The 55,612-nt window shown below is 71.4% G+C and carries 59 protein-coding genes and 1 tRNA gene (1 of these 60 cut by a window edge); 22 read left to right on the forward strand and 38 right to left on the reverse strand.

Features of this window, described 5'->3' with window-relative positions:
- Positions 1-130 precede the first annotated feature (130 nt).
- Genes Dac01nite_RS09040 through Dac01nite_RS09065 form a run of 6 tightly spaced genes read left to right on the forward strand, consistent with a single transcriptional unit; the run spans position 131 to position 4,542 of the window.
- The gene (locus Dac01nite_RS09040; protein WP_203656167.1) at positions 131-550 is read left to right on the forward strand and encodes a molybdenum cofactor biosynthesis protein MoaE; all 420 of its coding nucleotides are present in this window, start codon (positions 131-133) and stop codon (positions 548-550) included.
- The gene (gene moaA, locus Dac01nite_RS09045; protein ID WP_203656168.1) at positions 547-1,557 is read left to right on the forward strand and encodes a GTP 3',8-cyclase MoaA; all 1,011 of its coding nucleotides are present in this window, start codon (positions 547-549) and stop codon (positions 1,555-1,557) included. Before Dac01nite_RS09040 ends, moaA begins: the two co-directional genes overlap by 4 nt.
- A 39-nt stretch (positions 1,558-1,596) precedes the next feature.
- Positions 1,597-2,001, forward strand: a complete 405-nt coding sequence (locus Dac01nite_RS09050) for a TOBE domain-containing protein (RefSeq protein WP_239066598.1) — start codon at positions 1,597-1,599, stop codon at positions 1,999-2,001.
- The gene (gene modA / locus Dac01nite_RS09055) at positions 1,998-2,738 is read left to right on the forward strand and encodes a molybdate ABC transporter substrate-binding protein (protein WP_239066599.1); all 741 of its coding nucleotides are present in this window, start codon (positions 1,998-2,000) and stop codon (positions 2,736-2,738) included. Before Dac01nite_RS09050 ends, modA begins: the two co-directional genes overlap by 4 nt.
- Before the next feature lie 8 nt (positions 2,739-2,746).
- Positions 2,747-3,517, forward strand: coding sequence for an ABC transporter permease (locus Dac01nite_RS09060; RefSeq protein ID WP_203656171.1), 771 nt, complete (start codon positions 2,747-2,749; stop codon positions 3,515-3,517).
- Positions 3,514-4,542 (forward strand): sulfate/molybdate ABC transporter ATP-binding protein, encoded by a 1,029-nt coding sequence (locus Dac01nite_RS09065; RefSeq protein ID WP_203656174.1) that lies wholly within the window; start codon positions 3,514-3,516, stop codon positions 4,540-4,542. The genes Dac01nite_RS09060 and Dac01nite_RS09065 overlap by 4 nt, the downstream gene beginning before the upstream one ends.
- 27 nt (positions 4,543-4,569) lie before the next feature.
- Here the strand turns inward: Dac01nite_RS09065 and Dac01nite_RS09070 are convergent, their stop codons facing one another.
- The 21 genes from Dac01nite_RS09070 to Dac01nite_RS09170 form a co-directional block, all read right to left on the reverse strand.
- Entirely contained in the window at positions 4,570-4,803 is a 234-nt protein-coding gene (locus Dac01nite_RS09070) for a hypothetical protein (protein ID WP_203656175.1), read from the reverse strand.
- Between the two features lie 5 nt (positions 4,804-4,808).
- On the reverse strand, positions 4,809-5,045 hold the full coding sequence (locus tag Dac01nite_RS09075; protein WP_203656180.1) for a MoaD/ThiS family protein: 237 nt from the start codon (positions 5,043-5,045) through the stop codon (positions 4,809-4,811).
- Entirely contained in the window at positions 5,042-5,296 is a 255-nt protein-coding gene (locus tag Dac01nite_RS09080; RefSeq protein ID WP_203656181.1) for a DUF6457 domain-containing protein, read from the reverse strand. Before Dac01nite_RS09080 ends, Dac01nite_RS09075 begins: the two co-directional genes overlap by 4 nt.
- On the reverse strand, positions 5,293-5,865 hold the full coding sequence (gene mobA, locus Dac01nite_RS09085) for a molybdenum cofactor guanylyltransferase (RefSeq protein ID WP_203656182.1): 573 nt from the start codon (positions 5,863-5,865) through the stop codon (positions 5,293-5,295). The genes Dac01nite_RS09080 and mobA overlap by 4 nt, the downstream gene beginning before the upstream one ends.
- Positions 5,862-6,332: a cyclic pyranopterin monophosphate synthase MoaC gene (moaC, locus tag Dac01nite_RS09090; protein WP_203656184.1), complete on the reverse strand. Its 471-nt coding sequence runs from the start codon at positions 6,330-6,332 to the stop codon at positions 5,862-5,864. Before moaC ends, mobA begins: the two co-directional genes overlap by 4 nt.
- Positions 6,329-7,519 (reverse strand): molybdopterin molybdotransferase MoeA, encoded by a 1,191-nt coding sequence (locus Dac01nite_RS09095; protein WP_203656186.1) that lies wholly within the window; start codon positions 7,517-7,519, stop codon positions 6,329-6,331. The genes moaC and Dac01nite_RS09095 overlap by 4 nt, the downstream gene beginning before the upstream one ends.
- Positions 7,512-8,267, reverse strand: a complete 756-nt coding sequence (locus Dac01nite_RS09100) for a HesA/MoeB/ThiF family protein (protein WP_203656188.1) — start codon at positions 8,265-8,267, stop codon at positions 7,512-7,514. Before Dac01nite_RS09100 ends, Dac01nite_RS09095 begins: the two co-directional genes overlap by 8 nt.
- The gene (locus tag Dac01nite_RS09105; RefSeq protein WP_203656190.1) at positions 8,248-8,937 is read right to left on the reverse strand and encodes a sirohydrochlorin chelatase; all 690 of its coding nucleotides are present in this window, start codon (positions 8,935-8,937) and stop codon (positions 8,248-8,250) included. Before Dac01nite_RS09105 ends, Dac01nite_RS09100 begins: the two co-directional genes overlap by 20 nt.
- The gene (locus Dac01nite_RS09110) at positions 8,934-10,049 is read right to left on the reverse strand and encodes a uroporphyrinogen-III synthase (protein ID WP_275404543.1); all 1,116 of its coding nucleotides are present in this window, start codon (positions 10,047-10,049) and stop codon (positions 8,934-8,936) included. The genes Dac01nite_RS09105 and Dac01nite_RS09110 overlap by 4 nt, the downstream gene beginning before the upstream one ends.
- Positions 10,046-11,284, reverse strand: a complete 1,239-nt coding sequence (gene cobA / locus Dac01nite_RS09115) for a uroporphyrinogen-III C-methyltransferase (protein ID WP_203656192.1) — start codon at positions 11,282-11,284, stop codon at positions 10,046-10,048. The genes Dac01nite_RS09110 and cobA overlap by 4 nt, the downstream gene beginning before the upstream one ends.
- Entirely contained in the window at positions 11,281-11,658 is a 378-nt protein-coding gene (gene nirD / locus Dac01nite_RS09120) for a nitrite reductase small subunit NirD (protein ID WP_203656194.1), read from the reverse strand. Before nirD ends, cobA begins: the two co-directional genes overlap by 4 nt.
- Positions 11,655-14,228 carry a nitrite reductase large subunit NirB gene (gene nirB / locus Dac01nite_RS09125; protein WP_203656196.1) on the reverse strand — a complete coding sequence of 858 codons (2,574 nt, stop codon included), beginning with the start codon at positions 14,226-14,228 and terminating at the stop codon, positions 11,655-11,657. Before nirB ends, nirD begins: the two co-directional genes overlap by 4 nt.
- 3 nt (positions 14,229-14,231) lie before the next feature.
- On the reverse strand, positions 14,232-15,737 hold the full coding sequence (locus Dac01nite_RS09130; RefSeq protein WP_203656197.1) for an FAD-dependent oxidoreductase: 1,506 nt from the start codon (positions 15,735-15,737) through the stop codon (positions 14,232-14,234).
- Positions 15,734-17,923 carry a molybdopterin oxidoreductase family protein gene (locus Dac01nite_RS09135; protein ID WP_203656200.1) on the reverse strand — a complete coding sequence of 730 codons (2,190 nt, stop codon included), beginning with the start codon at positions 17,921-17,923 and terminating at the stop codon, positions 15,734-15,736. Before Dac01nite_RS09135 ends, Dac01nite_RS09130 begins: the two co-directional genes overlap by 4 nt.
- A 2-nt stretch (positions 17,924-17,925) precedes the next feature.
- Positions 17,926-19,326: an MFS transporter gene (locus Dac01nite_RS09140; RefSeq protein ID WP_203656202.1), complete on the reverse strand. Its 1,401-nt coding sequence runs from the start codon at positions 19,324-19,326 to the stop codon at positions 17,926-17,928.
- Between the two features lie 348 nt (positions 19,327-19,674).
- Positions 19,675-20,976 carry a glutamate-1-semialdehyde 2,1-aminomutase gene (gene hemL, locus Dac01nite_RS09145; RefSeq protein WP_239066600.1) on the reverse strand — a complete coding sequence of 434 codons (1,302 nt, stop codon included), beginning with the start codon at positions 20,974-20,976 and terminating at the stop codon, positions 19,675-19,677.
- A 32-nt stretch (positions 20,977-21,008) separates the two neighbouring features.
- Positions 21,009-21,941 carry a porphobilinogen synthase gene (gene hemB, locus Dac01nite_RS09150; RefSeq protein WP_239066617.1) on the reverse strand — a complete coding sequence of 311 codons (933 nt, stop codon included), beginning with the start codon at positions 21,939-21,941 and terminating at the stop codon, positions 21,009-21,011.
- 50 nt (positions 21,942-21,991) lie between these two features.
- On the reverse strand, positions 21,992-22,972 hold the full coding sequence (locus Dac01nite_RS09155) for a uroporphyrinogen-III synthase (RefSeq protein ID WP_203656204.1): 981 nt from the start codon (positions 22,970-22,972) through the stop codon (positions 21,992-21,994).
- Position 22,973: 1 nt separating this feature from the next.
- Positions 22,974-23,891 (reverse strand): hydroxymethylbilane synthase, encoded by a 918-nt coding sequence (hemC, locus tag Dac01nite_RS09160; RefSeq protein ID WP_203656212.1) that lies wholly within the window; start codon positions 23,889-23,891, stop codon positions 22,974-22,976.
- 19 nt (positions 23,892-23,910) lie between these two features.
- Positions 23,911-25,152 carry an MFS transporter gene (locus Dac01nite_RS09165; RefSeq protein ID WP_203656213.1) on the reverse strand — a complete coding sequence of 414 codons (1,242 nt, stop codon included), beginning with the start codon at positions 25,150-25,152 and terminating at the stop codon, positions 23,911-23,913.
- Positions 25,153-25,177: 25 nt separating this feature from the next.
- On the reverse strand, positions 25,178-25,789 hold the full coding sequence (locus Dac01nite_RS09170) for a copper resistance CopC family protein (protein ID WP_203656214.1): 612 nt from the start codon (positions 25,787-25,789) through the stop codon (positions 25,178-25,180).
- Positions 25,790-25,928: 139 nt separating this feature from the next.
- On the opposite strand from Dac01nite_RS09170, the gene Dac01nite_RS09175 reads away from it, so the two are divergent.
- The 3 genes from Dac01nite_RS09175 to Dac01nite_RS09185 are packed head-to-tail and all read left to right on the forward strand — an operon-like array spanning position 25,929 to position 29,042.
- Complete coding sequence (locus Dac01nite_RS09175) at positions 25,929-27,098, forward strand: glycosyltransferase family 4 protein (RefSeq protein ID WP_203656215.1); 1,170 nt, start codon at positions 25,929-25,931, stop codon at positions 27,096-27,098.
- Entirely contained in the window at positions 27,095-28,252 is a 1,158-nt protein-coding gene (locus Dac01nite_RS09180; RefSeq protein WP_203656216.1) for a glycosyltransferase, read from the forward strand. Before Dac01nite_RS09175 ends, Dac01nite_RS09180 begins: the two co-directional genes overlap by 4 nt.
- Positions 28,253-28,268: 16 nt before the next feature.
- Positions 28,269-29,042 carry an SGNH/GDSL hydrolase family protein gene (locus Dac01nite_RS09185; protein WP_203656217.1) on the forward strand — a complete coding sequence of 258 codons (774 nt, stop codon included), beginning with the start codon at positions 28,269-28,271 and terminating at the stop codon, positions 29,040-29,042.
- A gap of 69 nt (positions 29,043-29,111) precedes the next feature.
- Here Dac01nite_RS09185 and Dac01nite_RS09190 read toward each other — a convergent pair whose 3' ends face one another.
- Both Dac01nite_RS09190 and Dac01nite_RS09195 read right to left on the reverse strand, forming a co-directional pair.
- The gene (locus Dac01nite_RS09190) at positions 29,112-29,666 is read right to left on the reverse strand and encodes a hypothetical protein (protein WP_203656218.1); all 555 of its coding nucleotides are present in this window, start codon (positions 29,664-29,666) and stop codon (positions 29,112-29,114) included.
- Between the two features lie 174 nt (positions 29,667-29,840).
- Positions 29,841-30,449: a TetR family transcriptional regulator gene (locus tag Dac01nite_RS09195; RefSeq protein ID WP_203656220.1), complete on the reverse strand. Its 609-nt coding sequence runs from the start codon at positions 30,447-30,449 to the stop codon at positions 29,841-29,843.
- Positions 30,450-30,531: 82 nt separating this feature from the next.
- On the opposite strand from Dac01nite_RS09195, the gene Dac01nite_RS09200 reads away from it, so the two are divergent.
- The 8 genes from Dac01nite_RS09200 to Dac01nite_RS09235 all read left to right on the forward strand — a co-directional run bounded on the left by Dac01nite_RS09200 (position 30,532) and on the right by Dac01nite_RS09235 (position 38,817).
- Positions 30,532-32,769, forward strand: coding sequence for an exo-beta-d-1,3/1,6-glucosidase (locus Dac01nite_RS09200; RefSeq protein ID WP_203656222.1), 2,238 nt, complete (start codon positions 30,532-30,534; stop codon positions 32,767-32,769).
- Between the two features lie 16 nt (positions 32,770-32,785).
- The gene (locus Dac01nite_RS09205) at positions 32,786-34,057 is read left to right on the forward strand and encodes an MFS transporter (RefSeq protein ID WP_203656224.1); all 1,272 of its coding nucleotides are present in this window, start codon (positions 32,786-32,788) and stop codon (positions 34,055-34,057) included.
- A gap of 76 nt (positions 34,058-34,133) precedes the next feature.
- Positions 34,134-34,901 (forward strand): fructosamine kinase family protein, encoded by a 768-nt coding sequence (locus Dac01nite_RS09210; RefSeq protein WP_203656226.1) that lies wholly within the window; start codon positions 34,134-34,136, stop codon positions 34,899-34,901.
- 207 nt (positions 34,902-35,108) lie between these two features.
- On the forward strand, positions 35,109-36,293 hold the full coding sequence (locus tag Dac01nite_RS09215) for an LLM class flavin-dependent oxidoreductase (protein WP_203656228.1): 1,185 nt from the start codon (positions 35,109-35,111) through the stop codon (positions 36,291-36,293).
- 8 nt (positions 36,294-36,301) lie between these two features.
- A complete protein-coding gene (locus tag Dac01nite_RS09220) occupies positions 36,302-36,784 on the forward strand; it encodes a MarR family winged helix-turn-helix transcriptional regulator (RefSeq protein WP_203656230.1) in 483 nt (160 codons plus the stop codon).
- A gap of 2 nt (positions 36,785-36,786) precedes the next feature.
- On the forward strand, positions 36,787-37,491 hold the full coding sequence (locus Dac01nite_RS09225; protein WP_203656231.1) for a CE1759 family FMN reductase: 705 nt from the start codon (positions 36,787-36,789) through the stop codon (positions 37,489-37,491).
- A gap of 7 nt (positions 37,492-37,498) precedes the next feature.
- Entirely contained in the window at positions 37,499-37,786 is a 288-nt protein-coding gene (locus Dac01nite_RS09230; protein WP_203656232.1) for a GNAT family N-acetyltransferase, read from the forward strand.
- A 2-nt stretch (positions 37,787-37,788) separates the two neighbouring features.
- Positions 37,789-38,817 carry a pirin family protein gene (locus Dac01nite_RS09235; RefSeq protein ID WP_203656233.1) on the forward strand — a complete coding sequence of 343 codons (1,029 nt, stop codon included), beginning with the start codon at positions 37,789-37,791 and terminating at the stop codon, positions 38,815-38,817.
- A 9-nt stretch (positions 38,818-38,826) separates the two neighbouring features.
- Here Dac01nite_RS09235 and Dac01nite_RS09240 read toward each other — a convergent pair whose 3' ends face one another.
- Positions 38,827-39,531: an NADPH-dependent F420 reductase gene (locus tag Dac01nite_RS09240; RefSeq protein ID WP_239066601.1), complete on the reverse strand. Its 705-nt coding sequence runs from the start codon at positions 39,529-39,531 to the stop codon at positions 38,827-38,829.
- 54 nt (positions 39,532-39,585) lie between these two features.
- On the opposite strand from Dac01nite_RS09240, the gene Dac01nite_RS09245 reads away from it, so the two are divergent.
- Together Dac01nite_RS09245 and Dac01nite_RS09250 are read left to right on the forward strand one after the other, a co-directional pair.
- Positions 39,586-40,419 carry an HAD hydrolase family protein gene (locus Dac01nite_RS09245; RefSeq protein ID WP_203656234.1) on the forward strand — a complete coding sequence of 278 codons (834 nt, stop codon included), beginning with the start codon at positions 39,586-39,588 and terminating at the stop codon, positions 40,417-40,419.
- Positions 40,420-40,513: 94 nt separating this feature from the next.
- Positions 40,514-41,986, forward strand: a complete 1,473-nt coding sequence (locus Dac01nite_RS09250; RefSeq protein ID WP_203656239.1) for a DHA2 family efflux MFS transporter permease subunit — start codon at positions 40,514-40,516, stop codon at positions 41,984-41,986.
- A gap of 36 nt (positions 41,987-42,022) precedes the next feature.
- On the opposite strand, the gene Dac01nite_RS09255 is transcribed toward Dac01nite_RS09250, so the two are convergent.
- Both Dac01nite_RS09255 and Dac01nite_RS09260 read right to left on the reverse strand, forming a co-directional pair.
- Entirely contained in the window at positions 42,023-42,793 is a 771-nt protein-coding gene (locus Dac01nite_RS09255; protein WP_203656240.1) for an SGNH/GDSL hydrolase family protein, read from the reverse strand.
- A 9-nt stretch (positions 42,794-42,802) separates the two neighbouring features.
- Complete coding sequence (locus tag Dac01nite_RS09260; RefSeq protein ID WP_203656241.1) at positions 42,803-43,585, reverse strand: SDR family oxidoreductase; 783 nt, start codon at positions 43,583-43,585, stop codon at positions 42,803-42,805.
- Between the two features lie 43 nt (positions 43,586-43,628).
- Here Dac01nite_RS09260 and Dac01nite_RS09265 point away from each other — a divergent pair, with 43 nt between their 5' ends.
- From Dac01nite_RS09265 to Dac01nite_RS09275, 3 genes are all read left to right on the forward strand, one after another.
- Entirely contained in the window at positions 43,629-44,111 is a 483-nt protein-coding gene (locus tag Dac01nite_RS09265) for a glutathione peroxidase (protein WP_203656242.1), read from the forward strand.
- Positions 44,112-44,207: 96 nt separating this feature from the next.
- Complete coding sequence (locus Dac01nite_RS09270) at positions 44,208-45,254, forward strand: LLM class flavin-dependent oxidoreductase (protein ID WP_203656246.1); 1,047 nt, start codon at positions 44,208-44,210, stop codon at positions 45,252-45,254.
- A complete protein-coding gene (locus Dac01nite_RS09275) occupies positions 45,251-45,916 on the forward strand; it encodes an NADPH-dependent F420 reductase (RefSeq protein WP_203656248.1) in 666 nt (221 codons plus the stop codon). The genes Dac01nite_RS09270 and Dac01nite_RS09275 overlap by 4 nt, the downstream gene beginning before the upstream one ends.
- A gap of 76 nt (positions 45,917-45,992) precedes the next feature.
- Here the strand turns inward: Dac01nite_RS09275 and Dac01nite_RS09280 are convergent.
- From Dac01nite_RS09280 to proB, 12 genes are all read right to left on the reverse strand, one after another.
- Positions 45,993-46,065 (reverse strand) — tRNA-Ala (locus tag Dac01nite_RS09280).
- Positions 46,066-46,113: 48 nt separating this feature from the next.
- Positions 46,114-46,704 carry a histidine phosphatase family protein gene (locus Dac01nite_RS09285; RefSeq protein ID WP_239066619.1) on the reverse strand — a complete coding sequence of 197 codons (591 nt, stop codon included), beginning with the start codon at positions 46,702-46,704 and terminating at the stop codon, positions 46,114-46,116.
- Between the two features lie 5 nt (positions 46,705-46,709).
- Positions 46,710-47,327 carry a histidine phosphatase family protein gene (locus tag Dac01nite_RS09290; RefSeq protein ID WP_203656252.1) on the reverse strand — a complete coding sequence of 206 codons (618 nt, stop codon included), beginning with the start codon at positions 47,325-47,327 and terminating at the stop codon, positions 46,710-46,712.
- An 8-nt stretch (positions 47,328-47,335) separates the two neighbouring features.
- Positions 47,336-47,689, reverse strand: a complete 354-nt coding sequence (gene rsfS / locus Dac01nite_RS09295; protein WP_203656261.1) for a ribosome silencing factor — start codon at positions 47,687-47,689, stop codon at positions 47,336-47,338.
- Entirely contained in the window at positions 47,686-49,584 is a 1,899-nt protein-coding gene (locus Dac01nite_RS09300; protein ID WP_203656263.1) for a hypothetical protein, read from the reverse strand. Before Dac01nite_RS09300 ends, rsfS begins: the two co-directional genes overlap by 4 nt.
- On the reverse strand, positions 49,577-50,173 hold the full coding sequence (nadD, locus tag Dac01nite_RS09305) for a nicotinate-nucleotide adenylyltransferase (protein ID WP_203656265.1): 597 nt from the start codon (positions 50,171-50,173) through the stop codon (positions 49,577-49,579). Before nadD ends, Dac01nite_RS09300 begins: the two co-directional genes overlap by 8 nt.
- A gap of 1 nt (position 50,174) precedes the next feature.
- The gene (locus Dac01nite_RS09310) at positions 50,175-50,321 is read right to left on the reverse strand and encodes a hypothetical protein (RefSeq protein WP_203656267.1); all 147 of its coding nucleotides are present in this window, start codon (positions 50,319-50,321) and stop codon (positions 50,175-50,177) included.
- Between the two features lie 69 nt (positions 50,322-50,390).
- Positions 50,391-51,671: a glutamate-5-semialdehyde dehydrogenase gene (locus Dac01nite_RS09315; RefSeq protein ID WP_203656269.1), complete on the reverse strand. Its 1,281-nt coding sequence runs from the start codon at positions 51,669-51,671 to the stop codon at positions 50,391-50,393.
- Positions 51,672-51,736: 65 nt separating this feature from the next.
- Positions 51,737-53,020, reverse strand: a complete 1,284-nt coding sequence (locus tag Dac01nite_RS09320; RefSeq protein ID WP_203656270.1) for a sugar ABC transporter permease — start codon at positions 53,018-53,020, stop codon at positions 51,737-51,739.
- Positions 53,017-53,766: an ATP-binding cassette domain-containing protein gene (locus tag Dac01nite_RS09325; protein WP_203656272.1), complete on the reverse strand. Its 750-nt coding sequence runs from the start codon at positions 53,764-53,766 to the stop codon at positions 53,017-53,019. The genes Dac01nite_RS09320 and Dac01nite_RS09325 overlap by 4 nt, the downstream gene beginning before the upstream one ends.
- Before the next feature lie 100 nt (positions 53,767-53,866).
- Positions 53,867-54,922 carry a sugar ABC transporter substrate-binding protein gene (locus Dac01nite_RS09330; RefSeq protein WP_203656274.1) on the reverse strand — a complete coding sequence of 352 codons (1,056 nt, stop codon included), beginning with the start codon at positions 54,920-54,922 and terminating at the stop codon, positions 53,867-53,869.
- 234 nt (positions 54,923-55,156) lie between these two features.
- Positions 55,157-55,612, reverse strand: the final stretch of a protein-coding gene (gene proB, locus Dac01nite_RS09335) for a glutamate 5-kinase (protein ID WP_239066602.1). 660 nt of this gene lie beyond the right edge of the window; only the last 456 of its 1,116 coding nucleotides appear in the window; its start codon lies beyond the right edge, outside the window; the stop codon is at positions 55,157-55,159.

Raw genomic sequence — 55,612 nt, forward strand, 5'->3', positions numbered from 1 at the left:
TCACGGCGGGCGCTGCGCCCGCCGTGATCATCAACCTGCCGGGATCGGAGTCCGGTGCGCGCGATGCGATGGACGTGCTGCTGCCGCTGCTGCCTCACCTGGTCGCCCAGGTCGATGGAGCGGACCACTGATGGCGGTCGCCATCGCGCGCATCGACGCGCAGCCCTTGAGCGCGGACGCGCACATCGACGCCGTGACCAGCGCACGCGACGGCGCGGTCGCGACGTTCATCGGTCAGGTGCGCGACCACGATCCCTCGGTGGAGGGCGCGGTCACGCACCTCGAGTACTCGGCGCACCCGGATGCCGAGGCGACTCTCGCGCGGATCGCGGCCGAGGTCGCCGAGGGAGACGTGACGGTCGCGGTGACGCACAGGATCGGCCTGCTCTCCGTGGGCGACGCCGCGATCATCGCCGCCGCCGCGGCGCCGCATCGAGCCGAGGCCTTCGAGGCGTGCCGCGCCGTGGTGGAGCGGGTCAAGGCGGAGGTGCCCATCTGGAAGCGCGAGGTGCTCGCCGACGGTTCGCACACCTGGGTGGGAGTGTCATGAGCGCGACCCGCCACCCGGGGCTGACGGACAGGTTCGGACGCGAGCATCGCGACCTGCGCATCTCGCTCACGGACCGCTGCTCGTTGCGCTGCACGTACTGCATGCCGGCGGAGGGCGTGCCGTGGCTGCAGCGCGAGACCATGCTCTCGACGGACGAGATGGTGCGCATCGCCCGCGTCGCGGTCGAGATGGGCGTCGACGAGATCCGGCTGACGGGTGGCGAGCCGCTGCTGCGCGCGGACGTGGTCGACGTGGTCGCCCGCCTCGCGAGTCTCGAGGGGCCGGGAGGACGACCTGAGCTGTCGCTGACCACGAACGCGCTGCGGCTGCCGGCACTCGCCTCGCAGTTGCGCGACGCGGGGCTCGAGCGCGTCAACATCTCGCTCGACACCCTGGATCGCGCGCGCTTCCACGAGCTGACGCGTCGCGACAAGCTGGTCGAGACGCTCGCAGGCATCGCCGCCGCCGACGCCGCGGGACTGTCCCCCATCAAGATCAACGCCGTCGCGATGCGCGGGGTCAACGACGACGAGATCGTCGACCTCACGCAGTTCTGCGTGGACCACGGCTACCAGATGCGCTTCATCGAGCAGATGCCTCTGGACGCGGGCCACACGTGGGATCGACAGGAGATGGTGACAGGCGAGGAGATCCTCGCGCAGCTGACCGAGCACTGGACCCTCACCGAACGAGGCGACCGCGGCGCCGCCCCTGCGCAGGTGTGGGACATCGAGGGCACGGATGCGTCGGTGGGCGTGATCGCGTCCGTCACCCGGCCGTTCTGCGGGACGTGCGACCGTGTGCGCCTGACGGCCGACGGCCAGCTGCGAGCGTGCCTGTTCGCGCGTCAGGAGTCCGACCTGCGCGCCCTGATGCGCGGGGGCGCCGATGACGCCGCGCTCGCCGACGCGGTCGCCGCGTGTCTCCAGCTCAAGCAGCCGGGCCATGACATCGACGATCCGAGCTTCCTGCAGCCGGACAGGCCGATGAGCGCCATCGGAGGTTGACAGCGACGACTCCGCAGATGCGGCGCTAAAATGACTTCTATGCCGCATCTGCGAATCTCCGAGGCTGCGAGTCTGGTGGGGGTGTCAGACGACACCGTCCGCCGCTGGATCGATGCCGAGTCCATCGCCACCGTCCCCGACGCGGCGGGTCGCGCGCTCGTGAGCGGCGAGGACGTCGCGCGCTTCGCGCAGCAGCGCTCTCACGCCGCCACGGATGGCTCCGGCGTCGCACGCTCGGCGCGCAATCAGTTCGTGGGCCTCGTCACGACCGTGACGTCAGACGCCGTGATGAGCCAGGTCGAGCTGCAATGCGGACCGCACCGGGTGGTGTCGCTCATGAGCACCGAGGCGGTGCGCGACCTGCGCCTCGAGCCCGGCACGGTCGCCACCGCCGTGGTCAAGGCGACCACGGTGATCGTGGAGCGTGCGCGGGAGACCACGTGAGCCGTGCGGCAGCCGCCGTCGCGGCGGCGGCCGTGGCCGTGGGGCTCACCGGATGCGCGAGCGCCGATGCGCGCCACGAGCTCACGGTCTACGCGGCGGCATCGCTCACGGAGCCGTTCGGGGAGCTCGAGGCCGGCTTCGAGGCCGCACACCCGGACGTCGAGGTGACAGTCGTGCACGGCGGCTCGTCGAGCCTTGCAGCGCAGATCCTCGAGGGCGCCCCGGCGGACGTCTTCGCGTCCGCGGACGAGGCTCAGATGCGCGTCGCCGCACCCGAGATCTCAGGCGAGCCTGTCGTGTTCGCGACCAACACGCTCACGATCGCGGTGCCTCGTGGCAACCCCGCCGGCATCGCGGGCCTCGACGACCTCGCCGACGGGAGCGTGGTGAGCGTGATCTGCGCCCCGCAGGTGCCCTGCGGGGCGGCGACGCTCACTCTCGCGCAGTCCGCAGGCCTCACGCTGCGTCCCGCGTCACAGGAGGGCTCCGTGACGGATGTGCTGGGCAAGGTCGCGACGGGCCAGGCCGATGCCGGGGTCGTGTACGCGACGGATGTCCTGCGTGAGCCAGCGGTCGCGGCCGTCGACATCGACGGCGCGCACGCCGTGATCAGCCGCTACCCCATCGCCACGACGGCGCGCGCGGAGGACAGCGCGCTCGCTGGGGCGTTCGTCGACTACGTCACCGGGCCGCACGGGCGGGCACTGCTCGCGGACGCAGGGTTCGGTGCTCCGTGACGGGCGCGATGCCACGCTGGATGCTCCCGCTCGCGCTCGTGGGGGCCGCGCTCATCGCTGTTCCGCTGCTCGCGACGCTGCTGCGCCTGGACTGGTCGCGCGCCCCCCAGCTGCTGAGCTCCCCTGCTGCGCTGGACGCGCTTTCGCTCAGCCTGCGAACCGCCGCCGCCGCCACCATCCTGTGCGTGCTGCTCGGGGTGCCGCTGGGCTACGCGCTGGCGCAGTGGCGCTCACGCCTGCAGCCCACCGTGCGAGCGCTGATCCTGGCTCCGCTCGTGCTCCCGCCCGTCGTGGGGGGCCTCGCGCTCCTGTACGCCTTCGGGCGCCGCGGGCTCCTGGGCGAGAGCCTGCACGCGCTCGGCATCGAGATCGCCTTCTCGACCGCCGCAGTGGTGGTCGCTCAGACCTTCGTCGCGCTGCCCTTCATGGTGCTGGCGGTCGAGTCGTCGGTAGGCGCCCTCACCGGTCATCACGAGTCGCTGTCCGCGACGCTGGGCGCGAGCCGCACCACCACGCTGCGGCACGTGACCCTGCCCGCGCTGCGCCCAGCCCTCATCACCGGCACCGTCCTGGTGTTCGCGCGGGCGCTCGGCGAGTTCGGCGCCACGCTCACGTTCGCGGGCTCGCTGCCCGGCGTGACGCGCACGCTGCCTCTCGAGATCTACCTCCAGCGCGAGAGCGACGCGGACGCCGCCGTCGCGCTCGCCGTGATGCTGGTGGCCCTCGCGGTCACCGTGGTGGCGCTCGCCTACCGTCCGCTGGCCAGGAGGGCGCCGTGAGCCTCGACGCCCGCATCAGCGTTGACGAGCGCGGCGTCGACGCGGCGCTGACCGTCCCGCACGGCGAGACGCTCGCGCTGCTCGGACCCAATGGCTCCGGGAAGTCAACGGTGCTGGCCGCCATCGCCGGGACCCTGCGACCGCAGCGGGGACATGCGCGGCTGGACGAGCGCACTCTGCACGCGCTCGACCGAGACATGCCAGCGCAGTGGCGGCATCCGCGCGAACGACGCATCGGCCTGGTGACGCAGCGCGCGGACCTGTTCCCCGCGCTGCCCGTGATCGACAACATCGCCTACGGACTGCGGGCGCGGGGGCTGTCGCGCGGTCACGCACGCGAGGAGGCACGGTCGTGGCTCGCGCGCGCGGACCTGCTGGGGCTGGCGGACCGCCGCCCGACCACACTGTCCGCGGGGCAGGCCCGCCGCGTGGCGATCGTGCGGGCGCTCGCGGCGCAACCCGACGCCCTCATGCTCGACGAGCCGTTCGCCGGCGTCGACGTCGAGGCGGCGCAGCAGTTGCGCGCGCTGGTGGCGGAGCAGACCCGGTCGATCACCACCGTGATCGCCACCCACGAGGTGCTCGACGCTCATCTGCTGGCGTCGCAGGTGGCGGTGCTGGCCGGCGGCGCCGTGGTGGAGGCGGGCTCCACCGCAACCGTGCTGACACGGCCGCGCACGGAGTTCGCCGCCGCGATGGCAGGACGGATCCTGCTGCGCGGCGAGGCGCAGGACGGCGCGCTCGTCACGCCCGACGGCGCGCGCCTGCCGGCGAATACCAGCGAGGTGGCTCGGGGCGCGAGCGCGCTCGTCGCCATCAGTCCTCTCGAGGTGCGCATCGCCACCGCGGGCCAGCGGGCAGACCTCACCGACACGGTGCGGCTGCTCGAGCCGCGCGGGGACCTGGTGCGCGTGACCGGCGCCACGCTCGCGGCGGACGTGGCGCCGCATCAGGCGGCAGGGCTGGCTGTGGGCGCAGACGTGGGCTGGCGCGTCACCGCTCCGCCGGTCGCCTACGCCGCATGAGCGCCCGGCATCACCGACCGCCACCACTCACGGGTCGATGCCGATCGCGAGACGTGCCTCGTCGCCATCACGAGACACGGTCGCCTTGTGCGCGTCCTTGCGCACGAGCGTCCAGCCCTCCTCCTCGAGTCGCCGCACGGCATCCCGAAGCTCAAGGGCGGGGAAGGACGTCGAGGCCACGCTGATCGCGTCAGCGCTGCCCCCGCACGCTCCAGAGACGGAGCCCGAGAGCTCGAGGCGCTGCGGCCGGGCGGCACGCACGCACGTCATCCGCCCGCGAAGGGAGGCAGCACGTCCACCAGCTGGCCGTCGAGCACATGATCATCGTCCACCCGGCGGCCACCCACGACGACTGCGCACTGACGCAGCACGCGCTCCAGGCCCTCGCCGTGGCGATCCGCCAGCAGCGCACGCAGGTCGCCGACGGTGGCGGCGTCCACCTCGGTGGACTCGGTTCCAGCGGCCTCCGCGGCGGCGGCGAACAGCCGCACGGTCGCCGTCATCCAGGCATCTCCTCGACCCAGGTGCGGGCGAGCTCGCTCGCCGTGGCCGAAGCCTCCTCCGCGCTCACGTCCCCTACGGCCACCGCGTAGCCGATGAGGAAGGTGGTCAGGGGCGCCGCCGGGCGTGCCACAGCGTGGGCGGCGTCGCGTGCGACGTCGAGCAGCGCCTCCACGTCCACGGTCGCCGTGTCGATGCCGAGCTCGCCGGCGAGGGCCTCGACCCACGCCTCGAGCTGAGTGGTGGTGCTCATGTCGACTCCTCTCGCAGCACCCTCACATCGTCCCAGGTGTCCGCGTCTCGCGCGGCCTCACCCACGGGAACCTCTGTCATCCGCAGTGCGGACGTGAGGACGCGCATCGATGCGCCATGAGGATCGCCGACGCACCCGAGGGCACGCTGGAGGGCGACGCGCCCGTACACGGCCAGCAGGGGTTGGAACCGGCCGGAGGAGTCGACGCCCCACGCGCCGTCAGCCACCGTCAGGCCGTTCACCGCCTTCGCCATCAGCGCGGGCGCCACGGACGCGGCCCGCGGCATGTCGCACGCGAGCACGAGCACCAGGTCCGCGTCATCGGGCAGGGCCGCGACGCCGGCTGCCAAGCCGGCCACCGGTCCCCCGCCGGGCGGATCCTCGCGAGTCCACAGCACCTCTTGCCGCCGTTCGTCTCGCGGCCCCACGACCACCACGTCGCGGCATCCGGCCGTCGCCTCCAGGGCACGGTCCAGCAAGGTCGAGTCGCCGATGGTCAGCGCCGCCTTGTCGACCCCGCCCAGCCTCGACCCCTCGCCGCCCGTGAGGATGATCGCATCGACGATCATGGGCGCGTCCAGGTGCCGGACTTTCCACCCTCTTTCGACAGCAGCCGCACCTCGCGAATCGACGTGGCCTTGTCGATGCCCTTGACCATGTCGACGACGTTGAGCGCCGCGACGGATGCCGCCGTGAGCGCCTCCATCTCGACTCCGGTCCGGTCCGCGGTCGACGCGCGGGCAACGATGCGCACGCCCTCGTCCTCGACGCTCGCGTCGACGCTCACGCCGTGGACCCCGATCACGTGCGCGAGCGGCAGCAGCTCGGGCGTGCGCTTGGCGGCGGCGATGCCCGCGATACGGGCCACGGCCAGCACGTCGCCCTTGGGCACCGACCCGTCGCGCAGCGCCGCGATCACCTCCGGGGCACACGCCACGAACGCCTCGGCCGTCGCCGTACGCACCGTGGGCTGCTTGTGCGTCACATCGACCATGCGCGCGTGGCCCGCGCCATCCAGGTGCGTGAACTCGCTCATCCGTCCCACCTCACGATCCTCACCGTAGCGCCCGGCTCCACCTGGTCGACGCCAGCGGCCACGTCCGCGAGCGCCTGGGCGCGGGCGAGGCTTGCGATCAGGTGCGAGCCCGAGCCGCCCGCGGTGGCAGGCGCCACGGTGCCACGCGACACGAACCGCACGGGCATGAACTGGCGGCGGCCCTGGGGCGTGCGCCAGCCTGACGCGGCGACGGCCGTCTCCCCTGCATCGGCCGTATCGAGGCCGCGCAGGCGGCGGATCATGGGCGCCACGATCACCGCGAAGCTCACGAGCACGCTGACAGGATTGCCGGGCAGGCACGCGATGGGCGTGCCCTCGAAGCGGCCTAGGCCCTGCGGCTTGCCCGGCTGCATCGCGACTGCCGAGAACTCGACGCCGCGATCCGCCAGCGCCGCCTTCACCACGTCATACGCGCCCACCGAGACTCCGCCGGTGGTGACGATCAGGTCCGCGTCCACGCCGCTCAGGCGCTCGAGCAGCTGCTCAGGCCGGTCGCCCACGCGCTCGAGGAGCACGGGCACCGCACCGGCCTCGCGCACCAGCCCCTCAAGCAGCACGGCGTTCGAGTCATGAATCTGTCCCGGACCCAACCGCGCGCCGGCATCCACGAGCTCGTCGCCGGTCGCGAGCACGGCGACGCGCGGCGCGCTCACCGTGGGGACCTGCGCCACTCCCACGGCCGCGAGCGCGGCGATCCTGGTCGCGGTGAGGACCTCACCGCGCGACAGGACCACGTCGCCCGGCAACGCATCCTCGCCTGCACGACGCACGTGGCGCCCGGACTCGCTCGCCGCGAGCACGCTCACCGTGTCGAGGGCGCCGTCCGTGTGCTCGACGGGCACGATCGCGTCCGCGCCCACCGGCACAGGTGCCCCGGTCATGATCCGCCAGGCCGATGCGGGCGGCAAGGTCGCCGGCGCGGCGCCCGCCGCGCTCTCTCCGGCCACTGGCAGGCGCACCGGGTGAGCCGCGGTGGCGCCGACCACCTCGGCAGCGCGCACGGCGTAGCCGTCCATCGCAGAGTTGTCGAAGGGCGGGCTGGGCACCTGTGCTTCCTGGTCGCTCGCCGCGACCGTGCCGAACGCCTCCCGCAGCGGCAGCGTCACGGGCGCAAGAGTCGAGACCAGCGCCGTCGCCTCAGCGACGTGCGCGTCGACCTCACGCACGTGCGCGGCCGTCCTCCCGCTCGCGGACGGGGGCGAGAGCGATCTCACGCCACCTCCCGGTGCGCGCGTCGACGACGGCGAGCGTCCCGGCGAGCGTGCTGCCCGTGCCCGAGACGATCTTGAGCGCCTCGGTGGCGAGCGCGGCGCCCACCTGGCCGCACAGCGTGCCCAGCACGGCGCCCCCCTCGCAGGAGTCAAGGTCCTCGCCGGGCTGCTCCGGGAACAGCGCGCGCATGCGAGACTCGCGGGTGAAGACGGTGACCTGCCCGTGCCAGCCGCTCACCGCGCCCCAGGCGACGGGGATGTCCAGCTCCGCCGCGGCATCGGCGATCACGTGGCGAGCGGCGAAGGTGTCCGTGCCGTCCACGATCACGTCGTGGCCCGCCAGCAGCTCGCGAGCGTTGTGCTCGTCCACGCGGCGCAGCATCGGCCGCACGTCGACGCCGGGCGCGATCAGCCGGAGCGCGCCCACGGCGGCGTGCACCTTGGGCCTGCCCACCGCGTCCGGCCCGAAGAGGATCTGCCGATGCAGGTTGGTCACGGACACGTGATCGGAGTCGATCAGAGTCAGCCTGCCCACGCCCGCCGCAGCGAGGTACTGGGCCGCCGGGCAGCCCAGTCCGCCCACCCCCACGAGCACCACCGAGGCGCCGGAGAGCGCGCGTTGACCAGCCGCTCCGAATCCCGTGAGGGCGCGCTGGCGCACGAACGGGTCAGGTGCGCGCGACTCAGGGCTCGAGGGCGTCATGGAAGCGATCCGAGATGATCTCCAGCAGCGTGGGATGCGGCGCCAACGGGCCCGTCACGTAGTCAGCGCCGGCCTCGTGCAGGCGCTGCTGGAACAGTCCGGGGGCGAGGAGGTAGGACGCGACGGCCACCACGCCATCCTCGCCGAACTCGCGGGCGGATGCCACCGCGTCCGCGACCGAGGGTGAGGGGCCGGCGGCGAAGCCGATGCGCACCGGACCGTTCCAGTGCTCGCGCAGCATGTCCGCTGCCAGCTCCGTGTCCGCCTGCGACCGAGGATCGGAGGAGCCCGCAGCGGCGAGCACCACCGTCGCATCGTGCGGCACACCCTCGCGGTCGAGGCGTTCGAGCACGATCTGCAGCAGACGAGGATCCGGGCCCAGCGCCGGCGCAGACCGCACGTCCGTGCGCCCCTCCACCGCCTCCGCGATGTCCACGTACACGTGGTACCCGCCCGCCAGGAGGATGGGCACCACCACCGCCGCCACACCCTCGGGCCGCGTCGCGATGTCGCCGATCACCGCATCGATCTTGGGCTCCTGCACGTCGACGTAGGCCTCGCGGACCTCGATGTCCATCGCGGTGCGCAGCTCGTCAAGGAGGTCGCGGATGGTCTGCTGGCCCGCATCGGCGCGGGTGCCGTGGGCGCACCCGATGAGGATCGCGCTCATGACGCGGTCACCGCGAGCGCATAGCCGCGCTTGACGACGGTCCTGACCAACGAACGGGACCCTGAGTTCTCGCGCAGACGATTGATGGCGGCCTCCACGGCGTGAGGCCCGGTCTGCGCACCGGGCAGGATCTCCCCCAGCTGCTCACGCGTGAGCACGTTGCCGCCGGCCTTCGCGAGCGCGCGCAGCAGCTCGAGACCGGTGGGGGTCAGTGGCAGCACCCGGCCGTCCAGCACCGCCGCTCCGGCCCGCATCACGAGCTGGCCGTCCGGGGTGCAGATCGACGCGGAGTTCTCGCTGTAGTGCTTCACCAGCTCGCGCACGAGCGCCCCGAGCCTCCAGCGGTCGGGATACGACGTGACCAGCCCCGCATCCTCGAGCGGGGATGCGGTGATCGGACCCACGGACGCGAGGACCAGGTCGCCCGCGGCGGCCCGTGCGCGGACCGCGTCGAAGACGCCGGCCTCACGCACTCCCGAGATCCAGGCCTCCGCACCGGGAGCAGACGTGAACAGCACGGCGTCGACCGCGCCCGACGCGGCGAGGTCGATCCATTCGCGGTGCGGCTCGGGGTCCAGCGGCGGCCCCCAGCCATAGATCACGAGCGACTGCACCGTCGCGCCTGCGGCAACGAACGCCTCGTCCAGGCCGTCGGAGCCGTTGCCGTGATGCTGCACCGCGATGCGCAGCCCCTCCACGCCCTCCGCCAGCAGGAAGTCGCGCAGCTCCGCGGCGGTCTCGGTCTCCGCGACCCAGTCCGCCTCGAGGCCGTTCTGCTGGATAGCGCCGCGGGCCTTGGGTCCACGGGCGATCAGCCGCGCGCGGGACATCACCGCGAGCAGCTCCTCGGCAAGGCCGGCGGCGTCCGCGGCCTCGACCCAGCCGCGAAACCCGATTCCCGTGGTGGCGACCACGATGTCCGGCGGCTGCTCGATGAGAGCACGGGTGTCCGCGATCAGCTGCGCGTCGTCCAGGTGCGAGACGGTCGACAGCGCGGGAGCGAACCTCACCTCAGCGCCACGGCGCTCGAGGGCGGCTGCGAGCTCGCGCTTGCGGCGGTCTGCCGTGATCACCATGACGCATCCGGCGAGCGGCTCCCCCACATGGCTCACGTCCTGGCCTCCCCTGCCGGATCCGGCGTCGCGGCCAGCGCTCCGGCGAGCAGTCCTGGCCTGGCGACCTCACCGACGACGATAATGGCAGGAGGTTTCACCCCTGTTTCGCTGCAGATACGAACAATGTCCTCGAACGTCCCCCGCGTGACGCGCTCGCGCGCCGTGGTCCCGTTCTCGACGATCGCGATGGGCGTGTCGACGGCGCAGCCCGCGTCGAGAGCAGCGTCGACGATGTCCGGCAGAGCGCTCACACCCATGAGGATCACCACGGTCGCGCCGGCGGCCATCGCGGCGATCGTCGCCTGATCGGCACCCGCGTGACCCGTCGTCACCAGCAGCGACGTGGACACGCCGCGCTGCGTCACCGGGATGCCTGCGCGCGCGGGCACCGCGAGCGCGGAGGTGATGCCCGGCACCACCTCGACGTCGATCCCCGCCTCGATGCAGGCGTGCACCTCCTCGCCGCCACGCCCGAACACGTAGGGATCGCCGCCCTTGAGCCGCACCACCGTCTTGCCTGCCCGCGCGCGGTCCACCAGGATCGCGTTGATCTCGTGCTGCGGCACCGGGTGATTGTCGGGGCTCTTGCCCACGTTCACCACCTCGACGTCGTAGGGCACCGTGACGAGCAGCTCGGTGGCGCCCAGCCGGTCGGTGACCACCACGTCGGCCTCCGCCAGCGCCTGGCGACCGCGGACGGTGATGAGGCCGGGATCGCCAGGGCCGGATCCGACGAGGATGACGCGGCCGGCACCAGGGCGGCGCCGCCGCAGATCCACCTCGCCGGCGTCCAGGTGCGCCGCCACGGCGTCCCGCACGGCCCTGATGCGGCCGGGATCAGGGGTGTCGAGCGAGATGACGCCCACCGCCAGGTCGCCGTGCTTGGAGGTAGCGGCCTGGCGCGCCGACCCCTTGGACGCATCCGAGGCGTCGATGCACCACACGCGGCGCTCGTGAGCCCACTGCGCGATGGCGTCGTTCAGGGTGGCGTCGTCGGTCGCCGCGAGCACGAACCATGCGTCGTCGAGGTCCGCGGCGACGATCCCGCGTCTCTCGACGGCGATGTCGCCGTGCGCGGCATGCCGCTCGAGGTCCGCCGAGAGCTCGGGCGCGACCACCGTCACCTGCGCACCCTCGGACACGAACCGGCGTACGCGGCGCGACGCGACCGCACCGCCCCCCGCGACCACGACGGCGCGCCCGTGAAGCTCCAGCCCGAAGAGTGCCGTCATTCAGTACCTGCCAGGTCGATGAACACCTGGCCATTGTCGAGGGTGAGGGGGTACACGGCCAAGTCGGGCGACATCCCGGGCCTCGGCGCCTTGTCCATGGTCGCCAGGCACTCGCCGGTGAGAAGCGAGAAGACCTGCTTGTACAGGGGCGAGGCGATGGTGGGCACGTCGCCACGCGAGCCGGTGATCCCGCGCGACAGCACGTACGCACCGGAGAACGGGCACAGGTTCTGCACGGCGTGGATGGAGCCGTCCGCGAGACGGAAGATCGCGACCTGGACATCGCCCACCAGTGCCGCCACGCCCAGCTCCGGGGTGAGGCGGTCGTAGTCGCACAGGTACTGGGTGGTGACGGCCGATGCGGCGGTGGTCATGAGCGGACCTCCAGGGTGGACGGGGCGATCAGCACGGCGCCGGAGGCGCGTTCGGCAGGCGTGGCCGGGCGGCGCTGGCCGCGCTGCTCCACGTACGCGAGCGACGGATCCGGCTGGTCGGGGGCGTTGACGAAGCTGGTGAACTGCTTGAGACGCTCCGGGTCGTTCAGCACCGCGGCCCATTCGTCCTCGTAGGTGTCGATGTGGCGCGCCATGTGCTCGTCGAGGTCCGCGCAGATGCCCAGCGAGTCCTCCATAATGACCTGCCGGATGGCCTCGAGGCCGCCCTCGTGCTCCTCCTGCCACGGGGCGGTGCGCTGCAACCGGTCCGCGGTGCGGATGTAGTACATGAGGTAGCGGTCGATCACCTGGAACACCGTGGCATCGTCCACGTCCTCGACCAGCAGCTGAGCGTGCCTGGGCGTGAAGCCGCCGTTGCCGCCCACGTACACGTTCCAGCCGTTGTCGGTGGCGATCACTCCCACGTCCTTGCCGCGCGCCTCCGCGCACTCGCGGGCGCAGCCGGACACTCCGAGCTTGATCTTGTGAGGGCTGCGCAGGCCTCGGTACCGCAGCTCGAGCGCGATGGCCATGCCTACCGAGTCCTGCACGCCGTAGCGGCACCAGTCGGATCCCACGCAGCTCTTCACCGTGCGCAGCGACTTGCCGTACGCATGGCCCGATTCCATGCCCGCGTCCACCAGCCGCTTCCAGATGCCGGGCAGCTGGTCCAGGCGCGCGCCGAACATGTCGATGCGCTGGCCGCCCGTGATCTTGGTGTAGAGCCCGTAGTCCTGCGCGATCTGGCCGATGAGGATGAGGTGCTCCGGCAGGATCTCGCCGCCCGGCACGCGCGGCACCACCGAGTAGGTGCCGTCCTTCTGCATGTTGGCCATCACTCGGTCGTTCGTGTCCTGCAGCGCGGCGCGGTCCTGCGCCAGCACGTGCTCGTTGTACAGGCTCGCGAGGATGGACCCGATGGCGGGCTTGCACAGGTCGCAGCCGCGGCCGGTGCCGAACCGCTCGATGATCTCGGAGAAGGTGCGCAGCGCGGAGACCTGGATCGCGCTGAACAGCTGGGCGCGCGACATGCCGAAGTGCTCGCACAGCGCGTTCGAGATCTCGATGCCGGACTTCTCGAGCTCGTCCCCCACGATCTTCTTGACCAGCGGCAGGCAGGAGCCGCAGGAGGTGCCGGCCTTGGTGCACGCCTTCACGCCCGCCAGATCGGTGCAGCCGTGCTCGGTGACGGCTCCGCGGATCGCGCCCGCGCTGACGTTGTTGCACGAGCACACGCCGGCGGCATCCGGCAGCTCGATGTTGGGTCCTTCGACGGAGCCCTCGGGCAGCAGCCAGCCCGCAGGGTCGCCGCCGAGCTCGGACCCCACGAGCGGTCGCAGCGACGCGTACGCGCTGGCGTCCCCCACGAGGATGCCGCCCAGCAGCGTGCGGGCGTCGTCCGTGACCACCAGCTTCTTGTAGACGCCCGCGACCGGGTCCGCATAGGTGAGCTCCAGCGCACCGGGAGTGGTCGCGAAGGCGTCGCCGAAGGACGCGACGTCCACGCCCAGCAGCTTGAGCTTGGCGGAGGTGTCCGCACCCGGGAACGTCGACTGCCCGCCCAGCAGCCGGTCCACGGCGATCTCGGCCATGGTGTTGCCCGGCGCGATGAGGCCGATGCACGCGCCCTGGATGCAGGCGACCTCGCCGATCGCGCTGATGGCGGGGTCCTCCGTCAGGCAGGTGTCGTCGACCACGACGCCGCCGCGCTCGCCGATGCCCAGCCCTGCGGAGCGGCCCAGCTCGTCACGCGGGCGCACGCCGGTCGCGAACACCACCACGTCCACCAGCTGCTCGCCGCCGTCCGCGAACGTCAGACGGCCCGCGCGGCCGGCCTTGTCCGGCTTGATGGCCTTGGTGGCGGTGCTGCAGCGCACCGTAACGCCCAGGTTCTCGATGAGCCGGCTGAGCGCCTGCCCGCCACCCTCGTCGACCTGGAGGTTCATCAGCCGGTCGGCGAACTGGATCACGGTGCTGGTGGCACCGAGCTCCTGCAGCGCCCCGGCGGCCTCGAGGCCCAGCAGGCCGCCGCCGATCACGGCGCCGCGCACGGGCCTGCGCAGCTCCTTGGCTCGCTGCTCCACGTAGATGCGCAGCGCCGCCACGTCGTCGATGGTGCGATACACGAACACCCCGGGCAGCTCCGCGCCCTCCATGGGCGGACTCCAGGCGTAGGAGCCGGTCGCGAGCACCAGGTGGTCGTACGGGTAGGTGCGACCGTGCTTGTCCGTCACCGTGCGAGCCTCGCGGTCGATGCCCTCCACTCGGGCGTCTCGCTCGAGCCGCACGCGCGGGTCCTCCCACAGCGCGGGGTCACCGAGCGCGAGGTCCTCCGGATCGCGGCCGGTGAAGTAGCTGGTGAGCGCCACGCGATCGTACGGAGCGCGCGGCTCCTCCGCGAGCACCGTGACCGCGTAGCGGCCCTCGGCGTCACGATCGCGCATGGCCTCGGCGAAGCGGTGTGCGACCATGCCGCCGCCCACGACGACGATCTGCTGGATGTCCGTCATGATCTATCCCTCCATCGACCCCGCGAGCGCGGGGACCTTCGCGTCATTTGCCTCCTGCGCCGCGGCGCACGAGCGGATGATGTCGCCCACGAGGGAGCGACAGTCGCCGCACCCCGTGCCCGCCCGGGTGGCGCGGGAGACGTCCTCGACGCTCCCGCAGCCGCCCTCGACAGCGGCCACGATGCGCCCCTTGGGCACCGAGTTGCACTGGCAGACCGTGTGGTCGTCCCCCATGTCCGCCACCGAGGTGGCGGCAGGCCGAGCGGCCGATGCGAGGGGCCTGATGATCAGGTGTGCGGGGTCCGACGGCACCGGCAGCATGCGCGTGTACATCGCGGACAGCTCGCTGGCGCACTGCTTGTCCCCCACCACCGTGGCGCCCACGAGCAGTCCGTGCGAGACCACGACCTCGACGAACCGCCCGATCGCCGGGTCGCTCATGCGCACGGCGCGCAGGTCGCGCTCGCCATGATCGAACTTGCCTGACAGCCCCATGGTCACGACGTCCAGGCCCATCGCCTTGACGCGCACCACGTTGGTCAGGTCAGCACCGACCTGCTCGGACGGCTGCGCCGCCCGGTCCGCCACAGCATCGGCCGTCCACTGATCGACCAGCCGTGAGGCCTGGTCCCACCCCTGGGCGACCAGCCCCGTGCCACCCTCGGGCGGCTGCGCGCAGTCGCCGATCGCGAACACCGAGGAGTCCGCCGGCGAGGCGAGATCCGCACCCACGAGGATGCCGCGCTCGCACGGCAGTCCGGCGCCGCGTGCCAGCGCCGCCTCCGGAATGGTGCCCGCGCACATCACGAGCATGTCCGTCAGCAGCTCGGTGCCATCGGTGAGCGTGACCGCGCTGAGCACGCCCCGACGATCGCGGGCGTGAGCGACCGAGGTCTGGGTGATCACCGTGACGCCCAAGCGGGTGAGCGAGCCGGTCGCGATGCGCGACGCCGCGTCACCCAGCTGGCGCTCCATCAGGCGGTCCGAGTGGTGCACCAGCGTGACGGCGAGGCCGCGCGAGGCCAGCCCGGTCGCGACCTCGAGTCCCAGCACGCCGGCGCCCAGCACCACCGCACGGCGAGCCTTGGGAATCGCGGCGACGATGCCCTCCGCGTCGTCCAGGTCCTTCAGCACGCTCACGCCGGGGATCAGGCCGCGATCCGTCGCGATGCCCTGGATGCTCGGGATGCGGGCCTGCGAGCCGGTGGCGAACACCAGCCGGTCATACGAGTGACGCTGACCACGAGAGTCGGTGACCGTCCGCGCCGCACGGTCGATGTGCGTCGCGGCGACCCCGGCGAGCACGTCCACGCGGTCGCTGTCCGCGGTCGCCATCGCGAGTGAGTCAGGGGCCGTCTTGCCTGCGACCACGCTCGACAGCAGCACACGGTTGTACGGCTCGTGCGTCTCCTTGCCCAGCACCGTCACGCGGACGTCTGGGTCGCGGCGGACCAGCTCGTCGACGAATCGCGAGCCGACCATGCCGTTGCCGATCACGAGAACCTTCACGGTGCGCTCACCTCCTCGGGGATCGTGGGGTCGAGCGACAGCGCAGGCGCGATGGCGACTGCCGTGACCTTGAACTCGGGCATGCCGCTGATGGGATCCGTGACGTCGTTGGTGAGGCGGTTGGCACTGCCGGCACCCGCCCAGTGGAAGGGCATGAACACCGTGTCCGGGCGGATCGACTCGGTGACGCGCACCGCGGCGACGGCCACGCCACGGGCGGTGGTGAGGATCGCGTCCTGGCCCTCGCTCAGGCCCAGGCGGTCCGCGAGCAGCGGGTGCATCTCGACGAACGGCGCGGGCTGAGCGTCGTTGAGCTCATCCACGCGGCGCGTCTGGGCGCCCGACTGGTAGTGCTGGAGCACGCGGCCCGTGACCAGGTGGATCGGCGCGTCCGCGCGCACGTCGTCGGCTGGCGCGTGGTGATCGACCGCGACCATCCGCGCGCGCCCGTCCGGAGTCGCGAAGGAGTCGAGGAACACCCGCGGCGTCCCGGGGTGGCGAGCGTCCGGGCACGGCCAGTGGATCTGCTCGCCCGCGTCCAGCCGGTCGTAGTCGATGCCGGCATAGTCCGCGACTCCGCCGGCCGAGGCGCGTGCCATCTCGTCGAACACGGCGCGGGGATCGTCGGGGAAGCCTCCGAGGACGCCCAGCCGGCGCGCGAGCTCACCCAGGATCCATAGCTCGGAGCGCGCCTGGCCCGGCGCATCGACGGCCTTGCGGCGGCGGATGATGCGCCCTTCGAGGTTGGTCATGGTGCCCTCCTCCTCCGCCCACTGCGTGACGGGGAGGATGACGTCCGCGAGCATCGCCGTCTCGGACGGCACCAGGTCGCTCACCACGAGCAGGTCGAGCCTCTTCAGAGACTCGACCACCGCATCGGCATTCGGAGCACTGACCACCACGTTGCTGCCGTGCACGAACAGCGCACGCGGACCGCCCTCCCTGCCCAGCGAGTCCAACAGCTTCACCGCGGGCACGCCGGGCCCGGGAATGACGTCAGGGTTGACGCCCCACACCTGGGCGACATGCTCACGCGCCGCGGGATCCGTGATCATCCGGTACCCGGGCAGCTGGTCCGACTTCTGTCCGTGCTCGCGCCCGCCCTGGCCGTTGCCCTGACCCGTGACAGGGCCGAAGCCGGAGCCGTGGCGGCCCACGAGGCCCAGGGTGAGAGCGAGGTTGATCGCCGCGCTCACGCAGGCCGTGCCCTGGCTCATCTGCTCCATGCCGCGACCCGTGAGCACGTAGGCGCCCCGCCCCCCGCGCGACGGCGAGGCGGCGGCCAGCAGGCGCGCGGTGCGTCGAAGCTCGTCTGCAGGGATGCCGCAGACCGCCTCCGCACGCTCGGGCCACCACTGCGCGACGGAGCGGCGCACGGCATCGAGCCCGGTGGTGCGCTCCCGCAGATACGCCTGGTCCGCCAGGCCCTCGGCGAGCACGACGTGCGTGAGAGCCAGCAGCACCACCATGTCCGTGCCCGGCACGGGCGCGAGGTGGATGCCCCTGTCGCCGTGCGTGAGCCGCGCCGTGACCGTCTCGCGCGGGTCCACGACCACCAGGCCGCCTCGCTCGCGCGCGCCCGCAAGATGCTGCACGAAAGGTGGCATCGTGACGCCCATGTTCGAGCCGAGGATCAGGACCGCATCGGCCCCGCCCAGGTCCTCGAGCGGGAAGCCCAAGCCGCGGTCCATGCCGAATGCGCGGTTGGAGGCCGCGGCCGCCGAGGACATGCAGAAGCGGCCGTTGTAGTCGATGAACGGCGTGCGCAGCACGATGCGAGCGAACTTGCCCAGCGCATACGCCTTCTCGTTGGTGAGGCCGCCTCCCCCGAACACGGCGACGGTGTCGCGACCGTTCTCCGCCTGGAGGCTCTCGACACGGCTCGAGACGAGCGTGAGCGCCTCGTCCCACTGAGCCTCCCTGAAGCCGCCGTCCGCCGTGCGGATCAGGGGCGTCGTGAGGCGATCGGAGGCGCGCAGCACCTCCGCGGACGTCCAGCCCTTCTGGCACAGCCCTCCCCTGTTCGTAGGGAAGTCACGACCGGCCACCTCGAGCGGCAGACGCGCCCCCGGAGTGCGCGTCAGCGTCTGTGCGCACTGGAGCGCGCAGTAGGGGCAATGGGTCGCGACCGCGTCGCCCGAGAGCTCAGGAGCCTCGGGCGACGCGGTGCCGTGTGTGGCGGACACGATCAGACGTTCGCCATCCGGGCGCCCTTGCGCAGGTAGAACACCCACGTCAGCGCTGCCATGAACAGGAACACGCCGCAGTAGATCTGGAGCGCCGGGACGATCGACCCGTCGAAGGTCTCACGCGACCACAGGTACACGAACGGGATCGCGAAGCCGCCGAACGCTCCGATCGAGGAGATGATGCCGACAGCGCCGGCGCTCTGCCGCTTGAAGTCCAGGTACGACTCGTCCGATCCGTCTCCGTGCTGGTCGCGCAGCCGGTTGAAGATCGAGGGGATCATCCGGTAGGTCGACCCGTTGGCGACGCCGGTGAGGGCGAACAGCGCGATGAAGCTCGCGAAGAACAGCGCGAGGTTCTCGCCGCGCACCCCCTCGACCGCCGCGAAGCCCATGGCGGCCATGAGCACGAAGCACACGAGGGTGATCTTGGAGCCGCCGAACCGGTCCGCGAGCTTGCCTCCGTACGGTCGGGACAGCGATCCCACGAGCGCGCCCAGGAAGCCCCACGTCAGGGCGATGTCGGGGCGCTCGAAGACCACGGTGAGCAGCGTCGGGAACGCCGCCGAGTAGCCGATGAAGGATCCGAACGTCCCCACGTACAGGAACGCCATGAGCCAGGTGTGGCCATGCTTGAGCGACCTCGCCGTGGGCTTGGGATCCGCCTTGGCCTCACGAAGGTTGTCCATGAACAGGAACGCGAGGATCGCCGATGCGAGAGCGAGCGGCACGTAGACCAGTCCGGCGGCGGACAGCCCCAGCGCGCCGATGCCGATCACGAACGGCACCAGCTTCTGCGCGACCGCGACGCCGATGTTGCCGCCAGCCGCGTTGAGCCCGAGCGCCCACCCCTTGGCCTTGTCCGGGTAGAAGAACGAGATGTTGGACATCGAGGAGGCAAAGTTTCCGCCTCCGAACCCTGCCGTGGCCGCGATTGCGACCAGCACCGGGAAAGGCGTCTCCGGGCGTCCCACGACCCACGCCAGTCCCAGCGTGGGGATCAGCAGCAGGAGCGCGGAGATGACGGTCCAGTTGCGACCGCCGAAGATGGGCACCGCGAAGGTGTACGGGATGCGCAGGAACGCCCCCACGCCGGAGGCGACGGCCAGCAGGGTCAGTCCCTGGCTCGCCGTGAGCGCCCAGCCGTTGGCACCGGCGGCGACCAGCGCGCCGGACTCGTCGAAGGTGCCGTACATCTTGACGACGACGATCGACCACAGCAGCCAGACCGAGAAGCCGATGTGCTCGGCGACGATCGAGAAGACGAGGTTGCGGAAGGCGATCGACTTGCCCTTGGCCTCCCAGAACAGGTCGTTCTCCGGGGTCCAGCGCTCGATCCATCGGCCCTTGCCGATTGCGCCTGGCTCGACGTCGGTGACGCCTGCCTTGTCCTGAACGGTCATGAGACCCCTCCCCAGGGTTCATTGGATGAATGAAGTCCGGGCCGCCATCGGCCGGGGCACTCCGCACAGTGCTCCATCGGACAGTCATCAACCTAGGGAGGGGATGTTTCGCCTGACTCGTCGCCATGTGAAGCGTGCGCGAACTCTTCCTCACCCCGCGCCCGGGTGGGCTGTGAGGGCTCCGACAGCGCGCATCGGCGCTCTGTGAGAAGAGCGTCGGGCCGTTCGTGGCGCCCGCCCGCGCGCGCGGCCCCAGCGTCTCGACGCCAGCGATCGCGATGTGTCGCCGTGCTCACCGCATCCGCTGTCGCGCCGTGAGGTGCGCGGTCGCGCGAGCCGCGGTGGGGCTCAGGCCTCGGTGGCGGCCCAGGCGCGCACGGCGTCGAGCACGCGCTCGATCTCGGCCTGGCCATGCGACTGCGACACGAACCATGCCTCGTACGCGCTGGGCGGCAGGTACACGCCCGCATCGTGCAGCGCGTGGAAGAACCGCGCGAACTGGGCGGTGTCCTGGCGCGCCACGTCCTCGAACGCGATGGGGGCGACGCCCAGGCCCCAGAAGAGGCTGAACAGCGTGCCCGCGCGGCCCACGGCGTGGGTGATGCCCGCGTCCGTCAGGATCTCGCTCACTCCCCCGGACAGGGCCTCGGAGGCTGCCGCCACGCGCTGGTAGACGTCGTCCGTCAGAAGCCGCATGGTCGCCAGGCCGGCCGCCACCGCGACGGGGTTCCCGGACAAGGTGCCCGCCTGATAGACGGGGCCCAGCGGTGCGAGCTGCTCCATGAGGTCGGCGCGCCCGGCCACGGCCGCGACGGGCATGCCGCCGCCGATGACCTTGCCGAACGTCACCAGGTCCGGCTGCCAGGGCTCGACGCCCGCGGCGAGATCCTCGTCGCGCTCGACGCCCCAGTACCCCGCGGGGCCGGCCCGGAATCCTGTCAGGACCTCGTCGACGATCATGACCGCACCCTCGTTGCGGCACAGCGTCGAGATGAGCCGGTTGAAGCCCAGCGGAGGGCGCACCACGCCCATGTTCGCGGGTGCCGCCTCCGTGATGACCGCCGCGATCTGCTGCCCGTGCTCCGCGAACGCGTCCGTCAGGGCGTCCTCGTCTCCGAACGCCAGGACGATGGTGTCCGCCGCGGTGCCGGGGGTGACGCCGGCGCTGTCGGGCACACCCGACGTCGCCAGGCCGGAGCCGGCCGCGACCAGCAGCGAGTCCGAGTGCCCGTGGTAGAGGCCCGCGAACTTGATGATCTTGGCGCGCCCCGTCGCACCCCGCGCGAGCCGGATCGCGGTCATGGTCGCCTCGGTGCCGGTCGAGACCAGCCGCACCCGCTCGGCAGGTGCGTAGCGACCACGGATCTCCTCCGCCAGCTCGACCTCGCGCGCCGAGGTGGCACCGAAGGACAGTCCGCTCGCGGCGGCCTGCTGAACCGCCTGCACCACCGTGGGATGGGCGTGGCCAAGGATCGCCGGGCCCCAGGAGCCGATCAGGTCGACGTACTCGCGGCCGTCCCCATCGGTCACGTACGCGCCACGCGCGGACGCGATCGGGACCGGCTCACCCCCCACGCCGTTCCAGGCGCGCACGGGAGAGTTCACGCCGCCGGGCAGGATGGCCGCGGCGCGGTCGGTGAAGGTGGTCACGAGAGTCCTCCTCGGGGCCAGGGGCGGCCCGGTCAGTCGGCGCGGATCCACTCCGCGAGGTCGAGCGCTGCGTAGGTGAGCACGATGTCGCCGCCGGCGCGGACGATCGAGGTGACGGCCTCCACATGCGCCGCGCGGCGGTCGATCCAGCCGCGCTGCGCGGCCGCCTCGATCTGGCTGTACTCGCCCGAGACGTGGTACGCCGCCACGGGCACGGCCGATGCGCTGGCCACGTCCGCGAGCACATCCAGATACGGGAGGGCCGGCTTGACCATCAGCATGTCCGCGCCCTCGGCCTCGTCGAGTGCCGCCTCGAACGCACCCTCGCGTCCGTTGGCCGGGTCCAGCTGATAGGTGCGGCGGTCGCCCTGCAGCCCGGACTCCACGGCGTCGCGAAAGGGACCGTACGCGGCCGAGGCGTACTTGGCGGCATACGCCAGGACGCTCGTGCGCTGGAAGCCGGCGCCGTCGAGCGCCGCGCGCACCGCCGCGACCTGGCCATCCATCATTCCGCTGAGCCCGAGGACATCCGCCCCAGCCTCGGCCTGCGCGACCGCCATGCGGCCGTAGACCTCGAGGGTCGCGTCGTTGTCCACCTCGCCGTGAGGGTCGAGGATGCCGCAGTGGCCATGATCGGTGAACTCGTCCAGGCACAGATCGGCCATGACCACGAGCCTCTGCACTGCGGCGTTGCGGGCCGTGTCGATGGCGCGGTTGAGGATGCCGTTCGGTTCGCAGGCCTCGGATCCCACCGCGTCGCGTGACGCCGGGATCGCGAACAGCATGACGCCGCCGATACCCGCTTGGACCGCATCCTCGATGACGCCGCGCAGGGACTCGAGCGTGTGCTGCTGGACGCCCGGCATCGACGGGATCTCACGCGGCGCGTCGATCTCCTCGTGGACGAACACGGGGAGCACCAGCTGCGCCGGATGCACGCGGGTCTCGCTGACCAGGCGTCGCATCGCTGGCGTGGTGCGCAGCCGGCGGGGGCGGCGCGACGGGACGGGCAGGCTCACGACCGCTCATCCTCCGGAGCAGGCTCGGCGACGGGCTCGGGCGCGTCATCGGCGGCCTCGGACTCGGCCGGCTCGGCCGAGTCCGCGTTCGGCGCTGACGTCTCATCGGACGACTCGACGGACGGCTCGCCGAACTCCTCGGCCGGCGCATCGGCCGTGTCCTCGTCGTCGGCTGCGTCCTCGTCGAGCGCGTCGAACTCCTCCACCACATCGGGGTCGAGCGCGGCGAGCAGACCGGCGACGATGCCGTCGTAGGACGGAGCCGTCGCCACCGACGTGACGGGCACGGCCGCGGCCCGCGCGGCGGCCGCAGTCATGTCACCGATGGCCACGACGGCAGTCTCCTCGGGAACGAGGGCGCCCGAGGCAGCGAGGCGTTCCGCGACCGAGCCCGAGGTGAGCAGGATCGCGTCGAAGCGTCCGTCCTCGATCTCCTCGCGCAGCTGGCGGCCCACTCCGGAGCCGTCGACGGTGCGATAGGCCTCGACGGTCGTGACGGACCAGCCCTTGCGCTCGAGTCCGCGAGGCAGCACCGGCGCGGCGAGGTTGCCGTGCGGCACCAGCACCTTGCCCGGCCCGTCGGGGAACTCCTCGACGATCCCGCGCGCGTTCTGGCGGCCCTGCGGCACCATCGCGACCTCGAGACCCATCTCCTCGCACACCCCCCGGGTGGCCTCGCCCACGGTGGCGACCTGCGCATCCGGCAGCGGTGCGCTCAGGGAGACGCCCCGCGCCCGGGCGATGCGCTCCATGGCGGCCAGGGCGTTGCGCGACGTGACGGCCATCCAGTCGAAGTCGCCCGCGCACCAGGACAGCGTGGCCTCCTCGAGCGCCTCGAGGTCCTCGGTGGGAGCGATCGCGATGAAGTCGACCTCCTCGACGATCGCTCCGGCCTCCGCCAGGCGGAGCGCGAGGTGGCGGCGCTGAGCGGTCACGGGCACCAGCAGGTGCTTTCCTCGCAGTGCAGTCAGATCCATGTCATGCCCTTCCCATGAGGCGGCCGGCTCCGCGGCCCAGGAGCGTCCATCCGGTCGATCGGCCCAGCGACGCAGCCTCGGACGCGGGACCCTGTGCGGTCTCGTTGAGCGCGAGCGTACCGCCGGCGTCCACCACGCGAGCCCGCAGGCTCAAGCGCTCGCCTGCGACGGTGGCGTATGCCGCGACCGGTGCGGCGCAGCCGGCGTCGAGGACGCCCAGGAGTGACCGCTCGGCCGTGACCGCCGCCCGCGTGGGCGCGTGATCCAGGGCGCGAATCAGGTCTGCCCAGGCATCGTCGGCGCCCGGGGCGATCTCGATCGCGAGCGCCCCCTGCCCTGGAGCGGGCATCATGTCCGTCGGGTCCAGCAGCTCCGTCGCCTCGTCCAGCCGGCCCAGGCGCTCGAGGCCCGCCGCCGCGAGCACCACGCCATCGAGCTCTCCGGAGAGCTTGCCCAGGCGCGTGTCGACGTTGCCGCGCAGCCCCTCGACGCGCAGGTCGCGGCGCAGCGAGATCAGCTGCGCGGCCCGCCGCGGCGATCCGGTGCCGATGCGCGCTCCCTCAGGCAGGTCCCGCAGCCCTGGCCCGGTGGTGCACAAGGCGTCGCGCACGTCCGCGCGCTTCGAGATCGCGGCGAGCTCCAGCTCCGGGTGCGGCGCCGTCGGCATGTCCTTGAGCGAGTGCACCGCGAAGTCGCACTCACCGGCCAGCAGCGCGTCGCGCAGAGCGTTGACGAACACGCCCACCTCGCTGAGGCCCACCAGGGACCCGCGCGAGATGTCGCCATGGGTGGTGATCTCGACCAGCTCGACCTCGAGCTCGACCCCCACGCTTGCGGCATGCTCGACCAGCGCATCGGCCACCATGCCTGACTGGGTGCGCGCGAGCGTCGAGCCGCGAGTGCCGAGCCTGAGCTTCATGGAGTCCATCGTTTCACAGTCACGGCGCCGCTCGAGGCGTGCGCGAGAGGTCGCGATAGCCGGGCCCGAGCGTGATCATCACCATCGCGACGGCCGCGAGCGCGAGCGCCGCCCAGGCGGGCGCCTGGTAGCCGAAGCCGGCCGCGATCACCAGTGCTCCCAGTCCCGTCCCCAGCGCGGTCGCTGCGTTGAGAGCAGCGTGCGCAAGCGCGGAGCCCAGCGACGGGGATCCGTGCATGACGTCCATGAGATGCACCTGCGAGGACTGGGAGAAGATCTGGATCGAGCATCCCAGCAGCACCAGCAGCGCCACGGTCACGGCGGGCATGTCGCCTAGCACCGCGATGCCGAGCAGCGCGAGTGAGGCCAGTCCCAGGCCCAGCCGTCCGGCACCGATGTGCGAGCGATCCGTGAGCCGGCCGCCCAGGTAGGCGCCCAGCGTCATCGCGCAGCCCCAGACCACCAGGATCCACGTCACCTGATCGGCACCGAACCCGTTGGTGACCTCGAGCAGCGGGACGATGTAGGAGAACACCGCACCGAGGCCCGCGAAGCCGACGGTCACGGCGACGATGGCCGTCCACAGTGGTCGACCGCGCAGGGCGCGCAGCTCGGCGCGGGGCGAGGCGTGCGGGTTGCCTGGAACGTTGGGAGTGAAGGCCCAGACGCCGGCGAAGGCCACCACGGCCACGAGTGTCACCGCGACGTAGGCCATGCGCCACCCGGACGCGTTGGACAGCCATTGCATGAACGGGACGCCGACGATGAGCGAGGTGGTCAGGCCCAGCATGATGATGGACACCGCGCGGCCGCGACGCTCACGGCCCAGCACGGTCATCGCGACGTAGGACGCGGCGCCGAGCAGAGCCCCGTGCGGCACGCCGGCGAGGAAGCGGATCACCATGAGTGCCTCGACCGTGGGAGCGAGCACCGTCGCGACCGAGGTGAGCAGGAACATCGCGGAGGTCGCGAGCAGCAGCGGCCGCCTGCCCATGCGCCCCAGGCCGACCATGAGCAGCGGCGCCCCCACGACCACGCCCAGCGAGTAGGCGACCATGGTGAAGCCCAGCACGTCCACGGTGGTGTCGAGGTCAGCGACCTGGTCCTGCACCACGCCGGCGGCGCCGTTCTGGGTGAGACCGATGCCGAAGCCCACCACTGCGAAGGCGGCGAGCACGTGCCACGCGCGAGGGTCGCGGGCGGATCGCGGCAGGCGCCAGCGCGGCTGTCCGGCATCGAGCGTGGAGAAGAGGTCCGTCACCGTCTCGCCGATCAGCCGCGGGGTGTCATGGGCGATTGCGAAGCCTGGCAGCCGCGATCGCCACGCCAGCGCCACCCAGGGCGGCCAAGGCGATGACGGGCCATACCCATCCCGGCACGTCGCCGGGCTCGTCCTCGGGTTCGTCGACGGCGATGGGCTCGACCTCGGCGTCCGTCACCGCGGCCGATGCGGTGGGCTCGGGTGTGCTCGCTGGCTCGGTGGGCTGCTCCGTGGGCTCGGTGGTCTCGACCGGCGCTCCGGGCGCGACGGTGAAGAGCACCGCCCCCTCGATGGGATGGCCGTCAGCGGCAACCACGCGGAACACCAGCTCGGCATCGCCGGCAGCCGGCTGCTCGTCCACCCTGGCGGTGACTGCGTTGGTGGACGGAAACTCCGGCTCGAGGGCCGTCTGCGCGCCGGACGCGTCCACGATCGACAGCTCGGTGCCGATCTCGAGCAGCTCGCCATCGAACTCCAGCCGCACCTCGGACAGGTTCTCGACCGTCGATCCCTGCTCGGGGTTGGAGGCTCGCAGCGACGTGTGCGCCGAGGCGATGGTGGCGGTCGCGGCGATCGCGATCAGCATGCCGGCCAGCGCCACGCCGGCGCGCAGAAGGGAACGCGAGACAGGGATCATGCGGCCATTGTCGCACCAGCCCGGTGCGCCTCTCACCGAGCTCCCCACGCACGCGGCCACTGTCCGGTCACTCAATGTTCACGCGACCTTTCCAGCCTCCCCAGGTGGCGAGCGACGCCCAGGTCGCGACAATGGAGCCGTGAGAGTCGCCTTGCTCGCGGAGAGCTTCCTCCCGCACGCCAACGGCGTGACCAACTCGCTCCTGCGCGTGATCGAGCACCTGGGGCGCCGCGGCGACGAGGCCCTGGTGATCGCGCCCGAGGCCAAGGGCTCCGCCGGTCCGGTGCGATACGGGATCGCCGAGGTGCTGCGACTGCCAGCGATGGGTTGGCCGGGATACGACGACGTGCGCGTGTCCCTCTCCGGTGCCGCGCGCATCGGCCGCCTGCTCGACGACTACTCCCCCGACGTGGTGCACCTGGCCTCGCCGTTCATGCTCGGTTGGGCGGGGGTGAGGGCGGCGAACGAGCTGGGACTGCCCACCGTCGCCGTGTACCAGACCGAGGTGCCGTCCTACGCGGATCGCTATCGCGTGGGCTGGGGCGAGCCCATCCTGTGGGACCGCCTGCTCAACATCCACCGCCGGGCGGGACTCACCCTCGCGCCGTCCACCTACGCGATGCGTCAGCTCGAGGCCGTGGGCGTGCCCCGCCTGCGCCTATGGCCGCGCGGCGTCGACACCCGCCGGTTTCGCCCCGACCGTCGAGACGACGCGCTGCGTCGAGCGTGGGCGCCCCGCGACGAGGTGGTGGTCGGCTACGCCGGCCGGCTCGCCGCGGAGAAGCGCGTCGAGGACCTCGCGCGGCTCAGCGAGATCGACGGGATCCGCGTGGTCGTCATCGGCGACGGCCCCGCGCGGTCGCGGCTCGAGGCGCTGCTGCCGGACGCGACGTTCACAGGGTTCCTGGGCGGCGACGAGCTCGCCCGGGCCCTGGCGAGCCTGGATGTGTTCGTGCATTGCGGCGAGCTCGAGACCTTCTGCCAGGGGATCCAGGAGGCCCATGCCGCTGGCGTGCCCGTGTTAGCGCCGCGCCGTGGTGGGCCCATCGACCTCGTCGACCCTGATCACACGGGCTACCTGTACGAGCCGGGCAGGCTGGACCAGATGGTCGCCGGCGTCCGCACGCTGGTCGAGGACCGCGAGCGCCGGGAGCGCTTCGGGGCGCAGGCGCGCATCAGCGTCGAGGCGCGGACGTGGCCGGACGTCTGCGAGCTGCTGATGGGCTACTACCGCGAGGCTATCGAGCTCCAGGCGGAGACGCCGGTGCGGCCCTGGGACGTGCTCGAGCACGAGGCGGTGCGCCCGTGAGGATCGCGCACGTCGCCAACTTCTACGGACCCACGTCAGGCGGGCTGCGCACCGCGATGCATCAGCTGGGCCGCGGGTACCTCGAGCGCGGTCACGAGTTCCTGATGGTGGTGCCGGGCCCTGCGGATGCCGACGAGGAGACGCCCTTCGGCCGGCGCGTCAGCATCGCGAGCCCGGTGCTGCCGCTGACCGGTGGCTACCGCCTGATCTCACGCGTGCAGGACGTGCGCGAGGCGCTCACGGGCTTCCGCCCCGACGCCCTGGAGGTCTCCGACCGCACCACCCTGCGCGGCCTCGGTCCGTGGGCGCGCGACCGATCCATCCCCAGCGTCTTCCTCGCCCACGAGCGCGCCGATGGCGTGCTGACCGCGAACCTGCCGTCGTGGCTGGGACGGGGCCTGGTCGAGCGCACGGCCGATGCGCACAACCGCGGGACCGCTCGTCGCTTCACCACGGTCGTGGCCACCACGGCCTACGCCGCCGAGGAGTTCGAGCGCATCGGCGTCAGCGCCCGCCTGGTCCCCTTGGGAGTGGATCTCGAGCAGTTCGATCCGTCGCGACGCGACCCAGCGCTGCGATCCGAGCTGACGAACGAGGACGAGGCGCTGCTGCTGATGGCCTCGCGGCTGTCCCCCGAGAAGCGACCCGACCTCGCGATCGAGGCGGTGCGCGTGCTGGTGTCACGGGGCCGGCGCGTGAGGCTGGTGAGCGCGGGAGCAGGGACGTGGTCCGAGCGCATGCGGGCGCAGGCGCACGGACTGCCGATCACGTTCCTGGGCTTCGTCGAGAGCCGAGAGCGCTTCGCGGCGTTGCTGGCGACGGCCGATGCGGTGGTCGCGCCGGGACCGATCGAGACCTTCGGCCTGGCCGCCCTCGAGGCGCTGGCGTCCGGGACGCCTGCGGTGGTTCACGCGGACTCGGCACTGCCGAGCGTCGTGGGGACCGCGGGTGAGTCCGCGAGCAGCGCTCCCGAGGCCTTCGCGGACGCGATCGAGCGGATTCTCGACGCCCCGCAGGCGCAGCAACGCGTCCGAGCACGAGCGCGGGCGGAGACGATGCCGTGGTCCGCGACGGTTGAGAGCCTGCTGTCGCTCCACCGCGAATCCCTCGCTGCGCCCGAGGATCTGTCCCCCACCGAGCCGCGCCGCGCCTGAGAGCAGGAGGAAGCCGATGGCCGCTCATCCCACCGTGGTGGCCATCGGCGACTCGCTGACGCTGGGCGTGGGCGACGGCACCCAGGACGCACGCGGGGACGTGGGGTGGGCCGCGCACACCGCGCGCGCGCTCGGGGCGTCGGCGTTCGTCAACCTGGCGGCCAACGGCACCCGCGCGCGCGACCTGGTTCCGCGCCAGCTCGCGGCGGCGCTCGCCGCGCGGCCGGACGTGGTGCTGGCGACCGCGGGCGGCAACGATGTGCTGCGCGGAGACTTCGACCCGGCGGAGGTCGAGCGCGAGCTCACCGCGGCCCTCGGAGCCCTCGCGCACCCGGGCCGCCGCATCGTGCTCGTCACCATCGACCGCATCGGCCTGTTCGACGCGTTCCCGGCGGCCATCACGGACGTGATGGCCAGGCGCGTGGGCCTGGCCAACATCGCGATTCGAGCGGCGGCGGCCACCGTGGGAGCGACCGTCGTCGACGGCGCCGCCGTGTTCCGGATCGCCGGCCGGCGCGCCTGGCACATCGACCGCATCCATCCGTCCGCGTATGGGCACCGGCAGATCGCCTGGACCGCGGTGGCCGCGCTGTCGCCGCAGTGGTGCGCGGTGGCGCCCATCTCGCCGGCCCCCGCCGCTCCGCGACTGCGCACGCGAGCATGGTGGCTGGTCCGCAAGGGTGCGCCGTGGGCCGTCAAGCGCAGCCGGGACCTGATACCCCAGATCGCGCAGGCCGTGACCCACGAGCTGCTCGAGGATCGGCGGGGACGCATCGGCCGCACCGCGTGAGCTCGTCCGTGGCGCGGACGCGGAAAGGCGGGGCCGCGCCGAGTGCGCAGCCCCGCCCGAAGAACGCGGCTAGACCAGCCAGCGGTTCTTCTCCACGATGCTCAGACGCTTCCACCACTCGCCCAGGCCGATCGCCTGGTACCGGACCTCGAGGAGCACGGCGGCGATGATGGTGAGGATGTAGACGATGTGCTCGTCCACGAACGGGTTCTGCTGCGGGTAGACGGCCCCTGGCCATGCGTGGCTGGTGTACATCATCGCCAGCATCAGGGAGCCCGCGACCATCGCGACCCTGGTCCCGATGCCCAGCACGAGCGCGAGGCCGATGCCCAGGAGGCCGATCATGTACGGCCAATCGGTCCACGCCTGCTCGCCCAGACCCTGGTAGAACCCGGCAAGGGGGCCGCTCGACGAGCCGAGATATCCCTCCGTCATGCGAGCGCCGGTGGACCATGCGGCGTCGCAGCCCACGTCGACCGCGCCGGACTCGGCGTCACGGCACGTCGAGAATCCCAGTCCGAAGGTCTTGTCGAGGAAGGTCCACAGGAAGATCCAGCCCACCGCGATGCGCGCCAGGCTCAGAAAGATGTGGCCCGCGCGCGAGCCCACGGGCTGCGCGGTCATGTCTCGCGTCTGCTCTGTTGCCGCCATTGCCGCCACTCCCCTGGTGCTGCGCTGCTCCGGCCGGTCGGAAGGACCCGCCAGTGTGCACTTCGACGGTACTCCCGTCGCACGTGCGGCGCGCGGCGAGCGGGCGGGCGACGAGGGGACCCGAGCCATCGCGCCCGGCGGAGCGCGCTACGGCAGAGGCTCGACGAGCTGGGTGTTCAGGTGGTCGGCGACGATCCGTGCCATCGACCGGGGCAACGTGCCCATGAGCCACTGCACCTGGAGGCCGTCCATGAGCGCGATGAGCTGGGGCGCCGCGACGTCGGGCTCGACGCCGTCGCGCAGGCCGCCGGCGTCCCGCGCGACCGTGTACGCCTCGGTGACGGTGGCCAGCAGGCTCTCGTAGCGGGCGACGAAGTAGTCGTGCGCGGGATGGTCACGGCCAGTCGCCTCGGCGGACAGCACCGCGTACAGCTCGACCATGGCCCCTTGGGTCTCGTTGTGAGCCGCCGCGCGAGCCATGCCTGCGAGCGCCTCGCGACCGAGGTGTCCCAGCACCGGGTGGCGCTTCTTGCCCTCGTCGTCGCGGCGCTGCAGCACCGCCATCAACAGGGCTTCCTTGGTCGGGAAGTGGTAGAGCACACCGGGATGGGTCATGCCGGCACGCGCCGCGATGTCCCTCAGCGAGCTCGCCCGGTAGCCTGACTCCGCGAACTGTGCCATCGCCGCGTCCACGATCAGGGCGCGGGTGTCGCGGCCTCGCTGCTGGCGGCCGTCGAGCGGCGCGGAGTCCGACATGCCCAGTAACTTACCACGCGGTAAGAATCTTGATAGGATCCGCTGGTCTCCCGAGACATCGCCGCCTCCCGAAAGGACGCCCATGGGCACCGTCGCCTACCTCGACACCTCCCTCTCGACCGCCGAGCGGGTCGCCGACCTCGTGAGCCGCATGACGCTGCCGGAGAAGGTCGGCCAGATGATGCAGCTGAACGCCAAGGGCGATGTGCGCTCGCTCGTGGACGATTTCCACGTGGGCTCGATCCTGCACGTCTCGCCCGAGCACATGATCGAGGCGCGTGACGCTGTCGAGGGCACCCGCCTCCAGATCCCGCTGCTGGTGGGAGAGGACTGCATCCACGGCCACTCGTTCTGGGAGGGTGCGGAGATCTACCCGACCCAGCTGGGCCTGGCCGCCACGTGGGACCGCGACCTGGTGCAGCGCGTGGCGCGCGCCACGGCCGCCGAGGTGTCCACCACCGGGATCCACTGGACCTTCTCCCCCGTGCTGTGCATCACCCGCGACCTGCGCTGGGGCCGCGTCTCCGAGACCTTCGGCGAGGACCCGCACCTCATCGGCGAGCTCGCATCGGCGATGGTGGCCGGCTACCAGGGCGACGGCCTCGACGACCCCACTGCCATCCTCGCGACGGCCAAGCACTTCGCGGGCTACTCCGAGACCCAGGGCGGCCGCGATGCGTCCGAGGCGGACATGTCGCGCCGCAAGCTGCGCTCCTGGTTCCTGCCGCCGTTCGAGCGCGTCGCCCGTGAGGGCTGCCGCACCTTCATGCTGGGCTACCAGTCCATCGACGGCACGCCCATCACCGTCAACGACTGGCTGCTGAACGACATGCTGCGCGGCGAGTGGGGCTACACGGGCACGCTCATCACCGACTGGGACAACGTGGGCAACCTCGTGCGCGAGCAGCGCATGTACCCCGACTACACGCGCGCCGCCGCGGCCGCCGTGAACGCCGGCAACGACATGATCATGACCACCCCCGCGTTCTTCGAGGGCGCGCAGGAGGCGGTGGCGCAGGGACTGCTCGAGGAGTCGCGCATCGACGAGGCCGTGAGCCGCATCCTGACCCTCAAGTTCGACCTGGGCCTGTTCGAGAACCCGCGTCTGCCCGACGCGGAGCGCCAGGAGCAGATCATCGCCCAGCCGGCCCACCGCGAGCTGGGACTCGAGGCATCGCGCCGCAGTCTGGTGCTGCTGGCCAACGACGGACTCCTTCCCCTCGACGCCACCGCCGGCGACCGCACCATCGCGGTCGTGGGACCCAACGCCCACGACGCCCAGACGCAGCTGGGCGACTGGGCAGGCAGCTCCGGTCAGGCCGATTGGCTGCCGAACGGGCAGCCTCGCGACATGATCCTCACCGTCGTGGACGGCTTGCGCGAGCAGGCGCCCGACGGCTGGACCGTCACCTACGATCGCGGCGCGGACATCGTGGTCACCGGCCCCGACCCCGACGGCGAGCTCTTCGCGGACGGCCAGCCGCGGCCGCAGGTGGCGCACTCGGCTCCCGTGGACGAGGAGCAGCTCGCCGCCGCGGTGGAGGCAGCACGCTCGGCCGATGTGGTCGTGGCCGTGCTGGGCGACCGCATCGAGCTCGTGGGCGAAGGACGCTCGACCGCGACGCTCGAGCTCCAGGGCGGCCAGGTCGCCCTGCTCGACGCGGTCGTCGAGACCGGCACCCCGGTGGTGCTGGTCGTGCTCGCGTCCAAGCCGCACGTCCTCCCCGCCTCAGCCGAGCGCGCAGCGGCCGTCATCTGGGCCGCAAACCCCGGCATGCACGGCGGACAGGCCGTGGCCGAGCTGGTCCTGGGCCGGATCGAGCCCAGCGGCCGCCTTCCCCTGTCGTGGCCCCGCCACGTGGGCCAGCAGCCCATCTACTACAACCAGATCGACGCGCAGCACGGCACGCGCTACGCAGACCTGACGCAGCAGCCGCAGTGGGCGTTCGGCGAGGGCCTCAGCTACACCACCGTCGAGTACGGCGACCTGCGCCTGCTCCCGCCCGGCGACGAGGACGTGGTGCGGGCGCAGGTCACCCTCACCAACACCGGCACTCGCCCCTCGCTGGAGACCGTGCAGATCTACGTGCGGGACGAGATCACGTCCGCCACCTGGGCGGACCGCGAGCTCAAGGGCTACCGCCAGGTCGAGGTGGGCGCCGGCGAGACGCTCGACGTCGAGCTCGAGCTGCCGCTCGGCGCCTGCACCATCGTCAACGCCGCCGGCGATCGCGTGATCGAGCCCGGCGAGTTCACGCTGCTGGTGGGTCCCTCGTCGCGGCTGGACGCGCTGCTGCCCGCCCGGTTCCGCATCGGCTGATCTCGGGAGACCCTGCATGGCCACCACCCGCATCGCGGTCGCGCCGGAGCTGCGTCGCGCCCGGCTGGGCGTGTCGCTGATCTTCATGACCAACGGCATCCTGCTGGGCAACCTCGCTCCGCGCCTGCCGGAGATCCGCGACGCCCTCGAGCTCACGTACGGCGGCCTTGGCCTGGCGATGGCGATGTGGCCCATCGGCTCGCTGGGACTGGGCCTCGCGGCCGGTGCGGTCATCCGCCGCTTCCGCTCCTCGCGGGTGGCCGTGGCGGCGATGATCATCTGCGCGTTCGCGATGCTGCTCGCGGGCGTCGCGGACCACGTCGTCGTGTTCGGCCTGGCGCTGTTCATGGTGGGAGCGACGGACGGATTCGTGGACGTGGCGCAGAACTCCCACGGCCTGCGCGTGCAGCGGCTGTACCGGCGGTCGATCAACAACGCGTTCCACGCGATGTGGTCCATCGGCGCGGTGATGGGCGGCCTCATGGGCGGCGTCGCTGCAGGCCTCGACATCCCGGTGTCGTGGCACTTCGTGGGCATGACGGCGCTGGTGATCGCCCTGAACGTCGTCAGCTATCCCCTGCTCCTGAAGGGCCCCGAGCCGCAGGAGACGGTCGAGCGCGGGGAGGACGAGGCGGGCATGCCGCACAGCTCGCGCCCGCGCCGCATCCCCGCGCGAATCTGGTGGATCCTGCTCGCGCTGAGCATGATCGCGATCGCCGGCGCCTGGGCCGAGGACGCCGCCGCCACGTGGGCGGCGAGCTACCTGCGGGACGAGCTGAGCGCGACGGCCACCAACGCGGCGCTCGGATTCGTGTCGCTCCAGGGCTTCCAGTTCGTGGGTCGCATCACCGGCGACCGGGCGATCGATCGCTTCGGGCAGCGCACCGTGGCGCGGGCGGGCGGCGCGCTCGTGTTCGTGGGCATGGGCCTCGCCCTCGCCTTCCCCACCGTGTGGGGCACCATCGCGGGCTTTGGAGCGGCGGGCATCGGCATCGCGACGCTCATCCCCGGCGCCTTCCACGCCGCGGACGAGATGCCCGGACTCAAGTCCGGCACCGGACTCACCGTGGTGTCGTGGATGCTGAGGCTGGCGTTCCTGGCGTCCCCGCCGGTCGTGGGAGCGATCGCGGACGCGACGAGCCTGCGCGTGGGGCTCATGATCATGCCGATCATGGGGCTGATCGTGGTCGCCCTGGCGGGCGTCATGGAGCCCCGCAGGCTGCTGCGACCCGACTCCGCCCCCTCATCGCCCGCCGCCCCCTCATCGCCCGCCGCCCCCTCGAACTAGGCACGTCAGGCACTCGGATCGGCGTCATCAAGCGCGCGTAGGCAACTGACGCATCCTCGTGCGCCATCATCGAGAGGTGGGCACATTCACCAAGTCACGCCATGACGCACCTCCCGGCTTCTTCGAGGCGGAGGCGGCCGGACTACGGTGGCTCGCCCGGGCAGGTGGGGCCCGCGTCGCGGACGTCGTCGACGTGGCGCCGCAGCGCATCGAGCTCGAACGCATCGAACCCGCCAGGCCCACGGCCGATGCGGCACGCTCCTTTGGCCGCGACCTCGCCCGCACGCACCTCGCTGGCGCGCCACGGTTCGGCTCGCCACCCGAGGGCTGGGACGGACCGCTCTTCATCGGCTCTCGCGAGATGCCGAGCACCACGGCCGATGCGTGGGGCGCCTTCTACGCCGCGGCCCGCGTGCTGCCGTTCCTGGACCCGGCACTCGCGGCCGGCCACCTGACGATCGATGAGGCCGCGCTGGTGCGCGACGCCTGCGCGGCGATCGCGGATGCTGCCTTCGACGACGATGCACCCCCAGCCCGCATCCACGGCGACCTGTGGGCGGGAAACCTGCTCTTCGACGCGCGCGGCGCTGTGCTGATCGACCCGGCAGCACACGGAGGTCACGCGGAGACCGACCTCGCGATGCTCGCGGTGTTCGGGGCGCCGTACCTGGAGTCGATCCTCGACGGCTACCAGGACGTCTCGCCGCTGCGCGACGGCTGGCGTGCGCGCATCCCGGTGCATCAGCTGCACCCGCTCGCGGTGCACGCGGCCGGTCACGGACGTGCGTACGGCGTCGAGCTCGCTGAGGCCGCGCGCGCGACGCTCGCTCTCGCCGGGCGATGACGCCTGGAGCTCCGCCGACCGCCAGAAGAGACATGACCTGCCTCCAGGGGTCGCGACGGCGCGCACCTGTGGACATGAAGTGCCTACGTTCAGAGGAGAGGAGGCCGCAGGTGGCCTGGCGCGGGAATGAATCCGCCGCCTGAGCGTTGATAGATGCAAACGCATATAATTGCCACAGACGCAGCACCAGCACCCTGAGGAGCCACCATGCAGTTCGGCATCATGTCCGTGTCCGACATCACCCGCGACCCCGTCACCGGCCACACCCCCTCCGAGGCCGAGCGCATCGACGCGATCCTGCAGATCGCCAAGAAGACGGAGGAGGTGGGCCTGGACGTCTTCGCGATCGGCGAGCACCACAACCCTCCGTTCTTCTCGTCCTCACCCACCACGCTGCTGGCGCACATCGCCGCGCTCACCGAGCGCCTGATCGTCACCACCTCGACCACCCTGATCACCACGAACGACCCGGTGCGCATCGCCGAGGAGTACGCGATGCTCCAGCACCTGTCCAAGGGCCGCATGGACCTCATGCTGGGCCGCGGCAACACCGCGCCCGTGTACCCGTGGTTCGGTCAGGACATCCGCCAGGGCCTGCCCCTCGCGCTCGAGAACTACAACCTGCTGCACCGCCTGTGGCGCGAGGACGTCGTGGACTGGGAGGGCAACTTCCGCGGCCCGCTCCAGGGATTCACGTCGACGCCCCGGCCCCTGGACGACGTCCCGCCGTTCGTGTGGCACGGCTCGATCCGCACCCCGGAGATCGCGGAGCAGGCCGCCTACTACGGCAACGGATACTTCGCGAACAACATCTTCTGGCCCAAGGAGCACTACCAGCGCCTCATCGACTTCTACCGCCGCCGCTTCGAGGCGCACGGGCACGGCTCTCAGAAGGAGGCCATCGTCGGACTCGGCGGCCAGGCCTTCATCGCGAAGTCCAGCCAGGCGGCCCACGACCAGTTCCGGCCCTACTTCAACGAGGCCCCGGTGTACGGCAACGGCCCGCGCATGGAGGACTTCGAGGAGATGACGCCGCTGTCGGTGGGCTCCCCGCAGGAGGTCATCGACAAGACGCTGACCTTCCGCGAGGCCTTTGGCGACTACCAGCGCCAGCTGTTCCTCATCGACCATGCCGGACTGCCCTTGCCGATGGTGCTCGAGCAGCTCGAGCTGCTGGGCGGCGAGGTGGTGCCCGTGCTGCGCAAGGAGCTCGCGGCCAAGCGGGAGCCCGGCACTGCGGACGCGCCGACGCACGCGAGCCTGGTCAAGGCCAAGTACGGCGACGCCGAGCCGCGCCAGCCGCGTCCGAACGCGAACCGCGGCGACAACGTCACGGGCGGCTCGCCCTATCAGGACTCGGAGGCCTCGGTCGAGGCCTACCCCACCCTGTGAGCACGGACATGACCGCTGCCACACCCCTCGTCCCGCCCACCACGACGGCCGATGCACTGGGCCGCTCCCGGACGGTCCTCGCCAACGAGGCGTGGGAGGCGGCTCTCACGGCACACGCGGTGCTGATGCGCCGCTTCGCAGAGGAGGACGTGTGGCACGGCCTGTCGATGCGCGAGTACGACGTGCTCTACACGCTGTCCAAGTGCGAGCGTCCGCAGCGCATCGGCGAGCTGGGCAGGCACGTCCTGCTCAGCCAGCCCGCCCTGTCACGCCTCGTGGACCGCCTCGTGGATCGCAGGCTTCTCACGCGATGCGCGGATCCGGCCGATGCGCGAGCGGCTCACATCTCGCTCACCACCGCGGGACGTGCGCTGCAGCGCGAGGTGGGCCTCGCGCACGGGGCGGCTGTCGCGCAGGCGATGACCACCGTGCTCACCGATGAGGAGCTCGATCTCCTCCGCACCCTCTCCCTCAAGCTCGCACAGGAGTGACCATGACTCACGAGACCTTCCGCATCGTCGTCGTCAGCGCTGGGGTGTCCGACCCCTCCTCGACTCGTCTGCTCGCGGACCGTGCGGCCCAGCGAGTGGCGACCCTCGCCAAGGCCAACGATCGCGCGGTGGAGATCACGATGATCGACCTGCGCGAGCTGCTGCCGGAGCTGCCGCAGGCGCTGTCGTCGCAGCTGCTGGGCCCCCGGTTCACCCGCGCCGTGGAGGCGCTCGTGGACGCGGACGGCATCATCGCGGCCGCGCCCGTCTACAAGGCGGGCGCCTCCGGGCTGTTCACGAGCTTCTTCCAGGTGCTCGACAACGATCTGCTGATCGGCAAGCCGGTGATCCTCGCCGCCACGGCGGGGACCGCCCGCCACGCGCTCGTGGTCGACAACGAGATGCGAGCGCTGTTCGCGTACCTGCGCGCGCTGCCCGTGCCCACCGGTCTGTTCGCCGCGACCGAGGACTGGACGGACAAGGCGCTCGGCACCCGCATCGACCGCGCCGCGACCGAGCTGCTGATCCTCATGGAGTCCGGATTCGCCCGTGCGGTCCGCGACGGCTCGTGGGGCAGCTACCAGCACGAGTACGGTTCTGCGGGCGGAACGGAGCTCGACATCGACCTCGACTCGGACATGATGCGCCTCGCGACCGGCGGCACGCTGCGCGACGGCGAGGACCCGTTCGACCTCAGCAAGGGATAGGAGAAGCATGACCGACACCACTGTCACCCACGACGACCAGGCCAGCCGCTACGAGATCCATGTCGACGGCACTCTCGCCGGATTCATCGACTACGAGCTCGGCGAGGACCGCATCGTGATGGTCCACACCGAGGTGTTCGACGACTTCCAGGGTCAGGGCGTCGCGGGCACTCTCGCCGGCGAGGCGCTGGCGGACGCCGTCGAGCGCGACCTCGTCATCGTGCCCTCGTGCCCGTACATCGCTCGGTACCTCGAGCGCCATGAGGTGCCCGGCGCGCGCGTCGAGTCCGCCTGACCATGACCCGGCTCGACGCGGGCGCCGAGGTGACCGGAGGCAGCGCCGCGGACACGGCCGATGCGCACGGCGGCGGACGTACGGAGCTCGCCGAGCGCATCGGCCCTCAGGCCGCGATGCTCGAGGCGCGCGAGGTGCCGCTCGGCGGCCTGCGCGCCATGTCCGTGAAGCGATCGCTGCCCCAGCGGGCGCTGCCCACCATCGGCGCGTGGTGCTTCGTGGACCGGTTCGGGCCGCAGGTGACCACCATGAGCGTGGACCCGCACCCTCATACCGGCCTGCAGACCGTGACGTGGCCGCTCACCGGCGAGATCCGTCACCGAGACTCGCTCGAGTCCGACGTGGTGCTGCGCCCGGGTGCGCTCAATCTCATGACCAGCGGACACGGCATCGCGCACTCGGAGCACTCGGTGGAGTCCGCGTCCGAGCTCGACGCCCTCCAGCTGTGGATCGCGCTGCCGGAGTCCAGCCGTCACGGCGACCATGCCTTCGAGTCGCACACCGACCTGCCGCGCGTGTACCTGGCGGCCGCGAACGGCGAGCCCGGGAGCGCGACCGTCGTGATGGGAACACTCGCGGGCGTGACGTCTCCGGCGACCACCCACACTCCCCTGGTGGGAGCACAGATCATGGTTCCCGCCGGCTCCTCCGTCGCGGTGCCCCTCGAGCCCGGGTGGGAGCACGGCGTGCTCGCGATCGACGGCGATATAGCCGTGTCCAGCGAGCACGGCGAATCTCTCGGAGAGCCGCAGGACAGCGCGATCCTCTACCTGGGCACGCAGAGGCCGTCGATCACCGTGTCCTCGCGCGACGGCGCCCGTGTGTTCCTGCTGGGCGGCGAGCCCTTCCCTGATGCCTTGGTGATGTGGTGGAACTTCGTGGGCCGCGATCATGACGAGATCGCGCGCGCTCGCGAGGACTGGGAGGCGAAGGACGCCCGGTTCGGACTGGTGCCGGGAAACGGGGACACCCGAATCCCCGCACCGCCGCTGCCCCAGGTGCGACTCACGCCGCGCACGCGCCGGCTCTAGACGGCTGAGCTACTCGCCCGCACTCGTGCGTGCCCGCGCGACCACCCGGCCGCGCTGCGAGTCCCAGAAGCGCGCCAGCATCTCCCGGGCCTCGGCTGCGTCCGCGTCGGCGCCGAACAGCTCAGTCGAGGGTTCGAAGCGCAGGCCCTCGGCGAGCGGACCCGCTTCGACAGGGTCGAATCCCAACGCGTCCACGAGTGCCATCACTGCGCTGACGTCCTCCGCGCGGTCGCCAGCGATCGCGAGCGCGATCCGGTCCGGTTCGCCGGCCGGACGCGCGAGCTCCTCGAGCGCGTAGGCGCTCAGGTGGTTCAGCGTCTTCACCACCCGAGCCCCGGCGAGATGCCGCTGCACCAGCTCGGACGAGGTGGTGAGCGGATCCTCGAACTGGGGCAGGTGACCGTCGAGCTCCCACCAGTAGTTCATCGCGTCGATCACCAGGGAGCCCTCGAACGCCGCCGGCGGCAGCGAGCGCAGCCGCGACAGAGGAACCGCGAGCACCACCGCGTCGGACCTCACCGCATCGGCGAGGCGCACCGCTCGAGCCCCTGGCGCCTCCCGCTCGACCAGCGACCGGAACGCCTCCGGCTCCCGCGAGGCGGCGACCACGACCTCCAGCCCCGCGTCGCGACCCAGCGACGCGATGGCACGGCCGATGCGGCCAGCGCCGATCACGCCAAGGGTGGCGATCGAGGGGGGCTGCGAGGTGCTCACGTCCGCGAGCCTAGGCGACCGCGGCGACGTCCGCGGCTCCCCTAGGGTGGTGCGGTGACCAGCGCCACCTCTCCTCGCATCGTCTTCCTCGACATCGACGGCACCTACGCGTCCCACGGCGCGGTGCCCGCTGCTCACGCGGATGCCGTGCGCCGTGTGCGCGCGAACGGACACCGCGTGCTGCTGTGCACGGGACGTCCCCGCTCCCTCCTGTCCCCCACGATGCTCGCCGCGGGCTTCGACGGCCTAGTGTGCGGCGCCGGGGCCTACGCCGAGCTCGACGGCGAGGTGCTGCGCGACGAGGTGTTCCCTGCGTCTCTTGCCCAGCGCACGGTGGACGCGCTCCACGCGCACGGCGCGATCAGCCTCGTGGAGTCGACCGAGGCGCTGTACGTGCTTGCTGAGGCGCGGGACGCGATGGAGCGGCGCGCTCCCGACGGCGACGCGAGCGCGCTCCAGGCCGCCGTGTGGGAGGACCTGAGGGCCGCGCGCCGCGTGGTGGAGTCGCTGGACGGGCTCTCGTTCGCCAAGATCGTCACGCTGTCCGCGCGGGCCGAGCTGGCCGAGATCGCCGCCGAGATCGGTCCCGAGGTCGCTGCCGTCGAGACCTCGATCAAGGACCTGGGCAAGGGCGCAGGCGAGCTCTACCTCGCCCACGTGAACAAGGCGGTGGGCATGGCGGCGGTGGTGGACCGGCTGGGCGTGGGGCCGGAGCACGTCATCGCGTGCGGCGACGGCCCCAACGACATCGAGATGCTCGACTACGCCGGCACGGCGGTGGGAATCTCCGGAGGGCATCCGGACGTTCTGGCTCGTGCGGATGTGGTCGCCCAGGGCCCCGAGGACGCCGGCCTGGTCGCCGCCTTCGAGGAGCTGGGTCTCCTCTGACGTCACCGCCGCTGGCATGTCGTAGCCCGGTGGCACAATGTTTCAGCAGGCGCAAGGACGTGCGCCTGCGTCCCCACGCTCGATAGGTGCACGCATGTCCCAGCAGCCCCCCGCGACCGCGGTCGCGACCGATCTCGAGACCACGTCGCGGCGCGACAACGCCGTGATCCTGGTCCTCATCGTGTCCGCGTTCACGGTGATCCTCAACGAGACCATCATGGGCGTGGCGATCCCTCACCTCATGGAGGACCTGGACATCACGGCCGTCGACGCCCAGTGGCTCACGGCGGCGTTCCTGCTCACCATGGCCATCGTCATCCCGATCACGGGGTACCTGCTCACACGCTTCCCCACGCGCCCCCTGTACCTGGGCGCGATGTCCGCGTTCGTCGCGGGCACGGCGCTCGCCGCGGCCGCGCCAGGCTTCGAGGTGCTGCTGCTCGCTCGCGTGATCCAGGCCTCCGGCACGGCCGTCATGCTCCCGCTGCTCATGACGACGGTGATCACGCTGGTGCCGGAGCACGAGCGCGGCAAGCGCATGGGAACCATCGGGCTGGTCATCTCCGTCGCTCCGGCGCTCGGGCCCACGATCTCCGGACTGATCCTCAACTTCCTGCCCTGGCGGTACCTGTTCATCTTCGTGCTGCCCGTCGCGATCACGGTGCTGATCTTCGGCGCCGTCCGCATGCGCACCACCAACGAGCCGCAGCGCATCCCGCTGGACTGGCTGTCGATTCCTCTCGCGGCAATCGGGTTCGGCTCGCTCGTGTTCGGGCTCAGCCGCATCGGCGAGTCCGCGGAGGGCGACCCGAGCACCGCGATCGTCTCCGTCGCTCTCGGCGTGCTCGTGACGGCGCTGTTCGCGTGGCGGCAGATCGTGCTGCAGCGCCGCGACCTCGCGCTGCTGGACCTGCGGGTCTTCCGCGAGCGCACCTTCTCGCTGGCGACCGCGATGTTCGTGGTCGCGATGATCGCCTTGTTCGGCACCATCATCCTCATCCCGCTGTTCACGCAGGGCGTGCTCGGACTCAGCGTGCTCAGCACCGGGCTGATGCTGCTGCCCGGCGGCCTGCTGATGGGACTCATGGCGCGGCCAGTGGGACGCGCCTACGACCGCATCGGCCCTCGCCCTCTGCTCGTGCCCGGCATGACGCTCGTTGCCGCGGCGCTGTGGTCGCTCACGCTGATGCTCAACGTGGCCACGCAGCCGTGGATGATCCTCGCCAGCCACGTCACGCTGTCCGCAGGCCTCGCGCTCATCTTCACGCCGCTGTTCACGGCGAGCCTGGGATCGCTTCCCAAGCACCTGTACTCGCACGGCTCGGCCACCATCTCCACGCTCCAGCAGGTGGCAGCGGCGGCGGGCACGGCGCTGTTCGTGTCGACCATGAGCGCGGTGGAGCTCACCCAGGCCGATGCGGGAGCAGGCGAGGCCGAGGCTCAGGCGGCAGGAATTCGGGCAGCCTTCCTGGTGGGCGCGATCCTCGCGACCACAGGAATCGCCCTCGCAGCGATGGTGCGCAAGCCGGTCACCGTCGACGGCGAGGCGCCGGTCGCGGCTCACTAGTCGTCCGCCGGGCGCCTACCTGAGCGGCGGGGGGTCTCAGGTGGCGTCCGAGCCCACCGAGCCCACCGCGGTCCACACGGGGCGCTTGGCGGAGCGCCCGTCCCCCGAGGATCTCCGCGTCACCCTCCGCGCGAGCCACGGCAGCACGTAGCGCGCGTAGTAGCGCGCCTCCGACAGGGCTCCTGCGCGGCTCGCGGGCACATCTCCGGCCTGCGGCAGCGGTGTCTCGACGCCCAGGGCGGTGAGCACACGCGCCGCGACGCGGGCGTGCCCCAGCGGACCCAGGTGCAGGCGGTCCGCGGACCAGTACGGGGCGCGACGGAGCTCGGCGTCCGCCCAGTTGTCGACGAACGTGATCTCCGGGTGGCGCTCGAGGAACTCGTACACGGAGACCATCCACGCGGCGCCGCGATCGCGCATCACGCTGCCGCGCGGCAGGCGCTCGGTGGGGTCGCCGCCCGTCAGCATCAGCACCCGGACGCCCTGCTCCGCGCAGCGGCTCGCGACCTGCTCGGTGAGCCGCATCACCCGCTCCACACCGAATCCAGGACGCATCATGTCGTTACCGCCGCCATTGAACGTCAGCAGGTCAGGGAGCGGGTCAAGGGAGAGCGCGGCCTCGAGCTGATCGCGGACGATCGGCTCGATGAGCCGGCCACGGACGGCGAGGTTCGCGTACTCGACGGGCTCGTCGAGAGCGGCCCCGAGACCGGCCGCCACCAGGTCCGCCCAACCGCGCAACGACCCGTCCTCGAGCTCGTCGCCCACTCCCTCGGTGAAGCTGTCCCCGATCGCCGCGCAACGCATGGATCGATGCTAACGCCGCAGCTGGGCTTGCCATGCGCCGGGTGCGCCCAACGCTCGCAGGTCGTCCAGCAGTCGATCCGGTTCCTCGTGCAGCGGCGGCTCGCGCGGATCGAGCGCGCCGTCGACCTCGCCGGGCCTGTCGTGCGCGAGCGCCGCGAACCGGGAGGGCCAGTCTTGCGCAGCCGCGCCCGGGGCCGCGAACAGCTCGAAGGTGCATCCCACGGCCTCGTCGCACAGCAGCGACTGCACGATGGTCTCCGCGATCTGTGCTCTGCCCACCGGTCGCCGGGAGTCCACGGGCGTGGCGTCGCCCTGCTCGAGCGCGAGCGCCTCCCAGCCGTCCGGCTGAAGGTCGAACCAGCCTGGCCGGACGATCGTCGCCGGCAGGCCGCTCGCACGCAGCAGCCGCTCGCCCCTGCGCTTCCAGTGCATGGCCTCGCGCCAGCTTCCGGTCGCGTGCGTGACCGCCATCGACGTCATGAGGACGATGCGCGGGCTGGCCCCTGCGAGCGCGCGCAGGACGGCGGGCACGGCGCCATAGTCGACGTCCTCCGGCCGTGCGTCACCCGTCGCGCCGTGCACCATCACGATCCCGTCGACGCCTGCGACCGCATCGGCCATCCCCGCCGCATCCCTCAGCGGGGCGACCGCCAGGTCCACGTCGCCCAGCGTGCGTCGTGCCCGCTCGCGCGAGCGGGTGAGGGCGCGGGGACGGATCCCGGCGGCCGTGAGCGCACGCACGGTCTCGCGCCCCACGCTCCCGGTGGAGCCGACGACCAGCACGTCTCTCATGCGCCCATGGTGCCCCACGGACGGCTCGTGCGACGATGGAGGCATGCCGACTCTCACTGACTTCACCGCCACCGCCCTCACCGGCGAGGAGCGTGACCTCGCTGAGTTCTCGGGAGATGTCGTGCTCGTCGTCAACACCGCGAGCAAGTGCGGCTTCGCGCCGCAGTTCGAGGGGCTCGAGGCCCTTCAGCAGCGGTTCCAGGACCGCGGCTTCACGGTGCTGGGCTTCCCGAGCAACCAGTTCAAGCAGGAGCTCTCCGACGCCGACGATGTCGCGGAGTACTGCCAGAAGAACTACGGGGTCACCTTCCCCATGTTCGCCACGATCGATGTGAACGGCCGCAAGGCGCACCCGGTGTACCGCTGGCTGCGGTCCGAGGCGGGCGGAACGCTCGGCTCGGCGATCAAGTGGAACTTCACCAAGTTCCTGGTGGGCCGCGACGGGCACGTCCTCAAGCGCTACGGGTCGAACGTCGAGCCCGAGCAGATCGCGGCGGACATCAGCGCCGCATTGGACGCTCAGTAGGGGCATGCCCAGGCTTGGGCGGGAATAACGAGCCCATCCGGTACGCTCCTTAGTTGACGATTCAACTTCCAGGCGACTGAGCACGAGGAGCACCCCATGACCGACGTCCGGTTCGGCATCGAGACCTTCGGCGACCTTCCCTTGCACGACTCCGGCGAGCCCATGAGCCATGCGGCCTCTCTACGGCAGGTGGTGGACGAGGCCGCTCTTGCGGATGACGTGGGCATCGACGCCGTCGCCCTGGGCGAGCATCACCGCGCAGACTTCGCGATCTCCTCCCCCGAAATGGTGCTGTCCGCGATCGCCTCGCGCACCGAGCGCGTCACGCTCGGCTCCGCAGTGACAGTGCTGAGCTCCGATGACCCGGTGCGGGTCTTCCAGCGCTTCTCGACGCTGGACGCCGTGAGCAACGGTCGCGCCGAGGTGATCCTGGGTCGCGGGTCCTTCACGGAGTCCTTCCCGCTGTTCGGCTACGACCTCGCGGACTACGAGGTGCTGTTCGAGGAGAAGCTCGACCTGTTCTCGCAACTGCTCACCGAGAAGCCCGTGACGTGGGAGGGCACCACCCGTTCCGCTCTGCACGAGGCGGACGTGTACCCGAAGACCGACTCCGGCTCGCTCACCACGTGGGTGGGCGTGGGCGGCTCTCCGCAGTCCGTGCTCCGGACGGCGAAGTACGGCTTCCGTCTGATGCTCGCGATCATCGGCGGCGCACCCGAGCGCTTCGCACCGTACGTCGACCTGTACCGGCGCGCGACCGAGCAGCTCGGGACGTCCGCGCACCCCGTGGGCATGCACAGCCACGGCTTCATCGCGCCCACCGACGAGGAGGCCCGGGAGTCCTACTACCCCGGCTACAAGGCGATGATGGACCGCATCGGCGCTGAGCGCGGCTGGCCGCCCCTGGCCCGTTCGTCGTACGACAGCGAGATCGACCATGGCTCGCTCTATGTGGGTTCACCGGAGACGGTCGCGCGCAAGATGGCGGCCGCGATCACCGCGATCGACGCGGGACGCTTCGACCTGGTCTACACCGGCGGCGGAGCGGTTCCAGCCTCGCAGCGCATGAGGGCGGTCGAGCTGTACGGCACCGAGGTGATCCCGCGCATCAAGGAGCTGCTGGCGGACGGAGGCTCGCGATGACTCCTGTCACCGTGGGGATCCTCGGTGCGGGCAAGCTCGGCACCGTGCTGGCCCGCCTGGCCGTCGCGGCCGGTCACCGCGTCCTCATCGCAGGCTCGGGGGCGTCGGAGCGCATCGCGCTGACGGTGGAGGTGCTCTCCCCCGGCGCTGTCGCGACCACGGCCGATGCGGTGGCGAGGGAGGCGGACGTGGTGATCCTGGCGCTGCCGCTGGGACGCCACGCGAGCCTTGACGCCGAGCAGTGGGACGGGCGCCTCGTCATCGACGCCATGAACTACTGGTGGGAGGTGGACGGTGAGCGCGAGGATCTCGCCGGAGCCGACGCCTCCACATCGGAGATCGTCGCGCGACACCTGCGCTCCGCGCGCGTGGTCAAGGGCTTCAATCACATGGGCTACCACGACCTCGACGAGGGTGCCCGGCCTGCGGGTCACCCCGAGCGGCGCGCGATCGCCGTCGCCGGCGACGGACAGGAGGATGTCGACCTCGTGGCGCGCCTCGTGGACTCGCTGGGCTTCGACGCGGTGCGCATCGGCCCTCTGAGCGCTGGACGTCATCTCCAGCCCGGCACGCCCGCCTTCGGGGCGAACGTCCCCGCTGGGCAGCTGATCGCTCTGGTGGACCGCACGCGCGAGCATCAGGACGCAGCCTCGAGGGGGTGATCGCGCCGGATACAGCGAAGGCCGCTCCTCATCAGGAGCGGCCTTCGTGTTACTACGATGCTGTCTCAACACATCGTGGAGCTGAGGGGACTCGAACCCCTGACCCCCTGCATGCCATGCAGGTGCGCTACCAGCTGCGCCACAGCCCCATGCCCCGAAGAGCGAGTGACAGTCTAACCCACGTCGAGCATGCGACGCTAATCCGCTCCACTCCCGAACGCGTCGATGTGCCACGCGCCGGAGTCGACCCGCGTGATCTCGTGCCAGGCCGCATGCGGGAGCGAGCCGAGCACGCGGGAGAGCGGATCCAGGCCCAGCACGTCGCGCAGCCCCAGCGAGAGCGTGCTGCCGTGACTCACCACGACGGTGACTCGCTGGGGGTCCCAATGATCCTGCAGCGCCTGGCCCACACGGGCCGCCACCTCCGGTGATGCTCCCCAGCCGGGGATGTCGGGGTCCTCGCCGCGTTGACGGCGCTCCAGCTGCTCCGGCCAGCGGGCCTGGACGTCCGCCCACGTCAGACCCTCCCATGCGCCGTATGGCCGCTGCGTGAGACGCTGGTCGACCTCGACCTCCCCGTTCGTGAGCGCTGCCAGCGCATCCGCGGTGTCGACGGCGCGGGACAGCGGGGAGGAGACGATGGTGAGATCCGTCCCGTGCTCGCGCACCAGCCGGTGCGCCGCGCGGGCGGCCTGCCGATGGCCCTCGTCACCCAACGGTATGTCGAGAGAGCCCTGCAACCGCCCATCAGCGTTGTACGCGGTGCGCGCGTGGCGCCACAGGATCATCGTGCTCACGCGTCGGCCTCGGAGGACTGGGGGCGGATGTTGTGTCGTTCGAGGGTCCAGTCGCCCTCCGACCGTCGGGTCAGGCGCGACCACGCTGCATTGCCGAGGTTGCCCAGCGTCCGATGCGCCAGCGACAGACCCAGCAGGCCCTGCATCCCCACTCGCCCGGAGCTGCCGTGCGTGACGATCACGAGCGGACCTGAGGCTCGGCCCGCCCATTCCTCGATCGCCTCGACCATGCGTGCGCGCACGCTGTCATGGTGCTCGAAGCCCTCGATCTCTGGGTTGCCGTGCGCGCGCCACATCGCCACCTCCTCGGGCCAGCCCTTCTCACGCTCCTGCGCGGTGATGCCCTCCCACACGCCGTAGGCGCGCTCGCGCAGGCGGTCATCGGGATGGGCATCCACGTCGAGCTCGCGTGCGATCACCCGGGCGGTGTCGTGGGCCCGCGACAGCGGGGACGCGACCACGGTGGCGCCGCGACCCACGATGCGGCGCAGGACGAGCGCGGAGGCCTCTGCCTGGGCACGGCCCTCATCGGTCAAGGGCACATCGGCGGCACCCTGCAGCAGACCCTGCACGTTCCACGCAGTCTGCCCGTGGCGCACGACGAACACGCGCATCCGGCCTCCTAGTCGAGTGCGACGACGGGACAATCCTTCCAGAGGCGCTCGAGCTCGTAGTAGGCGCGATCCTCCTGATGCATCACGTGCACGATCACGTCGTTGAAGTCGAGAAGCGCCCAGCGACCCTCGCGCACGCCCTCGCGGCGCGACGCCTTGGCGCCGTGCTCGAGCAGCGACTCCTCGATGCCCTCGGCGATCGCGACCACCTGACGCTCGTTGGAGCCGGAGACCACCAGGAAGACGTCTGCGAGCGGCATCCGGGACGTCACGTCGAGCGCGACCAGCTCCGTGCCCTTCTTGTCCTCCGCAGCGGCCGCAGCCAGCCTGGTCAGTTCGAGCGCGCGCTCTCCAGCGCTCACGAGGGTCCACCCCAGACGTTCCACACGACGACTCCGATCAGGAACGCGACGGCTCCGAGGACGAGCACGTGGACCCAGCGGAAGTGCCGTGCCCCACCTGCTGGATTGAGCTGAGGCTTCTCGCGTGGCGGCACCTCGATCTGGCCGGTGGGCACCGGCTCGATGTGCGAGTAGTCCGCCTGCGGCGAGAACGTGGCGCGACCCACCGAGCTGAGGTCGGGGTGCGCGATGTCCGTGCGTGGCGCGACCTCGGGGAGGTCCTGGGCGCGGTGGTCGACCTGATTCAACGGGAGCGTCGCCCACTGTCCGGTCACCGGCGCGCTCGCACTCGACAGCGCCTCGCGCGCCGGCTCCGACGGGTGGTTCACGACGTCGAACGCGGCTGCTCCCGCTGCGACGTCACCGGTGGAGACGTCGTCCAGCGCTGCCGTCTGCGCGGCGTCGCCCGTGCCGAGGATCGCATCGAAGGACGGTGCGGCACTCTCGTTGCGCGCACGCTCACGGAAGTCGGCGGCATCGAGCTGGATGGGACCGGAGTGAGGGGCCGGCTCGGCGTCGCCGGCCTCGGGCGCGGACACCGCCGAGGCCGAGGCCTGCCAGAGGCCGGGGCTCGGAGCCGCCGGAGGCTCCTCGCCGGTCCGCGCATCGTGGCTGTCCGAGGCGCTCTCATACGCCTGCCACGTCGGCTCATCGGCCGCAGGTGCGGAAGGAGCGCTGGGCTCGGGCTCCGAGGTGCTGTGCTCCCACGGCGCGGAGGTCCACGCGGCACCTGGTGTCGGCTGCCGCGCGGCCGTGTCAGGGGCGGACGGCGCACTGCGACCGGACGCGGCATCGATGCCCGCGATGGCCTCCTGGCTCAGGCGGCGGATCTCTGCCGCGCCGTCCTCCACCGGCTGTGGCTCGGGCTCGGGATCAGGGATCCGGTCCAGGTCCGGTCCCGGCGCGGAGCTGGCCGTGGGGTCGCTGCTCTGCTGCTCCATGAGCCGGCGCTGCAGCGAGCCCGGTGGGAACAGAGCCGCGAACATCTCCGGCGACATGCCGGGCGGCATGCCCAGCGGCGTCGCCTCGGCCGTCTCGGGTGCCACAGCGTTCTCAGGGGCCGTCACGGTCTCGCGCGCCGGTGCGGGCTCTTCAGTGGCGTCGGGTGCCTCGTCCTCGGGCACAGGCCGAGACGCGGGCTCGGGAGCGCTGCTGGCGGCTGCGGCCCACGCGGCGGCGGCCTCGGGAACGCTCGTGTCGACGTCGTCGTTCCCGACCGGCTCGGGTGCGGACTCCGGCTCCGACTCGGGCTCGGGCACCGGCTCCGACTCGGGCTCGGGCACCGGCTCCGGCTCGGGTGCGGGCTCCGGCTCGGGCTGCGGCTCGGGTGCGGGCTCCGGCTCCGGCTCCGGCTCGAAGGACGCCTTGCCCTCGTCCGCGGTTGCTGCTGCCGCCATGAGAGAGGTGCGCTGAGGCGCCTCGGGCTCGTGCGGTGGCTGCGGCTCCGCGCTCGCGGCGGGCGGCTCGGCCTCGTCCACGGTGGGACCGCCGCCGGCTGCGGGGTCCGTGAGCGTCTGCATCTCCTCGCTCGCGGTCATCGCGTCGGCCTGCGCCTGCTCGGCCTTCTCGCGGGCGACGCGCTCCTGCTCGGCGATCCGCTCGGGGGTCATCGCGGGGATCTGGCCCGTCGCGATCATCTCCTCCTCCGCGGTCCAGGTCTCGACCGGGTTCTGGAGTCGTTCGAGGCGACGACGCTCGCGCCGCGACAGCACACGGCCGTCAGGGGCGTGCGTGGGGATCGAGTCGGAGATGGGACTCATGTCCAATGACGCAGTGTCCTCGGCTCGCCGGGCCGCCTCGCGCGCCTCCTGAGCGCGCCGCTCGCGGCGCGAGAGCTGCGGGCTCTCGTCAGTCATCCATTCCTCCGGCATACAGATCGTGCTGCGCGATGTAGTCGGCGACGGCGCGAGGGACCAGGTAGCGGACAGGCGCTCCGGCCCTCACCCGGCGGCGGACATCGGTTGAGGATACCGCCAAGGCCGGAACTTCGACCAATGCGTGTGGGGTTTCCAACTGGGGCAACGAATGACCGGGGCGCGTCACTCCCACGAATTGGGCGAGCTCGGTGAGCCGCTCGGCATCTCGCCACTCCGGCAGCCGCGCGAGCGCATCGGCGCCCGTGATGAAGTACAGGCTCGTGCCGGGCAGCTGATCGTGCAGATCCGTGAGGGTGTCCACGGTGTAGGTGATGCCGCCGCGCTCGATGTCGACGGGAGTGACGGCGAAGCGTGCATCGCCATCGACGGCGAGCCTGCACATGGCGAGACGGTGCTCGGGCGACGCCGAGTCGAAGCCGTCCTTGAACGGCTGGCGATGGGTGGGGGCGAACAGCACCTGGTCCAGTCCCAGCGCGGCGCACACCTCGGAGGCGGCCGCCAGATGGCCGTGATGAATCGGGTCGAACGTGCCACCCAGCACGCCGACCCTGGCCAGAGGAGCGGTCACGTCAGTGACGGGTGCCCACGCTCCGGAACGCGTACGTGACGAAAAGCAGCGCCATCAGGCCGGTGAACGCCAGCAGGCCGAACGCCTCGGCGGGGATGGGCAGCTCGTTGACGACGTGCTCCGTCGTCTCGGTAACTTCAGTGATCACGCGTAGATCCTCTCGTGTGCTGTCTGCGATTATTCCACGGACGCGAGGTGGCGAGTCGCGCGTGGGCGGCTAGTCGCGCACATGACCGTCGCCGTAGACGATCCACTTGGTCGTGGTGAGCTCGGCGAGTCCCATGGGACCGCGCGCGTGGAGCTTCTGCGTCGAGATGCCGATCTCCGCCCCGAGCCCGAACTGCCCGCCGTCCGTGAACCGCGTCGAGGCGTTGACGAGCACGGCCGCGGTGTCGAGGCGGCTGACGAACTGCTCCGCCGCACCGATGTCCTCGGTCACGATCGCCTCGGTGTGCCCGGTCGAGTACCGCTGGATGTGGTCGATCGCCTCGTCGAGGCTGTCGACCACGCGCACCGCCAGATCGAGGCTGAGGTACTCCGTGGCCCAGTCCTCCTCCGTCGCCGGGACGGTCTCGACGCCGGCGGCGGCCGATGCGCGCGCGTCGGCATGCAGCGTCACGCCCGCCTCGGCGAGGGATGCGGCGACCGCGGGCAGCACCCGCGCCGCGGCGTCTCTGTGCACGAGCAGCGTCTCCGCGGCGTTGCACACCCCCACCCGCTGCGCCTTCGAGTTGAGGACGATGTCGACGGATCGCTCGAGCGGAGCCGAGGCGTCGAGGTAGACGTGGCAGTTGCCCTCTCCCGTCTCGATGGCCGGAACGGTGGAGTCACGGACCACCGCCTGGATCAGCTCGCGTCCGCCACGGGGCACGAGCACGTCGACCAGGCCGCGCGCGTTCATCAGCACGCGAGCGCCTTCGCGTCCGTAGGCGTCGATCGACTGGACGGCGTCGCGCGGCAGTCCGCTCGTCTCGAGGGCCTCCTGCAGGACCTCGACGATCACCTCGTTCGAGCTCGCCGCGGCAGAGCCGCCGCGCAGCACCGCAGCGTTTCCTGACTTGAGCGCCAGCCCCGCCGCATCGACCGTGACGTTGGGTCGAGCCTCGTAGATCATGCCGACCACGCCCATGGGCGTCGCCTTCTGCATGAGACGCAGGCCGTTCGGCAGAGTCGAGCCGCGCTTGATCTCGCCCACCGGGTCCGGCAGCCCCGCCAGGTAGCGCAGGGCCTGCGCGATGGTGCCGATGCGCTCGGGAGTCAGCGCGAGACGATCCAGCAGGCCCGGGGACATGTCCTGGGCGCGGCCCCGCTCGAGGTCGCGCGCATTCGCGTCGACGATGCGCTCGGCGGAGGCGACCAGCGCGTCCGCCATCGCGTGGAGGGCCGCGTCCTTGTCGGCGCGCGTGAGCGTGGCGAGCGCGCGCGACGCGACCTTGGCCCGGCGGCAGGCCTCGAGCACTGCGCTCTCGACATCGGTGGTGGGGACGGTGTCGGTCATGAGTCGAGTCTACGCGGGGCATGCGACGCGGGGTCCCGGCCATGGACCGGCCGGGACCCCCGTCGTCACGAGTTCGTCGAGCCGCCTGATCGCCGTCGTGCGAGAGCGTCGACGGTGGCCGCGAGGATCAGCACGCCGCCGGAGACAGCGAGGGTCGCTCCGGCGGAGAACCCCAGCAGACCCAGGCCGTTCTCGATGGTCGCGATCACGAGCGCACCGACAGCCGCGTGCATGAGGCGTCCGCGCCCGCCGAACAGGCTGACGCCGCCGACCACGGCTGCCGCCACACCCGACAGCACGATCTCGCGGCCGGTCGAGGCATCGGCGGAACCGACGCGGGACACGTAGAGCAGGCCCGCGACGACCGCGAGCGAGGAGCACACGATGAACGCGGACCACTTCACCGCGGTCACGTTCACGCCCGAGCGGCGAGCCGCCTCCCGGTTGCCGCCGATCGCGTAGATGTACCGGCCGAACTTGGTGCGGTCCAGCACGAACGTGCCGATGAGTCCGAGGATGAGCACGAGCGGCACCACGATCGGCACGCCTGCGATCGCCTGGTTCACGCTGCCGCGATCCACGCTGAGGAAGACCACCAGCGCGCCGCCGATCACGGCGATCGCTCCGAGCTTCAGGAACATGATGGACAGCGAGCCGTTGGGCGCACCGGACTTCGACCGTCGCCAGCGATCCCACATGGCCACCGCGACGAGCAGCGCCATGAGTCCCACCAGCAGCACCCAGCCGCCCCACACCGGCATGTTGGAGTTCTGGATCGCCTTGATGGGCTCGGGGATGAGTCGGTAGGTGCCGCCTGCGCCGATGACGATGAGGATCACGCCCTGGAGTCCCAGGAACAGACCCAGTGTGACCACGAACGATGGCACGCCTATCTTCGCGACGAAGAAGCCGATGGTCGCACCGACGGCGAAGCCGATGCCCATCGCCAGCGCGAGACCCACCGGCCAGGACAGGCCGTCGGGCTGCGTGTACTTGACGAACACAGCCATCGCGACGCCGAACGTGACGCCTGCGGACAGGTCGATCTCCCCCAGCAGCAGCACGAACACCAGCGCCATGCCCAGCACCACGAGAGGTGCGGCCTGCGTCATGAGGTTCGCCATGTTGCGCGGAGTCAGGAACGCTTCGTGGGAGGCGCCGAAGATCGCGAACAGCACCAGCAGGCCGCCGAGCGCGGGCAGCGCGCCCATCTCTCCGCCGCGCACGCGGCCCACGTACGCGCGCGCATGGTCGATGACGCCGTGCTCGACGCCCTCCCCCAGCAGCGACTGGGTCTCCGGCTTCTTCGCGGCCTCGGCCGCGACAGGACTCGTGGACTCGGTGCTCATGCGACGTCCTCCATGGTCTTGGTGCCGGTGATGTAGCCCACGACGTCATCGGGATTGGAGCCCTCCGCCGTGACGCGCGCCGTCATGGTGCCCAGGTACAGGACCGAGATGTCGTCGGCCACCTGGAACACGTCCTGCAGGTTGTGGGAGATGATGATCACCGCGACGCCGTGGTCCGCGAGCCTGCGCACCAGGTTCAGGACCTGCTCGGTCTGGGCGACGCCCAGCGCCGCGGTCGGCTCGTCCAGGATCACGACCTTGGCCTGCTTGACGACGGAGCGAGCGATCGCGACGGTCTGGCGCTGGCCGCCGGACAGCGAGGCGACCTTCTGCTTGAGCGACTTCACGGTCTTGACCGAGAGCGACTGCAGAGCGGCGGCGGCCTCGACCTCCATGCGGCCCTCGTCGAAGGTGCCCTGAGCCATCTCCTCGCGACCGAGGAACATGTTCTGGACGATGTCGAGGTTGTCGCACAGCGCGAGGTCCTGGTACACGACCTCGATGCCGTGACGGGCGGCCTCACGCGGGTGGTGCAGGTGCACGGGCTTGCCTTCGAACAGCACCTCGCCGCCGTCGTAGGGCTGCACGCCTGCAAGGCCCTTGATCAGCGTCGACTTGCCTGCTCCGTTGTCGCCCACCAGCGCGGTGACGCGTCCGGCGTGGGCGGCGAAGTTGATGCCCTTGAGCACGTTGACGGGACCGAAGCTCTTGGTCACGCCCTTGAGTTCGATGATCGGCTGATTCACCGGATGTCTCCTTTGACGGTGGTGGTGGGAAGCAGTGTCACACGCGAGGGGTTCCGCACCGTGGACCGATGCGGAACCCCTGCGTGTGTCGTGACGGCGGCTACTCGGCCGCCGTCAGCCCCACCTCGTCGCAAGCGGCGGCGACGTCGCCCGAGCAGATCTCCTCGTACGACGCGTTGCCGTCGTCGATGACCTGCTGGACCTCGTTCGGGCCCACGAGGATCGGGTCGACCGCGATGAACGGCGTGCCGTCCTCCAGGGCCATGTCCGCCTCGGGGGACTCGCCGTTCAGCAGCGCGATCGCGAGCTCGGACGCGGCCTCAGCCTCGACCTGGAACGGCTTGTAGACCGTGGCGGTCTGCTTGCCGAGCAGGACGTTCTGGAGTCCGGCGACCGAGGCGTCCTGACCCGAGACGGGAACGGTCAGACCGTTCTTGTCCAGGATCGTGATGACGCCCGCAGCGTTGGTGTCGTTGGCGGCCCAGACCGCGTCGACCTCTCCGCCCAGGTCCGTGAGCGCCTGCTCGAAGACCGTCGCGGAGTGCTCGCCGTCCCACAGGCCCGGCGGCTCGGCAGCAGGCGTGATTCCCGCGGCCTCCATCACCGACGTGGCGCCTTCGTAGAACATGGCGGCGTTGCCGTCCGCCGGGTCTCCACCGATGTAGACGACGACGGCCTCGGCCGGGTCGACTCCGTTGGCCTCGAGGCCCGAGACCACTGCCTCGCCCTCGAGCTCGCCCACGCGGACGTTGTCGAAGGAGACGTAGTAGTCCGCGCCCGCGATGGGCCGGTCGTAGGCGATGACCGGGATGCCCTCGGCCTGCGCGTTCTCCATCACAGACACCGCGGCGCCCTGCAGATCGACGAGCATCATGACGTCGCATCCCTGCGTCATCTGCTGCTCGGCGATGGTGGCGTACTGACCGGTGTCTCCCTCAGCGTTCTGGATGTCGACCTCGAAGCCTGCTCCGGTGATCGCCGCCTCGAGAGCCGGCCGGTCGCCGTTCTCCCAGCGGGGCGACGATGCCGCGTCAGGCAGGATCACGCACGCGCGACCCTCGGCGTCTCCGCCGGGCGCGGCAGTGCTCTCGCCTTCGCCGTCATCGCTCGAACATGCAGTGAGCGCCAGCACGGCGACACTTGCGGTCGCGGCCATTGCTAGCCATGAGTTCTTCTTCACATCACACCTCTCTGTGTCATGGAGGACCTCCCCCGTGGTCACTCTGCTTTGAGTGACCTCTGCCACAGTAGCGACTGGTGAGCGCTCACCGCAGAGCGCGAAGTCACGCCGCGCGCACAGTCCTGTCACGGTTATGTAACAATCTCCAACAAACCGCGCGTGATTCGTTTCACGGCTGCGGAACGTGGTGAGCGCGTCCCAGAGAGGCCCTCACATCACGACGAGGTCATCGATGTGGATGAGCTCGCGCGCGTACGTCTCGCCCAGCCGATCGCGCAGGGAGTCGGAGCTGAGGCCCTTCATCTGATCGGCCTCGTGAGCGGAGAAGCCTGCGAAGCCGCGGGCGACCAGCGCGCCATCGGGACCGAGCAGGTCCACCGGCTCACCCGACTCGAAGGATCCGCGCACCTCGGTCACGCCGGCCGCGAGCAGCGACGCGCGGCGTCCCTGCAGCGCGCGCGCCGCACCCGCGTCGACCACGATCGCCCCGCGCGTGCGCGCGGCGTGGGCGAGCCACTGCAGACGCGTGGTGTCACGCTTGCCCGTCGGATGGAACAGCGTGCCCACAGCGTCGCCCGCGACGGCCGATGCGGCGTCCGCGCTGCTGGCGAGCACCACGGCGATCCCTGAGGTGGTCGCGATCGATGCCGCCTCGAGCTTGGTGAT

It is taken from the genome of Demequina activiva (assembly GCF_016862815.1).
In the GTDB taxonomy this organism is placed as follows: Bacteria; Actinomycetota; Actinomycetes; order Actinomycetales; family Demequinaceae; genus Demequina; species Demequina activiva.

Bases quoted from the DNA above. Each gene is read 5' to 3' on its own strand.
- Dac01nite_RS09040 (WP_203656167.1), top strand. From the start codon at position 131: ATGGCGGTCGCCATCGCGCGCATCGACGCGCAGCCCTTGAGCGCGGAC.
- moaA (WP_203656168.1), top strand. From the start codon at position 547: ATGAGCGCGACCCGCCACCCGGGGCTGACGGACAGGTTCGGACGCGAG.
- Dac01nite_RS09050 (WP_239066598.1), top strand. From the start codon at position 1,597: ATGCCGCATCTGCGAATCTCCGAGGCTGCGAGTCTGGTGGGGGTGTCA.
- Dac01nite_RS09060 (WP_203656171.1), top strand. From the start codon at position 2,747: ATGCCACGCTGGATGCTCCCGCTCGCGCTCGTGGGGGCCGCGCTCATC.
- Dac01nite_RS09075 (WP_203656180.1), bottom strand. From the start codon at position 5,045: ATGACGGCGACCGTGCGGCTGTTCGCCGCCGCCGCGGAGGCCGCTGGA.
- Dac01nite_RS09080 (WP_203656181.1), bottom strand. From the start codon at position 5,296: ATGAGCACCACCACTCAGCTCGAGGCGTGGGTCGAGGCCCTCGCCGGC.
- mobA (WP_203656182.1), bottom strand. From the start codon at position 5,865: ATGATCGTCGATGCGATCATCCTCACGGGCGGCGAGGGGTCGAGGCTG.
- moaC (WP_203656184.1), bottom strand. From the start codon at position 6,332: ATGAGCGAGTTCACGCACCTGGATGGCGCGGGCCACGCGCGCATGGTC.
- Dac01nite_RS09100 (WP_203656188.1), bottom strand. From the start codon at position 8,267: ATGACGCCCTCGAGCCCTGAGTCGCGCGCACCTGACCCGTTCGTGCGC.
- Dac01nite_RS09105 (WP_203656190.1), bottom strand. From the start codon at position 8,937: ATGAGCGCGATCCTCATCGGGTGCGCCCACGGCACCCGCGCCGATGCG.
- cobA (WP_203656192.1), bottom strand. From the start codon at position 11,284: ATGACGGCACTCTTCGGGCTGGAGCTTCACGGGCGCGCCGTCGTGGTC.
- nirD (WP_203656194.1), bottom strand. From the start codon at position 11,658: ATGACCACCGCCGCATCGGCCGTCACCACCCAGTACCTGTGCGACTAC.
- nirB (WP_203656196.1), bottom strand. From the start codon at position 14,228: ATGACGGACATCCAGCAGATCGTCGTCGTGGGCGGCGGCATGGTCGCA.
- Dac01nite_RS09140 (WP_203656202.1), bottom strand. From the start codon at position 19,326: ATGACCGTTCAGGACAAGGCAGGCGTCACCGACGTCGAGCCAGGCGCA.
- hemB (WP_239066617.1), bottom strand. From the start codon at position 21,941: ATGCGACGCCTGGTCAGCGAGACCCGCGTGCATCCGGCGCAGCTGGTG.
- Dac01nite_RS09155 (WP_203656204.1), bottom strand. From the start codon at position 22,972: ATGGATCTGACTGCACTGCGAGGAAAGCACCTGCTGGTGCCCGTGACC.
- hemC (WP_203656212.1), bottom strand. From the start codon at position 23,891: ATGAAGCTCAGGCTCGGCACTCGCGGCTCGACGCTCGCGCGCACCCAG.
- Dac01nite_RS09170 (WP_203656214.1), bottom strand. From the start codon at position 25,789: ATGATCCCTGTCTCGCGTTCCCTTCTGCGCGCCGGCGTGGCGCTGGCC.
- Dac01nite_RS09185 (WP_203656217.1), top strand. From the start codon at position 28,269: ATGGCCGCTCATCCCACCGTGGTGGCCATCGGCGACTCGCTGACGCTG.
- Dac01nite_RS09190 (WP_203656218.1), bottom strand. From the start codon at position 29,666: ATGACCGCGCAGCCCGTGGGCTCGCGCGCGGGCCACATCTTTCTGAGC.
- Dac01nite_RS09195 (WP_203656220.1), bottom strand. From the start codon at position 30,449: ATGTCGGACTCCGCGCCGCTCGACGGCCGCCAGCAGCGAGGCCGCGAC.
- Dac01nite_RS09200 (WP_203656222.1), top strand. From the start codon at position 30,532: ATGGGCACCGTCGCCTACCTCGACACCTCCCTCTCGACCGCCGAGCGG.
- Dac01nite_RS09205 (WP_203656224.1), top strand. From the start codon at position 32,786: ATGGCCACCACCCGCATCGCGGTCGCGCCGGAGCTGCGTCGCGCCCGG.
- Dac01nite_RS09215 (WP_203656228.1), top strand. From the start codon at position 35,109: ATGCAGTTCGGCATCATGTCCGTGTCCGACATCACCCGCGACCCCGTC.
- Dac01nite_RS09220 (WP_203656230.1), top strand. From the start codon at position 36,302: ATGACCGCTGCCACACCCCTCGTCCCGCCCACCACGACGGCCGATGCA.
- Dac01nite_RS09225 (WP_203656231.1), top strand. From the start codon at position 36,787: ATGACTCACGAGACCTTCCGCATCGTCGTCGTCAGCGCTGGGGTGTCC.
- Dac01nite_RS09230 (WP_203656232.1), top strand. From the start codon at position 37,499: ATGACCGACACCACTGTCACCCACGACGACCAGGCCAGCCGCTACGAG.
- Dac01nite_RS09235 (WP_203656233.1), top strand. From the start codon at position 37,789: ATGACCCGGCTCGACGCGGGCGCCGAGGTGACCGGAGGCAGCGCCGCG.
- Dac01nite_RS09250 (WP_203656239.1), top strand. From the start codon at position 40,514: ATGTCCCAGCAGCCCCCCGCGACCGCGGTCGCGACCGATCTCGAGACC.
- Dac01nite_RS09255 (WP_203656240.1), bottom strand. From the start codon at position 42,793: ATGCGTTGCGCGGCGATCGGGGACAGCTTCACCGAGGGAGTGGGCGAC.
- Dac01nite_RS09260 (WP_203656241.1), bottom strand. From the start codon at position 43,585: ATGAGAGACGTGCTGGTCGTCGGCTCCACCGGGAGCGTGGGGCGCGAG.
- Dac01nite_RS09265 (WP_203656242.1), top strand. From the start codon at position 43,629: ATGCCGACTCTCACTGACTTCACCGCCACCGCCCTCACCGGCGAGGAG.
- Dac01nite_RS09270 (WP_203656246.1), top strand. From the start codon at position 44,208: ATGACCGACGTCCGGTTCGGCATCGAGACCTTCGGCGACCTTCCCTTG.
- Dac01nite_RS09275 (WP_203656248.1), top strand. From the start codon at position 45,251: ATGACTCCTGTCACCGTGGGGATCCTCGGTGCGGGCAAGCTCGGCACC.
- Dac01nite_RS09285 (WP_239066619.1), bottom strand. From the start codon at position 46,704: ATGATCCTGTGGCGCCACGCGCGCACCGCGTACAACGCTGATGGGCGG.
- Dac01nite_RS09290 (WP_203656252.1), bottom strand. From the start codon at position 47,327: ATGCGCGTGTTCGTCGTGCGCCACGGGCAGACTGCGTGGAACGTGCAG.
- Dac01nite_RS09300 (WP_203656263.1), bottom strand. From the start codon at position 49,584: ATGACTGACGAGAGCCCGCAGCTCTCGCGCCGCGAGCGGCGCGCTCAG.
- Dac01nite_RS09315 (WP_203656269.1), bottom strand. From the start codon at position 51,671: ATGACCGACACCGTCCCCACCACCGATGTCGAGAGCGCAGTGCTCGAG.
- Dac01nite_RS09320 (WP_203656270.1), bottom strand. From the start codon at position 53,020: ATGAGCACCGAGTCCACGAGTCCTGTCGCGGCCGAGGCCGCGAAGAAG.
- Dac01nite_RS09330 (WP_203656274.1), bottom strand. From the start codon at position 54,922: ATGGCCGCGACCGCAAGTGTCGCCGTGCTGGCGCTCACTGCATGTTCG.